44 protein-coding genes and 1 other RNA gene (1 of these 45 cut by a window edge) are annotated in these 50154 nt (G+C 39.1%); 29 read left to right on the top strand and 16 right to left on the bottom strand.

What is annotated here, in order from left to right; translation table 11 throughout:
- Positions 1 to 292: 292 nt before the first annotated feature.
- Complete coding sequence (locus HMPREF3129_RS18525; RefSeq protein ID WP_139142872.1) at positions 293 to 676, bottom strand: hypothetical protein; 384 nt, start codon at positions 674 to 676, stop codon at positions 293 to 295.
- 167 nt (positions 677 to 843) lie between these two features.
- Here HMPREF3129_RS18525 and HMPREF3129_RS07770 point away from each other — a divergent pair, with 167 nt between their 5' ends.
- The 7 genes from HMPREF3129_RS07770 to HMPREF3129_RS07740 all read left to right on the top strand — a co-directional run bounded on the left by HMPREF3129_RS07770 (position 844) and on the right by HMPREF3129_RS07740 (position 10596).
- On the top strand, positions 844 to 1413 hold the full coding sequence (locus tag HMPREF3129_RS07770) for a hypothetical protein (protein ID WP_036918739.1): 570 nt from the start codon (positions 844 to 846) through the stop codon (positions 1411 to 1413).
- A 174-nt stretch (positions 1414 to 1587) separates the two neighbouring features.
- Positions 1588 to 3192 (top strand): type I restriction-modification system subunit M, encoded by a 1605-nt coding sequence (locus HMPREF3129_RS07765; protein ID WP_036918737.1) that lies wholly within the window; start codon positions 1588 to 1590, stop codon positions 3190 to 3192.
- Positions 3182 to 4531 (top strand): restriction endonuclease subunit S, encoded by a 1350-nt coding sequence (locus HMPREF3129_RS07760; protein ID WP_036918735.1) that lies wholly within the window; start codon positions 3182 to 3184, stop codon positions 4529 to 4531. Before HMPREF3129_RS07765 ends, HMPREF3129_RS07760 begins: the two co-directional genes overlap by 11 nt.
- 110 nt (positions 4532 to 4641) lie before the next feature.
- Complete coding sequence (locus HMPREF3129_RS07755) at positions 4642 to 7920, top strand: type I restriction endonuclease subunit R (protein WP_036918733.1); 3279 nt, start codon at positions 4642 to 4644, stop codon at positions 7918 to 7920.
- Between the two features lie 69 nt (positions 7921 to 7989).
- Positions 7990 to 8166 (top strand): hypothetical protein, encoded by a 177-nt coding sequence (locus tag HMPREF3129_RS18520; protein ID WP_223302936.1) that lies wholly within the window; start codon positions 7990 to 7992, stop codon positions 8164 to 8166.
- A gap of 32 nt (positions 8167 to 8198) precedes the next feature.
- Complete coding sequence (locus HMPREF3129_RS07750; RefSeq protein ID WP_004248469.1) at positions 8199 to 8924, top strand: hypothetical protein; 726 nt, start codon at positions 8199 to 8201, stop codon at positions 8922 to 8924.
- 904 nt (positions 8925 to 9828) lie between these two features.
- Positions 9829 to 10596 (top strand): reverse transcriptase domain-containing protein, encoded by a 768-nt coding sequence (locus tag HMPREF3129_RS07740; protein ID WP_036918729.1) that lies wholly within the window; start codon positions 9829 to 9831, stop codon positions 10594 to 10596.
- 46 nt (positions 10597 to 10642) lie between these two features.
- Here the strand turns inward: HMPREF3129_RS07740 and HMPREF3129_RS07735 are convergent, their stop codons facing one another.
- From HMPREF3129_RS07735 to smpB, 3 genes are all read right to left on the bottom strand, one after another.
- The gene (locus HMPREF3129_RS07735; protein ID WP_036918727.1) at positions 10643 to 11005 is read right to left on the bottom strand and encodes a hypothetical protein; all 363 of its coding nucleotides are present in this window, start codon (positions 11003 to 11005) and stop codon (positions 10643 to 10645) included.
- A gap of 158 nt (positions 11006 to 11163) precedes the next feature.
- Positions 11164 to 11530, bottom strand: a transfer-messenger RNA (tmRNA) gene (ssrA, locus tag HMPREF3129_RS07730).
- Between the two features lie 59 nt (positions 11531 to 11589).
- The gene (gene smpB / locus HMPREF3129_RS07725) at positions 11590 to 12072 is read right to left on the bottom strand and encodes an SsrA-binding protein SmpB (RefSeq protein ID WP_004243915.1); all 483 of its coding nucleotides are present in this window, start codon (positions 12070 to 12072) and stop codon (positions 11590 to 11592) included.
- Positions 12073 to 12228: 156 nt separating this feature from the next.
- On the opposite strand from smpB, the gene HMPREF3129_RS07720 reads away from it, so the two are divergent.
- Together HMPREF3129_RS07720 and HMPREF3129_RS07715 are read left to right on the top strand one after the other, a co-directional pair.
- Entirely contained in the window at positions 12229 to 12663 is a 435-nt protein-coding gene (locus HMPREF3129_RS07720) for a type II toxin-antitoxin system RatA family toxin (RefSeq protein WP_004243914.1), read from the top strand.
- Complete coding sequence (locus tag HMPREF3129_RS07715; RefSeq protein ID WP_004243913.1) at positions 12656 to 12949, top strand: RnfH family protein; 294 nt, start codon at positions 12656 to 12658, stop codon at positions 12947 to 12949. The genes HMPREF3129_RS07720 and HMPREF3129_RS07715 overlap by 8 nt, the downstream gene beginning before the upstream one ends.
- Positions 12950 to 13081: 132 nt before the next feature.
- Here HMPREF3129_RS07715 and bamE read toward each other — a convergent pair whose 3' ends face one another.
- From bamE to nadK, 3 genes are all read right to left on the bottom strand, one after another.
- On the bottom strand, positions 13082 to 13444 hold the full coding sequence (gene bamE, locus HMPREF3129_RS07710; protein WP_004243912.1) for an outer membrane protein assembly factor BamE: 363 nt from the start codon (positions 13442 to 13444) through the stop codon (positions 13082 to 13084).
- Positions 13445 to 13557: 113 nt separating this feature from the next.
- Positions 13558 to 15219: a DNA repair protein RecN gene (gene recN / locus HMPREF3129_RS07705; protein WP_004248462.1), complete on the bottom strand. Its 1662-nt coding sequence runs from the start codon at positions 15217 to 15219 to the stop codon at positions 13558 to 13560.
- 85 nt (positions 15220 to 15304) lie between these two features.
- On the bottom strand, positions 15305 to 16204 hold the full coding sequence (gene nadK / locus HMPREF3129_RS07700; RefSeq protein WP_004243910.1) for an NAD(+) kinase: 900 nt from the start codon (positions 16202 to 16204) through the stop codon (positions 15305 to 15307).
- Positions 16205 to 16306: 102 nt separating this feature from the next.
- Here nadK and grpE point away from each other — a divergent pair, with 102 nt between their 5' ends.
- Positions 16307 to 16918 (top strand): nucleotide exchange factor GrpE, encoded by a 612-nt coding sequence (gene grpE / locus HMPREF3129_RS07695; RefSeq protein WP_004243909.1) that lies wholly within the window; start codon positions 16307 to 16309, stop codon positions 16916 to 16918.
- A gap of 91 nt (positions 16919 to 17009) precedes the next feature.
- Here grpE and ung read toward each other — a convergent pair whose 3' ends face one another.
- On the bottom strand, positions 17010 to 17690 hold the full coding sequence (gene ung / locus HMPREF3129_RS07690; protein ID WP_026090412.1) for a uracil-DNA glycosylase: 681 nt from the start codon (positions 17688 to 17690) through the stop codon (positions 17010 to 17012).
- 334 nt (positions 17691 to 18024) lie between these two features.
- Here ung and grcA point away from each other — a divergent pair, with 334 nt between their 5' ends.
- Positions 18025 to 18408 carry an autonomous glycyl radical cofactor GrcA gene (gene grcA, locus HMPREF3129_RS07680; RefSeq protein WP_004248459.1) on the top strand — a complete coding sequence of 128 codons (384 nt, stop codon included), beginning with the start codon at positions 18025 to 18027 and terminating at the stop codon, positions 18406 to 18408.
- Between the two features lie 150 nt (positions 18409 to 18558).
- Here grcA and srmB read toward each other — a convergent pair whose 3' ends face one another.
- Positions 18559 to 19914: an ATP-dependent RNA helicase SrmB gene (srmB, locus tag HMPREF3129_RS07675; RefSeq protein ID WP_004243902.1), complete on the bottom strand. Its 1356-nt coding sequence runs from the start codon at positions 19912 to 19914 to the stop codon at positions 18559 to 18561.
- Positions 19915 to 20182: 268 nt separating this feature from the next.
- Here srmB and trmN point away from each other — a divergent pair, with 268 nt between their 5' ends.
- From trmN to acpS, 12 genes are all read left to right on the top strand, one after another.
- A complete protein-coding gene (gene trmN / locus HMPREF3129_RS07670) occupies positions 20183 to 20941 on the top strand; it encodes a tRNA(1)(Val) (adenine(37)-N(6))-methyltransferase TrmN (protein ID WP_004243900.1) in 759 nt (252 codons plus the stop codon).
- A gap of 300 nt (positions 20942 to 21241) precedes the next feature.
- Positions 21242 to 21820 carry an RNA polymerase sigma factor RpoE gene (gene rpoE, locus HMPREF3129_RS07665; protein ID WP_004243899.1) on the top strand — a complete coding sequence of 193 codons (579 nt, stop codon included), beginning with the start codon at positions 21242 to 21244 and terminating at the stop codon, positions 21818 to 21820.
- A gap of 37 nt (positions 21821 to 21857) precedes the next feature.
- Complete coding sequence (gene rseA / locus HMPREF3129_RS07660; protein ID WP_036920112.1) at positions 21858 to 22481, top strand: anti-sigma-E factor RseA; 624 nt, start codon at positions 21858 to 21860, stop codon at positions 22479 to 22481.
- Positions 22482 to 22529: 48 nt separating this feature from the next.
- Positions 22530 to 23501, top strand: a complete 972-nt coding sequence (gene rseB, locus HMPREF3129_RS07655; RefSeq protein ID WP_004243896.1) for a sigma-E factor regulatory protein RseB — start codon at positions 22530 to 22532, stop codon at positions 23499 to 23501.
- Between the two features lie 12 nt (positions 23502 to 23513).
- A complete protein-coding gene (gene rseC / locus HMPREF3129_RS07650; RefSeq protein ID WP_004243895.1) occupies positions 23514 to 23978 on the top strand; it encodes a SoxR-reducing system protein RseC in 465 nt (154 codons plus the stop codon).
- A gap of 320 nt (positions 23979 to 24298) precedes the next feature.
- Complete coding sequence (gene lepA / locus HMPREF3129_RS07645; protein ID WP_004243894.1) at positions 24299 to 26095, top strand: translation elongation factor 4; 1797 nt, start codon at positions 24299 to 24301, stop codon at positions 26093 to 26095.
- A 14-nt stretch (positions 26096 to 26109) separates the two neighbouring features.
- Entirely contained in the window at positions 26110 to 27081 is a 972-nt protein-coding gene (gene lepB, locus HMPREF3129_RS07640) for a signal peptidase I (protein WP_004248458.1), read from the top strand.
- Between the two features lie 195 nt (positions 27082 to 27276).
- Complete coding sequence (gene rnc, locus HMPREF3129_RS07635) at positions 27277 to 27957, top strand: ribonuclease III (RefSeq protein WP_004248457.1); 681 nt, start codon at positions 27277 to 27279, stop codon at positions 27955 to 27957.
- The gene (gene era / locus HMPREF3129_RS07630; RefSeq protein ID WP_004243892.1) at positions 27954 to 28862 is read left to right on the top strand and encodes a GTPase Era; all 909 of its coding nucleotides are present in this window, start codon (positions 27954 to 27956) and stop codon (positions 28860 to 28862) included. Before rnc ends, era begins: the two co-directional genes overlap by 4 nt.
- 12 nt (positions 28863 to 28874) lie before the next feature.
- Entirely contained in the window at positions 28875 to 29615 is a 741-nt protein-coding gene (gene recO / locus HMPREF3129_RS07625; protein ID WP_004248456.1) for a DNA repair protein RecO, read from the top strand.
- A gap of 69 nt (positions 29616 to 29684) precedes the next feature.
- On the top strand, positions 29685 to 30416 hold the full coding sequence (pdxJ, locus tag HMPREF3129_RS07620) for a pyridoxine 5'-phosphate synthase (RefSeq protein ID WP_004243888.1): 732 nt from the start codon (positions 29685 to 29687) through the stop codon (positions 30414 to 30416).
- The gene (acpS, locus tag HMPREF3129_RS07615; protein WP_004243887.1) at positions 30416 to 30796 is read left to right on the top strand and encodes a holo-ACP synthase; all 381 of its coding nucleotides are present in this window, start codon (positions 30416 to 30418) and stop codon (positions 30794 to 30796) included. The genes pdxJ and acpS overlap by 1 nt, the downstream gene beginning before the upstream one ends.
- Positions 30797 to 30825: 29 nt before the next feature.
- Here the strand turns inward: acpS and HMPREF3129_RS07610 are convergent, their stop codons facing one another.
- Positions 30826 to 31086: a YfhL family 4Fe-4S dicluster ferredoxin gene (locus HMPREF3129_RS07610; protein WP_004243886.1), complete on the bottom strand. Its 261-nt coding sequence runs from the start codon at positions 31084 to 31086 to the stop codon at positions 30826 to 30828.
- 312 nt (positions 31087 to 31398) lie between these two features.
- On the opposite strand from HMPREF3129_RS07610, the gene tadA reads away from it, so the two are divergent.
- Positions 31399 to 31929 carry a tRNA adenosine(34) deaminase TadA gene (gene tadA / locus HMPREF3129_RS07605; protein ID WP_004248453.1) on the top strand — a complete coding sequence of 177 codons (531 nt, stop codon included), beginning with the start codon at positions 31399 to 31401 and terminating at the stop codon, positions 31927 to 31929.
- Between the two features lie 19 nt (positions 31930 to 31948).
- Here tadA and HMPREF3129_RS07600 read toward each other — a convergent pair whose 3' ends face one another.
- The 6 genes from HMPREF3129_RS07600 to mltF form a co-directional block, all read right to left on the bottom strand.
- On the bottom strand, positions 31949 to 32497 hold the full coding sequence (locus tag HMPREF3129_RS07600; protein ID WP_036918722.1) for a fimbrial protein: 549 nt from the start codon (positions 32495 to 32497) through the stop codon (positions 31949 to 31951).
- Positions 32497 to 33570 carry a fimbrial protein gene (locus tag HMPREF3129_RS07595; RefSeq protein WP_070486916.1) on the bottom strand — a complete coding sequence of 358 codons (1074 nt, stop codon included), beginning with the start codon at positions 33568 to 33570 and terminating at the stop codon, positions 32497 to 32499. The genes HMPREF3129_RS07600 and HMPREF3129_RS07595 overlap by 1 nt, the downstream gene beginning before the upstream one ends.
- A 26-nt stretch (positions 33571 to 33596) precedes the next feature.
- A complete protein-coding gene (locus HMPREF3129_RS07590; RefSeq protein ID WP_004243877.1) occupies positions 33597 to 34361 on the bottom strand; it encodes a fimbrial biogenesis chaperone in 765 nt (254 codons plus the stop codon).
- Positions 34362 to 34392: 31 nt separating this feature from the next.
- Complete coding sequence (locus tag HMPREF3129_RS07585) at positions 34393 to 36879, bottom strand: fimbria/pilus outer membrane usher protein (protein WP_004243876.1); 2487 nt, start codon at positions 36877 to 36879, stop codon at positions 34393 to 34395.
- A 174-nt stretch (positions 36880 to 37053) separates the two neighbouring features.
- Entirely contained in the window at positions 37054 to 37608 is a 555-nt protein-coding gene (locus HMPREF3129_RS07580) for a fimbrial protein (protein ID WP_004248449.1), read from the bottom strand.
- An 831-nt stretch (positions 37609 to 38439) separates the two neighbouring features.
- Entirely contained in the window at positions 38440 to 39909 is a 1470-nt protein-coding gene (gene mltF / locus HMPREF3129_RS07575) for a membrane-bound lytic murein transglycosylase MltF (RefSeq protein WP_036918717.1), read from the bottom strand.
- Positions 39910 to 40173: 264 nt separating this feature from the next.
- Between mltF and purL the strand changes: the two genes are divergently transcribed.
- From purL to HMPREF3129_RS07550, 5 genes are all read left to right on the top strand, one after another.
- Positions 40174 to 44064 (top strand): phosphoribosylformylglycinamidine synthase, encoded by a 3891-nt coding sequence (gene purL, locus HMPREF3129_RS07570; protein ID WP_070486914.1) that lies wholly within the window; start codon positions 40174 to 40176, stop codon positions 44062 to 44064.
- Between the two features lie 686 nt (positions 44065 to 44750).
- Positions 44751 to 46199, top strand: a complete 1449-nt coding sequence (locus HMPREF3129_RS07565; protein WP_004248446.1) for a sensor histidine kinase — start codon at positions 44751 to 44753, stop codon at positions 46197 to 46199.
- Between the two features lie 83 nt (positions 46200 to 46282).
- On the top strand, positions 46283 to 47209 hold the full coding sequence (qseG, locus tag HMPREF3129_RS07560; RefSeq protein WP_101495015.1) for a two-component system QseEF-associated lipoprotein QseG: 927 nt from the start codon (positions 46283 to 46285) through the stop codon (positions 47207 to 47209).
- Positions 47210 to 47220: 11 nt separating this feature from the next.
- On the top strand, positions 47221 to 48558 hold the full coding sequence (glrR, locus tag HMPREF3129_RS07555; RefSeq protein ID WP_004243867.1) for a two-component system response regulator GlrR: 1338 nt from the start codon (positions 47221 to 47223) through the stop codon (positions 48556 to 48558).
- A 74-nt stretch (positions 48559 to 48632) separates the two neighbouring features.
- Positions 48633 to 50154, top strand: the 5' portion of a protein-coding gene (locus HMPREF3129_RS07550) for an NAD+ synthase (RefSeq protein WP_004248444.1). Its footprint extends 95 nt past the window's final position; the window shows 1522 of its 1617 coding nt (coding positions 1–1522); the start codon lies at positions 48633 to 48635; its stop codon lies beyond the right edge, outside the window.

Genomic DNA, 50154 nt, shown 5'->3' with positions numbered 1-50154 from the left:
TTTAATATATCTAATTTAGACTTTCTTAAACTGAATTTATTTTAATATCTAATATTATCTAAAAAAGATAATTTAAAATGGAGTTTTAATTTTAACTTTAATTTTTATTTTTAATAGATATGTAATGTTTATATTTAATGGTTGAAATTTATAATGCGATACTCTTATTTAGAGTGTTTTGTATTTCAATATAAAAACGATAAGATAATAAACGCATTAAAACGCTTCACTCCAATTGCTGGGGGAGTTAGTCGAGTCCAATTATCCAATGGTTTCGATAGATGTCTAAAAATTATAGTCTTTCCCCAGCCACTGACATCTTAGCCAGATCTAGATTATTAGCCAAGCAGTTAGAAAATATTGGGGATGATGCGTTTAAACTAGCACAATTGCTGGCATCCGATAAAACAGCTATAGTAGCAGAACAAGGTCTGTTTGCATTAAAAGATTTAGCTAAATAGATATAAATATATAACCATTTGGGGCATTTAATCTTAAATTTTTTGGCTGCATCATCTACAATTTCGGCGTATTTAATACCGTTACGAGGGATCGTATTCGCTAATGTTCTACCGCCAACATACTGTAGTTCTCGAACAAGTAGATGTAGAATTTCTTCATCTGATTTATTATAGTTTTTAGCGTTCAGCAACACACTTTTTACTTTATCTGACATTGATAAACCAAACTTTCCAGTATTGGTTATGTAATTAATCAGTAAATCGATGCCATTTTAGAGTTTGAAATAATAGTTCTTATTATTTTCACGAAAGGTTATGGCAATAAATAGGTCGATAGTTTGAACTATAACTAATTAATTTAGGGAAATAAATTAAGGTTTTTATGGAATACCAATTCAAATCATATAGTAAAGGCAGCAAGAAAAAATCATTACCTTCTTACATCTTTGTTATCCTGTACTGCTCTTGGTTAGCTTATCTATTTTTGTCGCTTTATTTAGGCGATAGCATTGTATTATTTGAATGGTTTCCTAAATGGACGATTATTATTATTTTTGCTATTTTCACAGGGATTATTGGGGGAATATGGCACCCTTTCTTTCGCCCATCAAAGTATGTTATCAGTGATTATTATTGGGGGGCTTTTCTTGGCCTTATGATAATTATTCCAACTTTTAATGTGCTTGCTTATTTATCATTAGACCAAACAATTCACTACCAAACACAATATCATATCGTCTCGCCAGGGCCTGAACGTCTTAAAGCCCCTCAATGTGAATATGGTATACGGATAAAAGAAATTTATACAGGGGAATGGGTTTTTTGGTGTATTAGAGATCCAAAATCGAAAACCAAGGAAAATACGGGAACCGTATGGGTTACAGCAAAAACAGGGCCTATTGGTGCAGATATTGTTGATTATCAGTTTTACCCTCCTAATGCTCAGCAATAAATATTAGGTATCTAGGTTGATATAATTTAGCTTTTACCACCCAAACCAACCTGATTTTATGAGATAATCTTAACCAAACCTATTTTGTATATATTATCGGCAGTTAGCGTAAAAATAACCGACGCTAACTTAGCGCTTGCCGATAATAACTGATAAAAAAGAGAATCTATCGACATGGCTAAATCACCCGCGAAGAAAACAACCAAAGGCTTTGAAGAGACCCTTTGGGATACTGCTAATCAACTGCGTGGCAGTGTTGAATCTTCTGAGTATAAGCATGTGGTACTCAGTTTGGTGTTCCTGAAATTTATCAGTGATAAATTCGAAGCCAAACGTAGCCAATTAATCAAGAATGGTCAGGAAGCCTTTGTTGATATGGATGTTTTCTATCAACAAGATAACGTTTTCTTTTTACCACAAGTATCCCGTTGGTCTTATGTCCAAGAGCGTGCGAAACAAGATGATATTGCGGTGATTATTGACACTGCATTATCCACTATCGAAAAAAGCAACGCATCCTTAACGGGCGCATTACCCGATAACTACTTTTCTCGCCAAGGGCTAGAGCCGAAAAAGCTCGCTTCACTTATCGACAGCATTGAAAACATCAATACCCTCGCCACGGAATGTGGGGTAGGGGAAGAAGATCTAGTTGGTCGCGTTTATGAATATTTTTTAGGGCGTTTTGCCGCCAGCGAAGGTAAAGGTGGGGGCGAGTTCTATACGCCAAAATCGGTAGTTACATTACTTGCTGAAATGCTCGAACCTTATCAAGGCAAAGTGTACGACCCGTGCTGCGGCTCCGGCGGTATGTTTGTGCAGTCACTAAAGTTTGTCGAAAGCCACCAAGGGAAAAGCAAAGATATTGCAATTTACGGGCAGGAACTGACTAGCACCACCTATAAACTGGCGAAAATGAACTTGGCGGTAAGGGGGCTAACAGGCAATTTAGGGGAACGCCCTGCAGATACTTTTTTTGCCGACCAACACCCTGATCTAAAAGCCGATTTTATTATGGCGAATCCGCCGTTTAACTTAAAAGATTGGCGCAATGAAGCCGAACTGACTAATGACCCGCGTTTTGCTGGCTTTCGCACGCCACCAACAGGGAATGCTAACTATGCGTGGATCTTACATATGCTGTCTAAGCTGAGTGAGGATGGTGTTGCGGGGTTTGTGTTAGCCAACGGTTCGATGAGTTCGAATACCAGCGGTGAGGGTGAAATTCGCCAAAAACTCATCGAAGATGATCGTATTGAGTGCATGATTGCACTACCCGGTCAGCTCTTTTTTACCACGCAAATTCCTGTTTGCTTATGGTTTATCAGTAAAAGTAAACAAGCCAGCGCCAAATATGGTTATCGTGATCGCCAAGGGGAAACCTTGTTTATCGATGCCCGTCACCTTGGCACTATGATCAGCCGTACCCAAAAAGAGCTTACCGCAGAGGATATCGCCACTATCGCTGATACCTTCCATGCGTGGCGCAGTAGTGAAAGTGAATTGAAACGTCGTATTGCTGACAAAGAAATCGGTATTGAGCAGTATCAAGATAAGGCAGGCTTTTGCAAAGTTGCTACCCTTGATGATATCAAGGCCAATGATTTTGTGTTAACGCCGGGACGCTATGTGGGCGCTGCGGAGGTTAAAGATGATGGTGTGGCATTTGAAACCAAGATGCAGGAACTAACCCAAACCCTTTATCGCCAGATGGATGAAGCGGCAGAGTTGGATAAGGCTATCCGTAAAAATATGGAGGTGTTGGGTTATGGGGAGTAAATGGCAACAAATACCTTTAGGTCAATTGATCTCCTTACAAAGAGGTCATGATCTACCCACACAAAATAGAGTCAATGGTCAAATACCTGTCATGGGTTCCTCTGGATTAACTGGATGGCACAATGTGTCAAAATGTACAGGCCCTGGGGTTGTGATTGGCCGTAGTGGGAATTCAATGGGGGTAGTAAGTTATTCTGATTCGGATTTTTGGCCTCTGAATACGTGCTTATATGTAACAGATTTCAAAGGGAATGATGAAAAATATATTTATTATATGCTTCAACAGATTGATTTTGATAAATTTAATTCAGGTAGTGCACAAAAATCTCTAAATAGAAATGCAGTTTATCCATACAATGTGATGGCAACCATTGATATAGAAGAACAAAAAAGTATAGGTAAGATCCTTGCTAATTTTGAAGACAAAATCACCCTCAACCGCCAAATCAACCAAACCCTAGAACAAATGGCGCAAACCCTATTTAAATCATGGTTTGTAGATTTTGATCCTGTGGTTGATAACGCACTAGATGCTGGTTTTTTTGAGCAGGATTTAGGCTTCTCTGATGAATTACTGCATCGGGTTGAAATACGTAAAGCTGTGCGTGAAAGTGGTAATTTTAAACCGTTATCAGAGGATATTAGGCGGTTATTTCCTGATTCTTTTGAAGAGTGTGCAGAGTCTGCGTTGGGACTTGGTGGTTGGGTGCCGAAGAGATGGCAAATATCAACAGTAGATGATGAACTTACTGTAAAAGGTGGTTCTACCCCAAGCACTGCAAATCCAGAATTTTGGGAGAGGGGGAATATTCACTGGACATCTCCAAAAGACCTTTCCGGTAGCCAAGAGAAAATAATGCTCGATACAGAGCGAAAAATCACTGAACTTGGACTAAGAAAAATCACATCTGGATTACTTCCTATCAATACAGTATTGATGTCTTCACGAGCCCCTATTGGCTACCTTGCTATGGCAAAAATTCCAGTTGCGATTAATCAGGGATATATTGCAATTACTACAACAAAAAGACTTTCACAGGAGTATGTCCTTTATTGGTTGGATTCTTCGATGGATGAAATTAAAGGGATCGCTGGTGGTACAACCTTTGCTGAAATCAGTAAGAAAACGTTTAAGAGTATCTCAATGATTATACCTGATTCTCAAGTGATTGAGAAATATACAGTTATAATTAAAAGTTATCTTAATAAAGCAACGTTAAATGCAAAAGAGAGGGGAGGCTTAGAAAAACTCCGCGACACACTCCTCCCAAAACTTATCTCCGGCGAGTTGTCTTTGAGTGATATAAAAATAGATATTCCAGAAGAAACACTCATCTAATTTATGCGACCGCTTCACATTTTTCTTATTGTGAGGCGGTTTTTGTTATCGAATCAATTAAACTATTTTAATTAAAACAATTCGCTAAAAATAAAAAAGAAGCCACTGATATGAGCCATATCTTCACTGAAGCTAAATTGGAACAGGCGATAATAGAACTGTTAGGACAACATACAAACAATGCTGGGCAAACCTGCTATCCGCATTATCTCGGCATTACTATTCCTCGCAAAAACAACAGTGAAGTATTGATAGTGGATGATTTGCGCCAGTATCTTGCTAAACAGTATCAAGCAGATGGCATCACCGACGGTGAGATCACTAAGATTGTACAGCAGTTGCAATCTCTCCCTGCGAGTGATCTCTACCAAAGCAACAAAACCTTCTGCCATTGGCTCAGTAACGGCTTTTTACTTAAGCGTGAAGATCGCAACCAAAAGGACCTATATATCGAACTTATCGATACTCAAACCTTGCCCGACCAATTAGTAAAATTATTTGCAGGGGAAGAAGTGCTATCCGTGGCAGATAATAATCGCTATCGGCTAGTTAATCAGTTAGAAATAGAAGGTCAGGCGCGAGACGACGGGGTGCAACTGCGAATCCCTGATGCGATTTTATACGTCAACGGGCTACCGCTGGTGGTCTTTGAATTCAAATCGGCAGTGCGTGAGGAAGAGGCAACGCTATTTGATGCATGGACACAGCTTTGTGTGCGTTATCGTCGCGATATTCCCAAGTTATTTGTCTATAACGCCTTGTGTATTCTTAGCGATGGCGTGAATAACAAGATGGGTAATCTATTTGCCCCTTATGAATTCTACTACGCATGGCGTAAAATTAACGGCAACGAATCAACGGAAAAGCAGGGCATCAACGGCCTGTACACCTTAATTGAAGGGTTATTCCACCCTGCTCGTTTATTGGACGTACTAAAAAACTTTGTTTTCTTCCCTGATACCAGTAAGCATGAAGTGAAAGTGTGCTGCCGCTACCCACAGTATTACGCGGCTCGTAAGCTCTATTACAACATTGAGAAAGAGCGTAAACAGATCACTGCGGATGGTGAAAATATCGGTGGTAGTGGTAAAGGGGGCACCTACTTTGGCGCCACAGGGTGTGGTAAAAGCTACACCATGCAGTTTTTAGCGCGTCTATTGATGAAAAGCGTCGATTTTGCCAGCCCAACGATTATTTTAATCACTGATCGCACCGATCTTGATGAACAGTTGGCAAAACAGTTTTGCAATGCAAAGGCCTTTATTGGCGATGAAATTATTGTGCCTGTCACCAGTCGTCAAGATTTACGTGATAAGCTTGCAGGACGTGCTAGTGGCGGGGTATTCCTCACCACTATTCATAAATTTACTGAAGATATCCAACTGCTTTCTGAGCGCAGTAATATTATCTGTATCTCAGATGAAGCTCACCGTAGCCAAATCAATCTCGACCAAAAAATTATCATCAACCAAGAAGACGGTACGGTTAAAAAGACCTACGGTTTTGCTAAATATCTACATGATTCACTGCCGAATGCTACTTACGTCGGTTTTACCGGAACGCCTATCGACGCCACCTTAGATGTCTTCGGGGAAACTATCGATAGCTACACCATGACCGAATCAGTAAATGATGAGATCACCGTGCGCATTGTGTACGAAGGGCGTGCGGCTAAAATTGCCCTTGATAACAGCAAACTGGAAGAGATCGAACGTTATTATCAAGAATGTGAAGCCCAAGGCACTAGCGAATATCAGATAGAAGAAAGCAAAAAAGCCATGGCGAACATGAACTCTATTTTGAGTGATCCTGATCGTATTGATACGTTAGCGAAAGATTTTGCGCAACATTATGAAAAACGAGTAGAAGAAGGTTCTACCATCAAAGGGAAAGCGATGGTGGTTTGTGCTAGCCGTGATATTGCTTATGCGTTTTATCAGAGCCTAAAATTACAACGGCCAGAGTGGTTTGAAGCGAAACAGGCAATTGACGGTGTGGAACTCACCGAACAAGAGAAAAGCGAGTTAATGCCTTTACCAATGGTCAATATGGTGATGACTCGTGGGAAAGATGATCATGAGGCGATGTACAACTTACTGGGAACAAAAGACTACCGCAGAGAGTTAGATAAACAGTTTAAGAACCCGAAATCCAACTTTAAAATCGCCATTGTGGTGGATATGTGGCTGACGGGCTTTGATGTGCCTGAGCTAGATACCATCTATATCGACAAGCCGCTACAAAAGCATAACCTTATTCAAACCATTTCTCGAGTGAATCGTCGTTTTGAGGGGAAAGAGAAGGGGCTGGTTGTTGACTATATCGGGATTAAAAGCCGTATGAATATGGCGCTGGCGATGTATTCTAAAGCCGATAAATCTAACTTTGAAGATGTTCAGCAATCCATTGTAGAAGTCCGTAATCACCTCAATTTGCTTTCACAGGTATTTCATCAATTCGATAGTCGCGATTACTTTTCAGACTCGCCAACACGGCAATTAGACTGCCTTAATCGGGCGGCTGAGTTTGTCCTGCAAACCAAGAAAGTTGAACTGCGCTTTATGGGCTTAGTAAAGCGGTTGAAAGCCGCTTATGATATTTGCGTGGGCAGTGAAGATATCACCCAAGATGAACGTGAACATATCCATTTTTATTTGGCTGTACGCTCTATAGTCTATAAATTAACCAAAGGTGATGCCCCAGATACGGCGCAGATGAATCAAAAAGTGCGAGAGATGATAGCGGAAGCCCTTAAAGCCGAAGGCGTGGAAGAGATCTTCACTTTAGGGGACGAAAAAGCTGAAAATATCGATATTTTTGATGATGAATACATGGCTCGTATCAATAAAATTAAGTTGCCGAATACCAAAATGCAACTGTTGCAAAAGATGCTCCAAAAGGCCATTAGTGATTTCCAAAAGGTCAATCAGCTGCAAGGAATTAATTTCTCCAAGCGTTTCCAAGCATTGGTTGAGCAGTATAACCAACGCAAAGAAAATGATGTGCTCAATGGCGAAGAGTTCGACGATTTCACTGCACAAATGGCGGATATGATTTATGACATCAAGGCAGAAATGATGTCGTTTGAGGATATCGGCATCGATATGGAGGAGAAAGCCTTTCTCGATATTTTGCAGCATATGTGCCAGAAATACGATTTTACCTACGATGACGACAAAATGCTGGCACTTGCTAAGGACATGAAACTTATTGTCGATGACAGCACACAATACCCTGACTGGAGCAACCGGGAAGATATTAAAGCGAAGCTGAAAGTTGACTTGATTTTGTTATTACATCGTTATGGCTTTCCACCCGTGGCCAATGACGAAGTATATAAAAGTGTACTGGAACAAGCCGAGAACTTTAAGAAATATCAGTTGGGGTGATTGGTAATCGCTGAAATATCGAAGGTGACTCTAATTTACTGAATTAACACCCCTAGATGGGAGGAATTGATGGCACAACCGTTTATTCATACCTCTGAGCTTTGCTGGTCACCTCAAGAACTAGGCTTAATGGCCCAAGCGATTGAGTCTTGCTTTTTGCAATATCAAATAAGAGGTGAGGTTGTCAGTTATGATGAAGGCGCAACATTTACACTCTTTAGAATCGAATTGGGTAGAGGGATATAAGGCAAGAATTCTATTACCATGGGAGTAGCTCTATGTTATGGAAAGTTGTTCGTATTGATTTCACTGAGCGTTGTGCTTGTGTTTTCGGTAGCAAAACGCACTATATCACATCAGGTAAGGGATATGTCGTTGTTGATAATGAAGGTAACGAAAGGTTCTCCGGTCCTAATTGCGCGCGCAATCCTGATTATGTTAGTAATCCAGAGGAAAAAGTTCCTGATCTGACGAAGGGATGTTTAGAACCTGATAGTGAAGACGATGGGGCAGCACCAAGTTCTCGGCTTAAAGGTAACAACGGGAAAGTGAGAGTTGCTTCTACAATAGATGAACATAGCAAACAAAACGCTATCGCATATCTGTTATTGCGTGTTCAAAAACTTCAAAGTATCCCTAAAATTAAATACAGCAAACTCGATGCTATTTATAGACGATATCAATTGGCTAGCTTAACAGATAACGATTTTATTTTTTTGTACAAATTAATAGACAGTAACTCTTTTCCAGAATATTCACTTAAAAATTTGCAGGCTTTTTATGCTTGTGAATTTTGGATCAATCAATTTATTCAAGATAATCAGGAAAAGGATTTAAGCTATGTTGAAAGTCTACGGAGTTATCTTCATGCTAAACTAGCATTGACTCCGTCTCAAATTACTGGATTGAATAAATGGTTCGATAATACTAATGGACGAAAAATGGTTAGATTAAAACCTAACCCATTTGCTATCGATCCAACAGTGTATTGGAAGAAAAAATAACCTAGGATTTTTTATTTATTTGAGATTATGGTGACTAGTCCTGATATAGGTTGACAACTTTTCAGGACTAGTCACTCAATATAACCACTTCTACGCCACGCTAAGGCGTTCAATACTCACAATACATTTGCATTAGCTAAAAATGGATCGCATCGATAGCGCGTGGCTCAGCGCGCGCAATACCCACGAAATAAAATCATTCGCCACGTAAAACGCACTACTCCGCACCCGCCTGCACAATTTGGATCTAAAAATTATTTCAGTTTGAATTTTTTACAAAACATATCGCGAGGGCGCGCGGGGATAGGGGGCTTTGCATAGGTGTCAAACTGAAATGATTGTAAAAGATTTCAGGTGATTTCAGTTTGAGGGATAAGGGAAGCAACTAAATTTTATTTTAATTAATTGATAAGTAAAGATAATTATTGTTTTACGTGGTAAGGTTAAAAAAAGATGGGTATTACCTAAAAATAAACTTTTATGAAAAATCAATTAAGTAGCTTTAAGTTATTTGATCATTTACTGAAATTATATATTATTAACTTAACCTGACGTTAGGCTTTTTGGCCTCACTCTGAAATAAACTTTTGCCACACTTAGTGGAATGTTAATAGTCGCCTTAGGTTACGACGAATTGTCGCAAACTCGTCGCAAAGTTGTCACAAGTTGTTCCTAAGTGTGTATTGTTTTTAGTCTAGACCATGCGCTTGCGCTAAGTATCGTCAGGGTATTTCGGAGAATATATTTATGAAAATAAATTATGGCTTAGCTAATGAGCGAATTTTTTTGATGATTGGTATCATTAAATTAGTTGATGCTAGCATTTCATTAGCTGATAATTTAATCGATTTTGTCATCAAACATTACGACCTCATTAGCATGGTCTTCTACTATAAAAAAAACGATGAAGAATTATCAAGAACGTTGGATTCATAAATTTGAGCTTAAGAAAGATAAATGGGTTTATGTACCTTCTGAGTTAACAAGAAGTGAAGGTATAAAAATATTAAATAGTTTATCTACTAAATGGACTCCTCCTGTATATTTTTATCATTTTCGAAAAGGTGGACATATTGAAGCTTTAAAAGTTCATTTAGATAGCTATTATTTTGCTTATATTGATCTTAAAGGTTTTTTTAATTCAACTAGTCGAAGTCGTGTTTCTAGAGCGTTAAAAGAATTTTACTCATATGAGCAAGCTCGTAATATAGCGAAAATGTCTACAATAAAAAACCCAACAGACTCAAGGTTAGCTCATATTTTGCCTTTTGGTTTTTTACAATCACCTATGTTAGCAACTCTTTGCTTACATAAAAGTTATTTAGGAAATGTATTATTAGAATTATTTAATAAAAAAAATGTAAAAATAAGTGTGTATATGGATGATATAGTTATTTCTGCTGATGATAAGGATACTCTTGATGTTATATATTGTAAATTGATTCAATGTGTTGAGAAATCAAAATATATTATTAGTGATAAAAGAACACCACCATCAACTAAAATTACAGTATTTAATATAGAGATAGAACATCATTCATTAAGAATAACGCAAAAAAGAATGTTGGAGTTTTTAATTGAATATATTAAAACCAAATCACCTTATGTAAAAAAAGGTATTTTAACATATATTAAGACAGTTAATTTAGAACAATATAACTACATAAAATAAAAACCACTTGTTTAAAAGTGATTTTTATTTTTTTATAAGAATCAATTTATTTTTTTTCTTCACGATGAGAAAGACGAATACCATCGCATTTCTCAAGTAAGCGTTGCGCTTCTTCTTCTGAATAACCTTTTAAATCGATAATTTTCTTATCTGTGTACACTTCAACTCTGATATTACGTTGTTGGTTAAACATTTTTAATATCCCTAATAGCTTAGGCACCATAACTGTGGTTTTTGTAAGTGTTTCATATAACACCCGCAAAACACTAGGCGCACCAACAGAAAAATATTTTACTTCACCAGCATCCAAGCCAGCTTGTTTACATTTTATCAGAAAATCAGCCTTTAGATCATCAGGGAGTTGTATTGATATATCACTATATTTAGGTGGTTTTTCATTTGTATTCACTGAATATTACCTTCTTAAAGGATTATAAGAAAAATTAAACAGTATGGATTGAAACAACTAGATGTATTGATTAAATAGCTAATCTTTTTCTGTGTGGACGTAATGTGGACATTCTAAAAATTAAGGGGCTACGTTTTCACGTAACCCCTTGTTTTATTTGGTGGAGCTGGCGGGAGTTGAACCCGCGTCCGAAATTTCTACATCCGCGGCACTACATGCTTAGTCTAGTCTTTAAATTCACTTACTTGCTGCGGACAGACACGCCACAAATAAGCTAGCTTGATTAAATTTAACGCTTCAACCCCAAGCTAGGCATCCACGCGATCTCTTTTGGGTTTGACTCCTCTTTATCCCCGTCTTAAGAGCGGAAGCTAGGGAGAGAAGGCTCTAGGCAGGTTATTAAGCTGCTAGTGCTTTATATTGATTGTCGTTTGCGACTATCTTTTTGCGGCTTTTTACGAGGCCAACCGCCCCTCGGCATGCACCTTGGGTTTCGCAAATCCCGTCGAATCCAGAATCAGCCCCAAGTTGTTGAAAGTGAGTATATCAGAAAAATACCTGCTATTGCTAGTAGTTAACGCAATTTAGCGGTTAGCATTTTTCATGATCCGTGCTTTGTCTAATTTCCACTCACGATCTTTTATGGTGTCACGCTTATCGTGATCTTTTTTACCTTTAGCTACGCCAATTTTGATTTTACACCATGCATTTTTCCAATATAAGGAAAGGGCAACCACGGTGTAACCATCACGGTTTATTTGGCCATAGAGATTAGCTAATTCACGTTGTTTTAATAACAGTTTACGCGTACGTGTCGGATCACAAACAACATGAGTAGAGGCAACGTTTAACGGTGTAATGGTGGCACCAAACAGGTACGCCTCACCATCACGCATGATTACATAGCTATCACTGATATTGGCTTTACCCGCACGCAGTGATTTAACTTCCCAGCCCTGTAACGACAGTCCCGCCTCGATTTCATCTTCAATGAAATATTCATGGCGAGCACGTTTATTGAGTGCAATAGTGGCAGAGCCGGGTTTGTGTGATTTTTTCTTTGTCATAATTTCCACATTATACTGTATGAGCAATAGAAAGAAATCATTTAAGCGTCTGTTTTCTTTTCAATTGCGTAAAACTTAAGCTATATTCCATTAGATTTTTATTTAATCACTGTTCAATGATATGATCGCACACAGTGTTGTCGTACAGGAATAACTATGCCTCAGATTAGTCGATCTGCTCTAGTTCCTTTTAGTGCAGAGCAAATGTTTAAACTAGTGAATGATGTTCTTACTTATCCTGATTTTCTACCAGGATGCGTTGGAAGTAAACTGATCAAAAGCACTCCAGAAGAAATGATTGCATCTGTTCAGGTTTCTAAAGCAGGGATCAGTAAAACATTTACTACCCATAATTTTTTAAAAACCAATGAACGTGTTGATATGCGTCTTGTGGATGGCCCTTTTCGTAAACTAACCGGAGGCTGGGTATTTACCGCATTAGATGATAATGCATGTAAGGTTGAGTTTCAGCTAGACTTTGAGTTCACCAATAAATTAATTGAGTTAGCTTTTGGCCGTATTTTTAAAGACTTAACAAATAATATGGTGCAGGCGTTTACTCAAAGAGCGAAAGAGATTTATCGTGACTAAAATATGGGTTGAGGTAGCCTACGCGTTACCAGATAAACAATATGTTATCCCTGTAGAGCTAACACTGGGGGATACTGTTGAGCAAGCAATCATTGCCTCAAATATTTTAACGATTTGTAATGATATCGATTTAACTAAAAATAAAGTGGGTATCTATAGTCGGCCTGCAAAATTGAGTGATAATGTGCGTGATGGCGATCGCGTTGAAATCTATCGACCGTTAATCGCTGATCCTAAAGAGATGCGCCGTAAACGCGCTGAAAAAGCACGCCAAAAAACTGAATAGTTAACATTTTCACCACGTCATAATCAAATCATTGTATCTCATTGATTGCGCCGATATGTTGGTCATAAAACACACCCCATTGTTGAATTACAAATGGGGTGCAATTTCGTTTTTGCCAATCGTATAGTGAGATTAGTCTTTACTGGTTTGATTAGAAAAACTCGGCATATCACCTTGTTTGTCAATCTTAGTCAGTATGCCATTATTATCAAATGTCAGTGTCAGAGTTTCTTGACGCACTTTTTGATGGCCTGGCTGTTCACGGAAAACATAATACCAAGTTTGAGTTCCGAAAGGATCTTTCAGCATAGGTGTTCCGAGGGCAAATTGAACTTGCTGCTGTGTCATTCCTTGTTGAACTTTGGCGACTTCGGCTGGTGTTAAATAATTACCCTGATTGATATCTGGGTGATAAACCAGTCTTTCGAACATCGAGCAACCTGAAGTCATTACGACTAAAGATAAGGCGGCAACTTTTAACAGTTTAAAACGCATGGCTATTACATTCCTTTTAGGGTCATAGTGACGATGATAATCGACAATGCAGCAATTGAAAACCTTTCACGCTCTGCCTAAGACCCTAAATATCGATAAAAGTTTGTTAATCGTTAGGCTGCCAGCAGATCTTTTGCGTTAGCAAGGGTGTTTTTAGTCACTTCACTTCCTGCTAATAAGCGGGCTAACTCCTGTAAACGCTCTTTTTTAGTTAACAGCTTCATGGTGGTTTCTGTCTCTTCACCATTAGTCTCTTTATTAACAAAATAGTGTTGATGACCACAACCTGCTACTTGCGGTAGGTGAGTAACACACATAACTTGTGTCGATTCGCCTAATTCACGCAATAATTTACCGACAATAGCTGCTGTTGGTCCACTAATACCAACATCCACTTCATCAAAAATCAGCGCGGGTGTATCCATTTTTTTTGCGGTGATCACTTGGATAGCAAGAGCGATACGTGATAGCTCACCGCCAGATGCAACTTTAGAGAGAGCTTGATGAGGTTGCCCCGGGTTGGTGGTGACATTGAACTCAACTTTTGTCGCACCATCAATTTGTAAGACATTTTCATCAAACAATGTATCTACAGTTAAATAGCCATGAGGCATTGATAATTGATGCATGCTATTGGTAATCAACTGGCTTAATTCGTGTGCATACTGTTGACGAATTTGATGAAGTTGTTTTGCCACGTCCAATGCAGCTGCATGATCAATTTTAACTTGTTCCATTAATGCATCACAGTCATCATTTTGGCGTAATAGTGCCTCTTTTTCTTCAATTAATTGTTGATGCAATTCATATAGCTCTTCAGGGGTGACACGATGTTTACGAGATAGACTAATATATTTGGAAATACGTTTTTCTAATTCGAATAAACGGTTAGGATCCATTTCTAAACGATCACTGTAGTGGCGTAGTTCATCACTCACTTCGCTAATTTGAATACTTGCTTCTTCCAGCATATCTAACAGTGAATTAAATTGGCTCTCCATTGTGGAAAGTTCGCTGATCTCATGTTTGGCCACATTCAGCATACTTAAAATATTTTGTTCTTCGTTATCACTTAAGATCTGTAAACTATTTTGGCTCAAGGTCAGAAATTGACCACAATTAGATAACCTTTTATATTCTTGATCTAATTCAGGGTATTCCCCCGCAACAGGTTGGAACTCGTTAAGCTCTTTTAAGTGATAATCAATCAGTTGTTGCCTTGCTTCTCTTTCTAAAGATTGTTGTTGAAAAGTCGCTAAGGTTTGGCAACTTTGATGCCAGGTTTGATAAGCCGCTTTCATCTTTTTTAATAAAGCAGGTTCATTAGCATAGATATCAAGTAAATGTTTTTGGTAGCGAGGCTCTAATAGTTGTTGATGAGCATGTTGCCCATGAATTTGGATCAGCAATGAGCCAAGCTCTCTTAGTTGAGACAAAGGGACAGAAGTACCATTAATAAAACCACGAGAGCGGCCATCTGCTGCAATGGTTCTTCTTAATAGGCATTCGTTATGATCGTCAAGATGATGTTCTTCTAACCAACGCTGGGCGGAAGGAGTATCAGAGAGTGAAAATCGTGCGCATAAATCCGCTCTAGTGGCACCAGGGCGAACCATATTAGCATCACCACGGTTTCCTAAACACAAGCCTAATGCGTCAATTGCAATAGATTTACCTGCGCCCGTTTCACCGGTAATTGTGGTCATGCCACCAGAAAAGTCGATTTCAAGTTCACGGACTATGGCAAAATGACTAATAGTTAATTGAGTCAGCATAGTGCCTCTCCTGTATAAAAACATATCTGTAATTACATACAGTATAAACTGGTTTTTTATACAGTAAAGTAGCGAGGCACAAAAATCAGAACATTTTTTTTGACCAACCTAATTTTGAGCTGAGTGTATTAAAATAGTTGTAGTCAGTTGGGTGGACTAAGTTAAGTTTTTGTCGACTCCGCTTAATAATTACCTCATCCCCTTCTTTGATAGGTAACACAAGCTGACTATCACAACTGACTTCATAATCAATATTGGTTTGTGAGAATTTTAAGCGAATTTGACTGTCGCTACTAATGACTAAAGGGCGTGAAGAGAGCGTATGGGGAAACATCGGAACCAGCGCAATCGCATCAAGATTAGGTGTAAGAATAGGGCCTCCTGCAGAGAGTGAATACGCCGTCGATCCGGTTGGTGTGGTAATAATTAGACCATCAGAACGTTGTGAAAATGCAAAACGATCATCAATATAGACTTCAAACTCAATCATATGCGCCACTTTGCCGGGGTGAAGTACGACTTCATTAATGGCGGTGCCAATCCGTGTTCTTTGTCCTTCAGCACAGACGCGAGCTTCAAGTAAGAAGCGTTTTTCTTCACGATAATGGCCTGCTAATACATTAGTTAATTGTTGTAATGCGTTATCAGGATCAAGATCGGTCAGAAAACCTAAGTTACCGCGGTTTACACCAATCACTTTGATATTATAGCGCGATAAAACACGGGCGGCGCCTAGCATATTGCCATCACCCCCGACAACAATAACCAGATCAGCGAGTTTGCCGACTTGTGTTAAATCGCCCGTTTGTGCATCGGTGAGTTTTAATTCTTCAGCAACTTGGGTATCGATAATGACGTCATATCCTTTATCAAGGAGCCAATAATAGAGCATTTCATGTGTCGAAAGTGCTTCAGGATGGCGGGGATGACCGACGATGCCAATGCATTTAAATTGTTTTTCTTCCGTTACGGTATTATCTGGCATTTTTTTTTACCCTCGTTTAGCGCCTATTCCTTGAAACCCGTTTATTGATCCCCATAATAAACTAAATATGAAGATGAATACTAAAACTACGCGGAGATATTCATGAGTAGTAAAGAACAAAACGTACATGAAGAGCAAGTCTCAAAAGAAAAAGAAGGAATGGAATCGGTAATGAATGAATCTCAAGAGCAAGTGAAAAGCGAAGACGCTCAGGCGGAGTTTGATGCACAAGCTGAGTTAGTTCAAGCGCTTGCACGCGTTGATGAGCTGGAAAAACAGTTGCAGCAATCACAAAAAACGGAACGTGAAGCGATGATCCGTGCTCAAGCCGAAATTGAGAATATTCGCCGTCGTACTCAACAGGATGTTGAAAAAGCACATAAATTTGCGCTTGAGAAATTTTCTAATGAGCTACTACCTGTATTGGATAATTTAGAGCGTGCTTTATCTGCCGCTGATCATGAAAATGAACAAATGAAACCGATGATTGAAGGTTTAGAGTTAACCCTGAAATCATTCTTAGATGCGGTGCGTAAGTTTGGTATTGAAGTCGTTGAAGAAAAAAATGTCGCCTTCAATCCTGAAGTACACCAAGCGATGACATTAATTGATAGCCCTGAGCATGAAGCAAACCATGTCGTTGATGTGATGCAAAAAGGCTATACCTTAAATGGTCGTCTATTACGTCCAGCAATGGTAGTGGTATCGAAATAAGAGCCATAATTCTTATATCAATGCGCCAATAAGTCAGGGCGTGAGATAAGTAAACCGCACTTTTGTGCGGTTTTGTGTTTTTATCACTAGCTTATTTAATAGGATCAAGCTGCCAATTAATGAGCGTGCGTCCTTGTTGCGCTAATAGATTATTGGTTTGTTTAAAATGACCACAGCCTAAAAAACCACGATGTGCAGAGAGTGGTGAAGGGTGAGGGGCTTTTAAGATAAAGTGTTTATTAGTATCAATAAAACGACCTTTTTTCTGAGCATGAGCGCCCCAAAGTAGGAAAATAACGCCTTCACGACGTTGATTAATTTGTTCGATAACCGCGTCAGTAAAAACTTCCCAACCATAGTTAGCATGAGAGTGAGCTTGGCCTTTCTCTACCGTAAGAACAGTATTAAGTAGTAATACCCCTTGTTGAGCCCAACTCTCAAGATAACCATGATTAGGTCGTTTGAAGTCAGGGTATTCTTGTTCAAGCTCTTTATACATATTAACTAATGAAGGGGGAGCCGGAACACCGGGACGTACAGAAAAGGAAAGCCCATGGGCTTGATTGGGGCCGTGGTAAGGATCTTGACCTAAAATCACAACATTAACATTTTCAAAGGGAGTGAAGCGAAAAGCGTTAAATACATCTTCTTGTGGAGGATAAATTATTTTGCCTGCTTGTCTTTGTTGTGCGACTTGAGACAAAATTTGCTGAAAATAGGGTTTTTCTTTTTCAGCACCTATTACATCATGCCAAGTTAATGGTGTAGTCATAACATAAAATCCTTGTTGATATCTTATGGGGCTAAGCTTACCGATTTCACCCATGGAAAGAAAATGTTCCGTCTCGAAAAAATCGAATTAATTGTTATTTAAAAAATTTTTTGAAAATTTACAAAAAAAATTGCAATTATATGGGTTGTAATTATTGATTTAAAACAAGACTTTGCACCATTACCCGTTATGTCCTTATCAATTTTATTGATATTTATCAAAGAATGACGCCATTTATACTGGTATATAAGTAAACAGAAACATTGGTTAGACCAAATACCCAAATTCTGATATGCCATTAGAATTTGATTTTGTGCCCACATTGGAGGTCGAAATGATTACTGGTATCCAAATTACTAAAGCTGATAACGACGATTTATTACATTCTTTTTGGTTGTTAGATGATGAAAACGGCGAAGCACGTTGTATTTGTGCAAAAAAAGGCTTTGAAGAAGGCCAAGTTGTTAGCCGTGATGCATTAGGCAACATCGAATACCGTGAAGTACCGGTAGAATCTAAACCGGTAGTACGTGTAGAAGGTGGTCAACACCTAAACGTTAACGTATTAAGCCGTGAAACATTAGAAGATGCCGTTAACAATCCTGAGAAATATCCTCAATTGACTATTCGTGTATCCGGCTATGCAGTGCGTTTTAACTCACTGACACCAGAACAACAACGTGATGTAATTACTCGTACTTTCACTGAAAGCCTGTAATTTTCACTAAAAATCATTAAGTAATGATAGAACCTGGTATGTTTATATCAGGTTTTTTTGTTTATAAATAAAGAAGATAATATAAAAAACCGCCGTTATTAAATAACGACGGTTTTTTATTATGGTTCAAAGTAACGTAAAGAAGACAGATTATTGTTGCTCTGTTTTTATATGATTAGTTTTTTCCGCAGTGATGGTGGTTTTATCAGTAGCGGTTTTACGGCGTTTACCAATATTTTTACGATCGCGTGCGCGTACTTTCTCTTTTACGTTTTTTTTCTCTTCTACTTTTTTCGCTTTGCGTTTTGCTAATACTTTTTTAGAAGGCTTAAATGATGCTTTTTGACTAGGGGCTTTAGTCACTGGACGTAATTGGGCTACAACACGATATTTAATCGGCTCTTGGATATAACGGCTAATTTTACCAAGTAGCGGATAATCGTGTGCTTCAACTAATGAAATGGCAGTCCCTTTACGACCCGCTCGACCTGTACGGCCAATACGGTGCAAATAAACATCAGCTGTGCGCGGTAAGTCAAAGTTAAAGACGTGGGTGATATCTTCTAAATCAAGACCTCGAGACGCCACATCTGTCGCAATCAGCACATGCATTTTGCCAGACTCTACACGTTTAATCGCTTCGTTACGTTGTGTTTGAGCCATTTCGCCTTCAAGGTAGCTGGCTTTGATACCTTGTTTTTCTAATGCTGCGGCTAACTCTCTGACTCGCTCTCTTTTACGTACAAAAACAATCGATTTTTTAACTTCTTCTTGTTTGAGTAAATGTGCAAGTAAGGCAGTTTTATGGTCAAGATTATCTGCATGATAGTAAAATTGTTGAATTTTTTTACGCTCACGACGAGAAGGGTCAGCGTTCAGTTCAACCGGTTCATTAAGAATTCGCTGTGCAAAATCAATCACAGCATTGCCTTCTAATGTGGCTGAAAAGAGTAATGTTTGTTTACGCCAACGAGTTTCCCCAGCAATAGTTTCAATATCGTTAGCAAAACCCATATCTAACATACGATCAGCTTCATCGAGGATCAGCATTTCAACAGCACGACAGTCAAAGTTCTCTTCTTTGATGTACTGCAATAAGCGACCTGTTGTGGCAACAACAATATCTTGGTTCTCACTAAAAACTTCTGCGTGATTCATATAAGCAACACCGCCGGTGATAGTGGCGATGTCTAGATGGGTATGAGCACATAATTCTTTTGCTTGATCAGCGACTTGCATAGCAAGTTCACGGGTTGGAGTTAAGATCAGAACACGAGGCGGCCCTGATTTTTTTCGTGGATAATCAAGTAAATGTTGAATAGCAGGAAGTAAGAATGCCGCTGTTTTCCCTGTACCCGTTGGTGCAGAGCCTAATATATCACGTCCTTCCATTGCGGCAGGGATAGCTTCTGCTTGGATAGCAGTAGGACGTTGATATCCTTTTTCTTCTAATGCGGTCAATAAACTTTCATCAAGTTCAAGACTGGAAAATGTCGTGGCTGTCATTGTATACCTCTATTTAGGGCGCGGATTTTGACATTATCCTCTGTTAAAAGCCAGAGGATTTACCGCTATCACATTATATATCATCGATTGTTTCAGCTATGTGTTGTTTTTTAGGCTTAAAGTCAATAAGCAAGCATCGAATATAAAGCGTTTAATGTTAAGATAGAGGTAGCAAAAAAGTTATCTTACCATATATCGCTTTTTCTATTATATGGATTGCATTCATTCTAAGAATAGAAAGAGTTATACAAATCATTAGAGCGATTCAATGAAGCAAAAGAAAGTAAAGAAAGCAGGTTTACGCAAAGGCGGGTTTACATTTAAACAATTTTTTGTCGCTCATGATAAGTGTGAAATGAAAGTGGGTACTGATGGCGTTTTATTAGGTGCTTGGGCGCCTATCACTAAAGCAAAAACGGTGCTCGATATTGGTACAGGAAGTGGATTAATTGCCTTGATGTTAGCGCAACGTGCCCCGCAGGTTGAGCGTATTGATGGTATTGAACTTGATGAAGATGCCGCATTACAGGCGCGTGAAAATGCGCAACAATCACAGTGGAGTTCGTTAATCCATATTTATCATCATGATATTTATCAATATGCGCAACAAGCGCCAACTCGCTATGATCTTATTGTGAGTAATCCACCCTATTTTGAGCCAGCGGTTGCATGCCGTAACCAAGAGCGCGAGCAAGCCCGTTATACGAAAACATTGACCCATGAAGGTTTGCTTGATAATGCACAACAGCTTATTACAGATGAAGGCCTATTTTGTGTGGTGTTACCCTATTTAATCGGTGAACAGTTTATTGAAATCTCACAAAGAAAAGGGTGGAATGTCGTACAGCGAGTTAATATTAAAGATAGTGCAGATAAGCCTTACCATCGCATATTGCTAGCCTTTCAAAGACAGTATCAAGGCGAAACTAAACCATGTAATATTGAAGAGCTGATTATCCGCAATAATGACGGTCATTACACAACCCAGTTCCAATCTTGGGTCACTGATTTTTATTTATATTATTAAAGACTAATGTTGCCGTTAATATTACATTGTTTAAGATTGTATATATTGTTGTAAATAAAGGTATATATTTAAATTATCACATTGTGTTATCGCTTTTTTCTTGGCAAATTGCAGATTGGTTGGTGATTACAACGACAGTTTTTTGTGATTCATCTCTTATTATTATAATTGAATTGAACTTCATTCTATTTTAATGCTCTAACGTAAGTAGCTCATAAAAACGAGAAGGAATAACGAGAGTAATATGACGGAGTCATTGAAAAATAGTTTGAGGCTTGACTTCGGGAGAGTCCATCTCTAATGAGCGAGCAGTTAACGGACCAAATGTTGGTCGAGAAGGTACAACTGGGTGACCAGAAAGCGTTTAACTTGCTAGTTATCCGCTATCAGCACAAGGTAGCAAGTCTGATTTCCCGTTATGTACCTCAGGGTGATGTGCCAGATGTTGCACAAGAAGCCTTTATAAAAGCCTATCGAGCTATTGGATCATTCCGTGGTGATAGCGCATTTTATACATGGCTTTATCGCATCGCTGTGAATACAGCTAAAAATTATCTGGTAGCACAAGGGCGGCGTCCGCCTTCAAATGACTTAGATGCGAGTGATGTTGAAAATTTTGAAACATCAAATGCATTAAAAGAAATTTCGAACCCTGAGAATTTAATGTTGTCTGAAGAGTTACGGAGAGTAGTTTTTCAAACCATAGAGTCGTTACCCGAAGATTTAAGGGTTGCTATTACACTTCGGGAACTTGACGGCTTAAGCTATGAAGAGATAGCCGTTATTATGGATTGCCCTGTAGGTACAGTTCGTTCACGTATTTTTAGGGCGCGAGAAGCTATTGATAATAAGGTTCAACCATTAATACAAGAGTTATAAGATGGCTGAACCCTCATTTACTGAAGGGTACTTTTACATGCAAAAAGAGAAACTTTCTGCATTTATGGATGGCGAAGTTCTTGATAAAGAATTAATGGGATCGATTGCCCGTGATGAATCTATGAAAGAAACATGGCAACGTTACCACTTAGTTCGTGATGCAATGCGTGGTGATGTAGGAGAGGTTATCCACTTTGATATCGCAAGTCGCGTAGCACTCGCTTTAGAAAATGAGCCAGTCCGCATAAGTCCTGAACAACAGCAAGAGCAGCAACCTGCGCCTTCTCAATGGCGTCAGCACTCTTTCTTACAAAAATTACGTCCTTGGGCTAGCCAGTTAACACAAATTGGTGTTGCTGCCTGTGTGTCATTAGCTGTCATTGTGGGTGTTCAGCAATATAATGGCAACAATAGCGCTGAGGATTTCCAAGTTGATACGCCGGTGTTTAATACTCAACCTATTATGGGGAATGGAGCACCAGTCAGCTTAAATTTACAAAGTGATAATTTAGGCCAAAATCAACAAACACGTCTACAAGAGCGTAATCAACGCCTTGGAATTATGTTGCAACAGTATGAGTTAGATCGCCGTATCTACAATGCACCACAAGATGAAGTGCCTGTAGCATCGCAAAACACAACTCAGCAACAGGCTCAGTAATCATTGTGGTATCAATTTATAATTACGTGTAGGAACAATAGAGTCGTAATGAAAAAATCATGGTTATCCGCTTTACTTTTAGCGGGTTACCTATCAATACCAACACAAGCCTTGGCACAACCTCAAATAGGAAATGCCGAGGCTTTGTTGCAAAAGATGGGTAATACAACGCAAACCGCTACTTACGAATTATCTTTTATTAATATCAATTCTCAAGGTATTGTTCCTATTCGTTATCGTCATGCACTTGTCGATGGTAAACCTGTGGCACAATTAATGCAGATGGATAGCACTCGTCGAGAAATCGTGCAACGAGGGAATGAAATCAGTTATTTTGAACCAGGTTTAGATGCGTTTAGTTTGCGTAATGAACATATCGTTGATTATCTCCCTGCTATCATTTATCAAAATTTTGCTGAACTCGCTGAGTATTACAATTTTATTGATGCGGGAAGAACGCATATCGGCGACATTCCAAGTCGTGTTGTTCGTGTGCTATCAAAAAATAATGACCGTTATGAATATGTCTTATTTATTGATGAAGAGAGATATTTGCCATTAAGGGTTGATCTGCTTGATAAAAATAATGACGTTATTGAACAATTTCGGGTGATCACCGCTAATCAAAATAAAGAAATCATCAGTGAGTTAGATTCACTCAATAAAGTGAATATGCCCCCGCTATTGTTGATCCCCAAAGCCACTCAAGCACTGAATTACAATTGGCGTGTGACAACGTTACCAGAAGGATTTAAAGAGGTAAAACGTAGCAATCATCAAATTGCTGAAAATGAATTTAGTCAATCTATTTTATATAGTGACGGCTTATTCGATTTCTCCATTTATGTTAACAAAAGTGGTCAGCAATTAAATTCCCCCGAACGTGATAAAGCATTGAGATATGGTCGTAATACAATTTATACCTATGATAAAGATGGCAATGAAATTACCTTTATTGGACAATTGCCATTTATAACAGCACAGAAAATCGTCAACAGTGTGGTGTTTACCAAAAAGTAAAAGGTATAAGTTATGGTTAAAGAGTGGGCAACAGTCGTACATTGGCAACAAGGGAGGGCTTTACTACGTTATGGCTCATCGTCCGGTTGCGGGAGTTGCCAAGCTCGAGCAGCTTGTGGTTCTTATTTATTAAATAAAATAGGCCCTGAAACTGTTCATCAGTTAGAACTTCCTGTTGAACAACCTTTAGTGGTGGGGCAAAAAGTGGAAGTTGGTATACCAGAAAATAGTTTACTTCGTTCCGCTATGTTGGTTTATCTTACTCCTTTGCTGGGATTATTTATCGTTGCAGGGATAGCCAGTCTGTGGCTTTCTAGTGAGTTGGCTATTTTTTGTAGTGGTTTAGTGGGGGGAGTGTTAGGCTTCTTATTAGCTAAAAATATTGCCCGCTGGTGGAGTAAAGATGAAGGATTTGAACCTATTATTTTACAAATAGGACTTCCACCTAATGAATTGCAAGTACAATATCAAGAATAATAATAAAGAATGAATATGATAAAAAATGGGGCATAGGCTCCATTTTTTGTTATTAAACTTATTTTATGGTTCTGATCTTTTTTATTGATAGATAAAAATCAAATTTCTATCTAGTGAAAGTGCAGTTACGCTGCATAAATAAAGGTAAGCTTTATCATAAATGTTTGTGTTTGATGAACGTTTCTTTGAGTATAATGTCTCTAGTGTGTAGAATGCGTCATCAATCATAACTCCTGCAATATAGAGTTTTCGCTTTGTGTCCATGAACGACGCTAAAGCCAGATTTATAGAGCAAAGCAATAGAGAAAAATAATTTCAGAATGAAAAACATACGTAACTTTTCCATTATCGCACATATTGACCACGGTAAATCGACGCTATCAGATCGAATTATTCAAATTTGTGGTGGCTTAACAGATCGTGAAATGGCTGCGCAGGTTCTTGATTCTATGGATCTTGAGCGTGAGCGTGGTATCACCATCAAAGCACAAAGCGTAACACTCAATTATACCGCTGATGACGGTGAAGTTTATCAGCTTAACTTTATCGATACGCCAGGACACGTTGACTTCTCTTATGAAGTTTCTCGCTCTCTTGCCGCTTGTGAAGGTGCTTTACTGGTTGTCGATGCAGGGCAAGGGGTTGAAGCCCAAACATTAGCAAACTGTTATACGGCGATAGATATGGATCTTACTGTCGTTCCGGTATTGAATAAAATTGACTTACCTGCCGCAGAGCCTGAGCGTGTCGCTGAAGAGATTGAAGATATTGTCGGTATTGATGCGACCGATGCAGTGCGTTGTTCTGCTAAAACCGGCGTGGGTGTAAAAGAAGTGATTGAACGTCTGGTGAAAGAAATACCTGCGCCAGAAGGCGATCCTGACGCGCCTCTACAAGCACTTATTATTGACTCTTGGTTTGATAATTACCTTGGTGTTGTCTCACTTATCCGGATCAAAAACGGTAAAGTCAACAAAGGCGATAAAATCAAAGTGATGAGTACAGGGCAAGTTTATAATATCGACCGTATTGGTATTTTTACGCCTAAGCAAGTTGATACAACATCGCTAAGTTGTGGTGAAGTAGGCTGGGTAGTTTGCGGTATTAAAGATATTCTTGGTGCCCCTGTTGGGGATACATTAACAGCCGCACAGAAGCCTGCAGACAAACCATTACCGGGCTTTAAAAAAGTCAAACCACAGGTTTATGCGGGGTTATTCCCGGTCAGTTCTGACGATTATGAATCATTCCGTGATGCATTAGGAAAATTAAGCTTAAATGATGCGTCACTCTTTTATGAGCCGGAAAGTTCATCCGCATTAGGATTTGGTTTCCGTTGTGGTTTCTTAGGCCTTCTCCATATGGAGATTATCCAAGAGCGTTTAGAGCGTGAATATGATCTTGACCTGATCACCACAGCACCAACAGTAGTTTATGAAGTGGAAATGACCAATGGTGATATCATCATGGTTGATAGCCCATCAAAACTGCCGGCACTGAACAATATTGAAGAGATCAGAGAGCCTATTGCGGAATGTCATATGTTACTACCGCAAGAATACTTAGGTAATGTGATTACTTTATGTGTCGAAAAACGCGGCGTTCAAACTAATATGGTCTATCATGGTAATCAGGTTTCATTAACTTATGAAATTCCGATGGCTGAGGTGGTATTAGATTTCTTTGACCGTTTAAAATCAACCTCTCGCGGTTATGCTTCGTTAGATTATAACTTCCTGCGTTTCCAAGGCTCCAACATGGTACGTGTTGATGTCTTAATTAATGGTGAGAGAGTCGATGCACTTGCATTAATCACCCATAATGATAACGCACCGTATCGTGGACGTGAGTTGGTGGAAAAAATGAAAGAATTCATTCCACGTCAACAGTTTGATATTGCGATCCAAGCTGCAATTGGCAATCATATTATTGCTCGTTCAACTGTTAAACAGTTACGTAAAAACGTATTAGCTAAATGTTATGGTGGTGACGTTAGCCGTAAGAAAAAACTGTTGCAGAAACAGAAAGAAGGTAAAAAACGTATGAAGCAAATTGGTAATGTCGAGTTACCACAAGAAGCGTTTTTAGCCATACTGCATGTTGGTAAAGATAAATAATTTAAGGAGAAAATATGGCTAGCACGTTTGCCTTGATCCTAACGTTGGCAACGCTAATTACGGGTATTTTTTGGTGTATAGATCGTTTTAAATTAAAGCCAGCCCGCAAAGCGAAGTTAAAACGTTTACAAGAGTTAACGCAGGGAAGTGAGGATCAGCAAGAGTTAGCAAAATCGATTAATAAACCAAGCTGGGCAGAGACATTAGGCTCTCTGTTTCCTGTATTGGCGATTGTATTGATTTTGCGTTCCTTTGTGTATGAGCCGTTTCAGATCCCATCTCGTTCGATGATGCCGACTTTATTAGTCGGTGATTTCATCTTGGTTGAAAAATTTGCTTATGGATTAAAAGATCCTATTACACAAACAACCTTGATTAGTACGGGTAAACCTAAACGTGGTGATATTGCGGTATTTAAATACCCACGTGATCCATCAACTGACTTTATTAAACGGGTGATTGGTTTACCGGGGGATAAAATAGTGTATGACATGACGTCGAAGAAATTACACATTTACCCAAATTGTAATAAAGCAATATGTGATGATGAAATAGCGGTAACCTATGGTACAGCGTATCCTAGTGAATGGACATTACTGTTACAAAGTGTACCTGGTGGTCAACGTATTAGCGGTATGAAATCGATTCCGATTGAAGAGCCAATTTCTACAGCTACGCAATTTCGCCAAGAAGAGAGAATTGAAACGATTGGTGATGTCTCTCATCGTATTATGACTATTCCGGGAGATGTTACTGTACCTGAATTTATTCAACCGGGATTACCTCAAGGTACGTGGATTGTCCCTGAAGGTCAGTATTTTATGATGGGTGATAACCGTGATGGTAGTTCAGATAGTCGTTTCTGGGGCTTTGTGCCTGAGCAAAACTTAGTCGGTAAAGCCACAACGATTTGGATGAGCTTCGAGAAACAAGAAAATGAATGGCCTACAGGTGTTCGTTTCAGCCGTATTGGTGGCATTAAGTAATTTTTAACAAAATAGCTACAGCATTCCTTTCTATCTCAGTGTAGAATATGCCACTTCTTTAAACATGATTGGCTCCTGTATAAACAGGAGCCAGTGCAAACGCAACAGTTCTGTTATTCAACCCGATAATATCTCGTTGTTTTTAAACAGGTTTGTTGCGTGTGCTTCAAATTAAGTAATGGAAATTGATCGCACATGAATACTCTATTAGTTAACCAGTTACAAAAAAAACTGGGTTATACTTTTAAACAAAATGAATTACTTTTACAGGCACTTACTCACCGTAGTGCAAGTAGTAAACATAATGAACGCTTAGAATTTTTAGGTGATTCAATTCTAAGTTATGTCATTGCTAATGCGCTTTACCATCGTTTCCCTCGTGTCGATGAAGGGGATATGAGCCGGATGCGTGCAACCTTAGTGCGTGGTAATACCCTCGCTGAACTAGCACGTGAATTTGAACTCGGTGAATGTTTACGGTTAGGGCCGGGAGAATTAAAAAGCGGTGGTTTTCGTCGCGAATCTATTTTGGCCGACACAGTAGAAGCGTTAATTGGTGCTATTTTTCTTGATAGTGATATTCAAAATATCGAAAATATCATCTTAAAATGGTATGAGAATCGCTTGGCTGAAATCAGTCCGGGTGATAAGCAAAAAGATCCTAAAACTCGCTTGCAAGAATATTTGCAAGGACGTCATTTACCACTACCTTCTTATGTTGTTGTACAAGTACGTGGTGAAGCTCATGACCAAGAGTTTACGATCCATTGTCAGATAAGCGGTATCGACCAACCTGTTAAAGGGATGGGTACAAGCCGTCGTAAAGCCGAACAAGCCGCTGCTGAACAGGCATTAATACAATTGGAGCTTGAATGAGCGAAGAACAAACCTATTGCGGATTTATTGCGATAGTCGGTCGCCCTAATGTAGGGAAATCAACATTACTGAACCAATTATTGGGGCAGAAAGTTTCTATTACTTCACGTAAGCCACAAACCACCCGTCACCGTATCATGGGTATTGATACTGATGGTGCATATCAGGCTATTTACGTGGATACCCCAGGCTTGCATATTGAAGAAAAGCGAGCCATTAACCGTTTAATGAACCGTGCAGCAAGTAGCTCTATTGGTGATGTTGAACTGGTTATTTTCGTTGTCGAAGGAACCAATTGGACGCCTGATGACGAAATGGTATTAAACAAATTAAAATCACTACGTTGTCCTGTGCTATTAGCGATTAATAAAGTTGATAACGTTACAGATAAAACCAAGTTACTGCCACATATTGGTTTTTTAAGTCAACAAATGGATTTTCTAGATGTAGTGCCGATTAGTGCTGAAAAAGGCATGAATGTCGATACTATTGCTAAAATAGTGCGTAACTGTTTACCTGAAGCCATTCATCATTTCCCAGAAGATTATATTACTGATCGCTCTCAACGTTTTATGGCGTCAGAAATTATTCGTGAAAAATTGATGCGCTTTTTAGGTGAAGAATTACCTTATTCTGTGACGGTTGAAATTGAACAATTTGTTACTAACGATCGCGGTGGATATGATATTCACGGTTTGATTCTGGTTGAACGTGAAGGCCAGAAGAAAATGGTGATTGGTAATAAAGGCGCTAAAATCAAAAAAATCGGTACGGAAGCCCGCATGGATATGGAAGATTTATTTGAAAACAAAGTTCATCTTGAACTTTGGGTGAAAGTAAAAGCGGGTTGGGCGGATGATGAACGTGCTTTACGTAGCCTTGGCTATGTGGACGATTTAAAATAGTAGGTTACTGAAGTGGAAGGCTGGCAACGTGCATTTGTTATCCATGCTCGGCCTTACAGTGAAACGAGTTTATTGCTCGATTTTTTCACTGAGAATGAAGGGCGAGTGCGCATATTGTCAAAAGGTGCGCGCGGCCGTCGCTCTCCTTTAAAAGGAGCTCTTCAACCTTTTACTCCCTTGCTCATTCGTTGGAGTGGGCGAGGTGAGATAAAAACCCTCCGTGATGCTGAGCCTATCTCTTTAGCATTACCATTAACAGGCACAGTACTTTACAGTGGTCTGTATCTCAATGAATTACTTTCTCGTGTTTTGGAAAATGGCACATCATATAGCACGCTTTTTTTCGAATACTTATCTTGTTTGCAAATCCTTGCTGCCAGTGAAACTACTCCAGAAGCTGCTCTAAGGCGCTTTGAATTAGCGTTATTAACGCAATTGGGTTATGGCCTAGACTTTTTGCATTGTGCAGGAAGTGGTGAACCTGTTTCTGATACCATGACTTATCGATACCGAGAAGAAAAAGGCTTTATTGCCAGTTTGGTGGTTGATCACTATAGTTTTACTGGATTGGAATTAAAATCGCTGGCAAAACGAGAATTTCCTACGGCTGGTACATTGAAAGCAGCAAAAAGGTTTACACGAATGGCCTTGAAACCTTATTTAGGTGGAAAACCATTAAAAAGTAGAGAGCTGTTTCGGCAATTTGCTATTAAAAAGTGTGCGAAAAAAAGCGTATTGATAGAGGATAAATAATATTGTCTTTTTCTTCTCTATGGAATGTGTAAACTAAGGTAATACAACGTTATTTTTCAGGAGAAGAGCATGTCTGATATTCTACTTGGCGTTAATATTGACCATATTGCAACCCTACGTAATGCCCGTGGTACAACTTATCCCGATCCGGTTCAAGCGGCATTTATTGCGGAACAAGCGGGTGCTGATGGGATCACTATTCATTTACGTGAAGACAGACGTCATATTACCGATCGTGATTTAATGCTGATCAGCCAAACGGTTCAAACAAGATTAAATTTAGAAATGGCGGTAACAGAAGAGATGATTGAGATTGCTTGCCAAACTCAACCTGATTTTTGTTGTTTAGTGCCTGAAAAACGCCAAGAAGTGACCACAGAAGGTGGTTTAGACGTGGTGGGTAATGAAGAGAAAGTGGCTGATGCGATTAAACGTTTATCATTAGCGGGGATTAAAGTCTCTTTATTTATTGATCCTGACCATGAGCAAATTAATGCAGCAGATCGTGTCGGCGCTCCTTTTATTGAAATTCATACCGGTGCTTATGCTGACGCTGAAGATGAACAGGCTCAAGAGAAGGAGTTTGTTCGCATTCGTGATGCGGTAACCTATGCAGCGTCTAAAGGTTTAAAAGTCAATGCAGGTCATGGTTTGCATTATCATAATGTACAACGTATTGCTGCATTACCTGAACTTTATGAACTCAATATTGGTCATGCGATTATTGGTCGAGCGGTATTTAGTGGGCTTGCACCAGCCGTTGAAGAAATGAAACGCCTAATGAGAGAAGCGCGTCGCTAATGGCTATTGTTGGTATAGGTATGGATATCGTTGAGATATCACGTATTGAAGAGATAATAGGGCGTTCAGGAGAACGCCTCGCGCGACGTATTCTTACTGATAATGAATGGATTATATATCAATCACATAAACAACCCGTTCGTTTTTTAGCTAAACGATTTGCGGTAAAAGAAGCCGCAGCCAAAGCATTAGGTACAGGCATTCGCTTAGGATTGGCATTTAACCATTTTGAAGTCGCTAATGATGAATTAGGTAAACCAACATTGCACTTTTTAGCTGTGGCAAAAGAGATGGCGCAAAAAGCGGGAATAAATGCTATTCACGTGACACTGGCTGATGAGCAACGTTACGCCTGTGCAACCGTTATTTTAGAAAAATAACGCTTAAATTTATTCCCGATTGCGTTTGCTTAGATTTTGTCAGCGTGGTGGATCAGTACAAACTTTTCCCATAATTCATCTTGCGATTCAGTATGAGCAGGATCGATGATAATTGTATTCGTGATAGGGCATACCGACTGACAAGTCGGTTTATCATAATGTCCTACACATTCAGTGCAAAGATCAGGATTGATTTCATAAATATCATTCCCCATTGAAATGGCATCGTTAGGACATTCGGGTTCGCACATATCGCAGTTGATGCATTTCTTCGTAATTAGTAAAGCCATATCAGTCACTTAATATATAAATTATTAAATTACAGTAACTTATATCTTGCACTTATATGTTACTTTTAGTTTATTGGTTGTATTTTTACTGCAAATTGACAGTGTTACTACAAATAATAGAGCACTGCCACACAAAATAAATACACAATTATATACAAAAGAGTGTGAGATTATCATATACGTGAAAGATTCTAAATATATTGATGTTGCAGAGGGGAATATCTTTTACAACATTTCACACGCTAATATCTTTAGTTATCAATCTAAAACAGGCTACAATACCGCGCTGTATAATAATGAAGAGATGTTCTTGTGAATAAAATTAAAGATGATATTTATTGGATGCATAAAGCGATTGAGCAGGCACATAAAGCACAACAACTCGGTGAAATCCCTGTAGGAGCCGTGTTAGTCGCTGATAATAAAATCATTGCTAAAGGTTGGAATCACTCCATTATTGATAATGATCCTACTGCACATGCGGAAATTATGGCATTGCGTAAAGGTGGGAAACATCTACAGAATTATCGCCTACTTGACGCCACATTATATATCACGTTAGAGCCTTGCGTTATGTGTGCTGGAGCAATTGTACATAGTCGTGTAAAAAGAGTGGTCTATGGTGCATCTGATCTAAAAACAGGTGCCGCAGGCTCATTTATTGATATTTTGCAACATCCCGGAATGAACCATAAAGTTGAAATAACATCGGGTGTTTTAGGTGAGGAGTGCGCACAACTCTTGAGCCAGTTTTTTAAGATGAGAAGGGCAGAGAAAAAACAACTGAAACAACAGCAACGTTTAATTACTCAAGGCTTAATCATACAAGAGAAAGCCAAATAGCATCTATTTGGCTTAATTGTTATTGGTAATTGAGTGTATAGGTTGCTTGTGCTTGAAATGGTCCTGTGAGTATCGTTTGATTTTGAATAGCTGATGATGTTGCTTCAACATAGGCCATAAAATCAAATTGTACTCGTTTATTATTAAGCTGTTGAGGAGCACTTGGTTTTTTTAATTCAATAATATTATGTGCCTTGTCAGTAAAAGCGATGCCAATACTTTTCGGCTCTTCTGAGCCACTCCCAGTAACGGCTATATGATTGGGCATTGTTGAATGCGCTTGACCATCTAATGTGATAGTGACACTTTTATAAATATCTTGGCTACAATTTTCTAAACTGATACTAAAAGCAACGGGGTTGCTTTTTTGTAGTGAATAGAGATCTTTTGCAGATATTTGTTTGAAATCAATAACTTTATTTTCATCTCCCGCAACAATCGTACAGCCATGTGCAACAACAACGCCTTTAAATTCCATCTCTCCACCAATAATATCAGTGGCAGCAAAAGTGCTAGGAGAGAGCAATAACAAGCAAGTTATAGCTGACTTTATTATGCTGTTTTTCATTACATAAACTCCGCAATGAGTGTCGCATGAGCTGAAAACTCACCTTCAGTAATTTTACTGCCCGCTTTGGCGATGGGGGCTGCACTTACTTCCCAATTTCCGTTGAAATTATTGAGTTTGCCAACCGAGAAATATTGGTTAGGTGGGATAATCGTACCTGACTTATCTCTTAAGACGATACCTAAGTTACTTCTATCTACAGAGCCTGTTGTACCAAGGTAGTTAGAATCAAAACTCGCAATACCTGAGCTACCAGTCTGAACTTTAAACATTATTTTGCTATTAGGATCGGTAAAGCTTCCCCCTTCGCACTTGATGGGAATGTTGCGAGTAATTTTGTAGTTTTGCCCATTGAGATAATCAGAGGTATTTCCCACATTACCAAAGTCAAAGGTAATTGGTGAACCATTATTAAAGATACATTTATCTTTAGTGGTAATGATCCCCGAGGTGATCACTAATTTAGAAATGGGCTCTGAACCATAGGTTTTTGGCGCACCGCTGTGACTTACCATGGCATACATTTGTGCAAGAGATTGCCCATTAAGACTGACACCATTAATAATGGGTTTTCTTAAACGGAAGGTGAGTTGTCCGCTACTTCCCGAGGAAATATGCGGTTTAGGTGAAGAGGGGACTCTGCAACCTTGTAGATTATTTCTATTATTAGGTATGTCAGAAAAGGGCACTGTGGGTAAAGGATTAGGCCCCCAAATTTCAAAATTAATTTTGATATCAACATACTCATTTAATTGATAAAAGTTATTACCAACAGGGGGTAAATCAGTCGTTGCTTTAAAATAGGTTAATGCACGATCATAGATACGTGAGTTAGGACAATATACTGTCCCATCATAGCGATCAGGCAACGAAAACTTTACTGTTGCTAATTCTCCCGCTTTGTTATTAGGAAAGGTGGTGTGATCTAATACTGCATAGAAAATATTAGGGCCACCATTGGTTCTCACTTCACCTTGTAAATAAGCAATTGCGTGCAACGGCATTAAAGAAACAATGCCGGCACAAAATAGCATTACTGATTTGGAATGAATGTTTTTTTTATTGAGGATCATTTTATTCCTACCGGCATCTGAGTTCATTAATATTTAGGTTGTTGATCTTTAGGGGCTACTTTGCAGCTATCTTGCTGACATACAAATTTGAGCTCTGGGTGTCCACCGTAATCATTTACATACATCATATAAAACTGATTAACGTTACTGGTTTTTACTGGTATATCCAGTGAAGCTTTTGGCGCAACCATTAATCCGGGGAAGGTGGTTAATTTATCGCTATCCTCACCATTTAATTTATTAGAAAGTGAGATAATCGTGATGTAATAAGGGGTTGGATTATTAACAATAAATTTATTACCTTGTTTTTTAAACACCAGTTGATCTTGCCAAACCATTCCCGGTTTTTCAGGTACTATGGCACTAGGGCGATAGAATAATTTAATGCGTGACTGCATCGCCATCTGTAATACGTTGGCTTGTTTTGGTGCGGGTGGAATTTCACGCACATTTAAATAAAACAGTGATTCTCTATCTTGAGGTAATAGCCCAACTTCAGCTGTTTTTGTAATGCGAACTACGCCTTTTTGAGCACCATCAAGGCGTTGTAACGGTGGAAGTGCCACTAAGGGTGAAGAGATCTTCTGCCCATTTTCATTTTCAACCCAAGATTGCGCTAAAAAAGGAATATCAGGGCTGGTATTTTTTAAATTAACACTGGCTGAGTTTTCATTACCCGTTAATACAATACGAGTTCTATCCAGTGAAACACCCGCTTGTGTTGTATTCACTAGACTCAGTGCCAGCAAAGAGCCACAAAATAGTGTTTTTAGTGTGCTGAATGAGTTCATGTTAATTATCTCTCATTATTAATTTTATTTGTTAACGATCCTGACAAACGAGCGATTGATGTTTTAAGGGATCTGTTATTTCCGCGGGAATGGTAATTGAACATTGTGTTTTACCGTTCCAAATTACATTTAATGATTCATTAAGGTTAACACCCGCAATATAAACAAGGCCTTCTTCCATCACCATACCAATACTTTCCCCTTTTTGATTGGTGACTTCTGCACCAAAAGGAGGGTATTTATTATCAGTTGTCTGTAAGACAGCCATTAAACGTTCACCTTGACGAACCGGAAATTGGTAATAACCAATGGCACCTTCTGTTAAGGTTGTTGAAGCAATGGCTTTACGCGTTTCGATATCTTGATCCATCTTATCGACGTCAATACGTGCATCAACATTGTTATAACTTGTTAAGTCGGTTAGTACACCAATGCCGAAGCGGTTCGTAGTCGTGCTTTGACCATTAAAGGGCACCCCTGCAACACCATCAGTATCCACCATTATTCTTGCGGTGCTAGATGTCATACTGCTACTGTGTAATGCAGCGCCATAACGAGTAGCAGTAAAACCGCCTTTTATCGTTGCGCCCACTGCTAAGTAATTATCTTGTTGATAGCTTGCATTGGCATTGATTTCTGCATACTGAGAACGATGTTGATAATAACCATCGGTATTGGCTTTCTTATCCGAACTTAAGCCTGCTCTTATGCGCCATAAATTATTATAATCACGATTATCAGCATAAGAGGCCATTTGTGTCACTTTGCCATTGTTATCTTGCAAGTTATAACCAATATTGCGACCACTTCCTAATGGTAGTGAAATATTAAAAGAGAGCGTATCGTCAGTATTCCCTTTATATTGGGTACGAAATGCTGACAAGTTGGTATTGATTTGCTCAATCCCCATAATGGAAAAATTGCGACTTACTGTGACACCATACTGCTCTTGAGTATTTTTATCCCAATAATTTTGGTGGCGATAAGAGAGATAGAGGGTGGTCGATTTCTCTGCATCATCTGCCCAAAAAGTTTTATTACCGGTAATGGTGTACATTTCTTTTTCATAGCCATTATTATTGATGCCGTTATAACGCTCATCAATATACTGAGAAAAAGAGCGAAATGTTTTTTCTGAGAAACGATAACCTGCAAAAGTAATGGTACTGTGGTACTCATCAAAAGTTTTTGCATAGTTTAGTTTAAAAGACATCCCATTGATTTTTTCATTATCATAGGTTTTGCTATAAGACTGTGTAATATCACCAGAAAGGGTACCAAAACGCCCCATATCATGGCCGATACCTAAAGACCATGCGTTATAATCTTTAGCGGTAAGTAAAGCACCACCATAGAGAGACCATGTATTATTCATCCCCCATGAAAAATCCCCTTGATAGAAAAGAGGGCCTTGCATTTTATGGTTGTTCACGGATGACTGTCCCAGTGAGGTATTAAAACGCACAGATCCTGGGCGAGTCATATAAGGCAAATTAGCGGTTTGCACTTGAAATTCGTTAATCTTACCATTTTGCTCTTCAACTCTAACATCGAGTTGACCCTGTACGGTATTTTGTAGATGGTTAATCACGAAAGGGCCAGCAGGTACGGTTGTCTCATAAATTAAACGTCCATTTTGGGTTACCGTCACTTTTGCATTGGTATTGGCGATGCCATGAATTTCAGGTGCATAGCCTTGGAGAGAAGGGGGTAACATTCTCTCATCGCTTTGTAAATTGGCTCCTGTAAAACGGAAACTATCAAAAATTTGAGAGTTTAAATAAGTTTCCCCAACCGTTAATTTGGCTGCGAGATCAGGTAATGGCTTATAGGCATAAATTTGGTTCCAATCAAAACGATTGTTAGACGAATATTCAGAAGAATAATTGCCTTGATATTCAGCTCGTAAACGCCATTCACCCAAGTTTAATCCCGCTTGACCATAACCAGTTAACGTATTGTTATTATTGCCTTTATTAGGGCGAGTTGACGTTCCTGTTAGTGTATAATCAAAAATAAGCCCAGAGACCCCGCTATCCCAAAGCTCCGGAGGAGTCCAATCAGATTCTTCATATTTCATTAATGAGCGCGGTAACGTGATATCAAGTACACCACCATCATTTTTAATCGAGATACCGGGTAATTGGCTAATATCAAAACAATCTGGTGATATTTGTTTGATATATTTTTGGTTTTCTTGGTTGATTGTTAACTTTTTTAAAAGAGTAGGGTCGATACAAGCCACGGAATGATTATCTGCTACTTCAATATAATTAATATTTTGGCGAGGAAAGTCGCGACCATTTAGACGAATATCTAAATAGTACATACCCGGAATGATATAATTTGAGGTAGAAAAACGTGAAAGGTCGACATTATCGCGATCTTCCGCGTCTAGCATATGAATGTTAAATTCCACAGAATCGTCCTGCTCTGCTTGTGAGAAAAACGCCAAGCTTAATAGCAAAGTCGCACAAATGGTCTTCCATATTGTGTGGGGTGAATAAGGAATTAACATGAATAAACGCCTAATTATTATATTAAATAAAAAGTAATTAAATAATAAATATTTATTTAATTACTTTTCATTTTTATTAAATTGAAGTGTTTTATTGAATTTAACGCAGAGGAAATCCTCTGCGTTTTCGCAGTAATTACTTATTTATTAATTTAGATATTTAAATCAATATGATTACTGATAATCAACTTGGAAGTTGATAACGGCTTGGAATTCACCTGGCGTTACTTTAGCGTCAGCTGATTCAGCTTGAACATAAGCAACGAATGGGATTTTAGATACACCGTTAATTAATTGTACTGGTGTAGTTGCAGTATTCCATTTAACTGCTTTACTACCCGCATCCATTAAGCCAATACCTGCGCCAGATGCGTTACCAGAAACAAAAGAGGCTAAATCTTTATTTACAGCGTTAACAACACTTGGTGTATAGCTAACTGTGGCAGTTTTCGCTACAGTTGTATCACAGTCTTGTAATTCAATATCTTTTTTGATATTTCCTGCTTTTTGCTGATTTGCTAATGCAGAAGTTGGAATTTCACTGAAATCAACAATTACAGGGCTTGAAGATGCTGCTAATCCACATGCTGAATTAACAATTTCACCTTTTAATTGAATTTCGCCTTTAGTTGAACTTACTTTTGGTGCAGGCGTTTCATTTTCAGCTGTAGCAACAGAATTAATACCAAATACTAAAGCCGCAGCCAAAGCAATTTTACTCAGTTTCATTATAGATGATCCCTTGAAGGTAGTACGTATTATTATTGACTAAAAATAAAAATAGTATTGATGTCCAAATGTAAAAATTGATGTACATTACATTTTTCATCAAGTCGGATAATGACTGGTTTATATGATATCAGTAAAAATACTATCAGTGATATAAGATTTTGTTAGTTTGTACAATTTTCATATTTTAATCTATAAATTCCTTTTTAATAGTTTTTTATATAGAAATATTCTCTTTATTACTCCTAATACGGGTAAAAAAGTTTATATGGCAGAGAAATTTAATAGATATGATGATTAACATTATATTAACGTTATAAACTATGCTGTTATTAACATAACTTTAAAAAAATTAATAAAACTAATAATAAAATATAATAAAGTATATTTTTCAGTTATTTATAAGCTTTGTTTGTAACTATAAAGTTAATTTTCATAGATAAATAAGATTTTTGTAAGAAATTAATAACAAAATGAATAGTAAATAGTGAGATAATGATTAAGTATTTATATTAATATTTTCTTATATATAACCTATTCCAATGTACTAAAAATAGCCTTATTGGTTGTTTTTAAGTCAAATTACTCATTCTGTGAGTGGTTTTAGATTAATTTGTTATTTTTTTTAACATGAGTAATTTAACTATTTTTAATAAAAAAAGTATTAAAATAGTAACATTTTTTATCAAGTTCGCAGTAAAACCCGTCCTTCAAGGGGGGAGGATACCAAGTTATGGCACGGTATAGAGAGGATTATGCTGCTAAAATTGTGGTTAGATGAATAAAAAACGAGGGTAGTAAGCCCCTAAAAAGAGGCTATATAATTGACAACTAAGATGAAGGGGGGGTGCCTACGGAGCGAGGCGGTAATAAAGCAGTATTGGCTGAATCGTCTTTTTCGTCTTTCGATAGGATCTTATTTTTACTCTCTTTTGCTTGTAGGTATCCCTCTAAACTGAGTTGATAGCGACGAATATTTTCAACATAACGATAAGCTTCATGTCCTCTCGCATAACCATAGGGAAGATCTAAATAGTATTTCTTTTGGCTGAGCAAAGGTAACCGCGCTTTTACATCTAACCAGCTATTAGGATTGGCGCCTTGCTGTTCGGTTAGCTTTCTTGCATCTAACATATGACCATATCCCATGTTATAAGCGGCAAGTGCAAACCAGATTTTTTCATCATCAGGGATAGTATCTGGTAGGCGAGAAAGAAGATGTTTTAAATATTGTGCACCTCCTTTGATACTTTCTTCGGGATCTAACCTATCTGTTATACCCATACTTGATGCAGTTGGACGTGTTAGCATCATTAAGCCTCTTACGCCTGTCGGTGACGTGGCATGGGGATCCCAATGTGATTCTTGCCAAGCCATTGCTGCTAATAAACGCCAATCAAAAGTCTCGGCATATTTTTCAAACAGAGGTTGATAATTAGGTAATATTGAGTCAATGGCGGTAATAAAAGAGAGTGTATCAAAGTAGTCAAATGAACCAACATGACCAAAATACTTCTCTTCTAGTCTTGCGAGCACATCGTCTTGGGAAAGTTGATTGAAGTAATCCAACATGGCTGCATACAGACTATTATCATCTTGATTTGGTAAATACCACGTTAATGGACGACTTTCCGTCACCTCAAAAGCGACTGCAACATTAGGGTGAATGCGTTGTTGTACCGCGACGCTGATTGAATCGGCCAGTACATAAGTTATTTTACCTTCAGATAACTCTTCAAGTAGCTGTGAAGTCGTTTTAGTCTCTGATTCTTCCCATTCGAGTTCAGGATATTGCGTTTCTTTTAATGTTTTTAATAAGCTGGCATGAGCTGAACCGGCTGCGACGACAAGGCGCCCATTAAGCTCATCAAAACGACGAGGCCTCAATGTGCCTTTACGATAGATCAGTTGTTGAGAAACTGAGAAATAGGCTGGCCCACTTCGTGTCGTATCTAGCCTTTCTTTATTATAAATTAATCCAGCGGCAATAAAGTCTGCTTTATTATTCTCCAGATCATCAAAGAGTTGGTTGATATTCGTCCGCATATTAACGACAAGTTTCACGCCAAGATAATCAGCAAAGCGTTTTACTAATTCATAATCGAAACCTACGGGGTCCTTTTTATCATTTATCGTTATCAGTGGTGAAGGGATAGTACTCACTCTAAGCTCACCACGAGATAAAATCTTATTTATCTGCGCTTTTTGCCTGTCAGGCCAAGTAATATTCAGTGCAATAATCGCGGCTGAAAATAGCGCTATGATAACGATAACGAAATAGTTAATCCTTATATTGTTCAATAGGTTGGTTCTCGTTAACGTTGTTTTTTATTGTGTGTAAAGTAGTCATTTAAACATGGATAAATTTCCAGTAATCGACCATTTTGCTCAACATTTTGCTAAGACGCAACTTGATTACACCAATTAATGATGAAAACACGCTAAGTTAAATGCTGTTATTTTGTTCACGCAAACGGTTTCGTCTGAGCAGTTATTCTATTATACTAGGCGCGTTTCCCCTGAATGATTGATCAGGCTAGCTGCTAAAAGAGAGAACTCAATATTATGGAAATCCTGCGTGGCTCCCCCGCTTTATCCGCTTTTCGTATTAATAAACTATTAACTTTATGTCAGGAAAACCAACTTCCTGTCCGTGGTATTTATGCGGAGTTTATCCATTTTGTAAAAGTGGATGGACAGCTATCTGAAGATGAACAAGCTAAATTAAGTAAGTTACTGCACTATGGCCCTTCATTAACAGAGCATGAGCTTGTTGGAGAGATGCGTATTGTTGTACCACGACCGGGAACCATTTCACCATGGTCGACTAAAGCGACAGATATTGCCCATAATTGTGGTTTAACACAAGTGGTTAGAATTGAACGTGGTATTGCTTATTATATAGATAGCGATACGATGGCCGAAGCACAGTGGCAGTTGTTATACGGTTTTATTTATGATCGTATGATGGAAACAATTTTTAGCGATTATCAACAAGTTAATGCGCTATTTGCTGAACAGACACCCACCCCATTAAAAACAATTGATGTTCTTGCTCACGGTAAAGATGCGCTAGTTGCTGCCAATATTGAAATGGGGTTAGCGCTAGCTGATGATGAAGTTGATTATCTAGTAGATGCTTTTAAACGTTTGCAACGTAATCCAACTGATGTAGAACTTTATATGTTCGCTCAAGCAAACTCAGAGCATTGCCGTCATAAAATTTTTAATGCAGATTGGATAATCGACGGTAAAGCGCAAGACAAATCATTATTTAAAATGATTAAAAATACTTTTGAGCAAACTCCTGATTATGTCTTGTCGGCTTATAAAGATAATGCTGCTGTAATGGAAGGCTCCGTTGCTGGGCGTTTTTATCCCGATACGGAAAAAGGGCATTACCGTTATCATCAAGAGCCTGTCCATATCTTAATGAAAGTGGAAACGCACAATCACCCAACGGCAATTTCCCCGTGGCCTGGTGCAGCAACTGGCTCTGGCGGCGAAATTCGTGATGAAGGGGCGACAGGCCGTGGGGCAAAACCTAAAGCGGGTTTAGTCGGTTTTTCCGTTTCTAACTTACGTATTCCGGGGTTTGAACAACCTTGGGAAGAAGATTTTGGCAGACCAGAACGTATTGTCAGTGCACTGGACATTATGACAGAAGGCCCTTTAGGTGGAGCCGCATTTAATAATGAATTTGGTCGCCCCGCCTTATTAGGTTATTTCAGAACCTATGAAGAGCAGGTTAATAGCCATAATGGTGTTGAAATTCGAGGCTACCATAAACCTATTATGTTGGCTGGTGGTATTGGTAATATTCGCGAAGATCACGTGCAAAAAGGTGAGATCTCCGTGGGTGCTAAGTTAATTGTACTTGGTGGCCCATCGATGAATATCGGCCTAGGAGGTGGTGCGGCTTCTTCTATGACTTCCGGCCAGTCAGATGCTGATTTAGATTTTGCCTCTGTGCAACGAGATAACCCAGAAATGGAGCGTCGTTGCCAAGAGGTTATCGATCGCTGTTGGCAATTAGGTGATGATAACCCGATTTTATTTATTCATGATGTCGGAGCGGGGGGGCTTTCTAATGCCATGCCTGAGCTTGTCAATGATGGCGGGCGTGGAGGTCGTTTTGAGTTACGTAACGTTTTAAATGATGAACCGGGTATGAGTCCTCTAGAGATCTGGTGTAATGAGTCGCAAGAGCGTTATGTATTAGCGGTATCCCCAGAAAAAATGCCACTATTTGATGCGCTATGCCAACGAGAAAGAGCCCCTTATGCGGTCATTGGCGAGGCAACACAAGAGCGTGAATTAGTGTTAAATGATACACATTTTGATAATAAACCAATAGATATGCCTTTAGATATCTTGTTAGGTAAAGCGCCGAAAATGTTGCGTGATGTCACATCACATCAAACAGCAGGTGAATATCTCGATCGTAAAGATATCGATTTAAAAGAAGCGGTTTATCGCGTACTTCATTTACCCGCCGTTGCTGAGAAGACGTTCTTAATTACTATTGGTGATCGTAGTGTTACGGGAATGGTTGCGCGTGACCAAATGGTTGGACCTTGGCAAATTCCGGTGGCTAACTGTGCAGTAACAACGGCCACATTAGATAGCTATTACGGCGAGGCGATGTCAATAGGGGAAAGAGCCCCTATTGCACTATTAGATTTTGCCGCATCAGCGCGAATGGCGGTAGGTGAAGCCTTAACCAATATGGCGGGTTGCGATGTACAGTCACTTAATCGTATAAAACTTTCCGCAAACTGGATGGCTGCGGCGGGTCACCCTGGTGAAGATGCGGGATTATATGATGCAGTAAAAGCCATTGGTGAAGAGCTATGCCCACAATTAGGTATTACTATTCCGGTGGGTAAGGACTCAATGTCAATGAAAACGCGTTGGCAAGATGAACAAGGGAAAACGAAAGAAGTTATTTCCCCTCTCTCTTTAGTTATCACCGCATTTTCCCGTGTTGAAGATGTACGTAAAACTGTCACCCCTGAGCTTTCTACCCAAGAAGGAAACCGTTTATATCTAATCGATTTAGGTAATGGTCATAATGCATTAGGGGCAACAGCATTAGCTCAGGTTTATCGTCAGCTAGGACAAAAAGCGGCTGATTTACGTGATGTAGAGCAGTTAAAACAGTTTTTTAATGTCATTCAACAATTGGTGAGCGACGGTAAATTACTGGCTTATCATGACCGCTCTGATGGTGGCTTATTTGTGACTTTGGCCGAAATGGCGTTTGCGGGACATTGTGGCCTTAATGTTGATATCAGTGCTTATGACGAAGATATTTTAGCCGGTCTATTTAATGAAGAGCTAGGTGCGGTGTTCCAAATTAAAGGGGAGCATCAAGAAAGCGTTGAAACACTGTTTACTGAACATGGTTTAGCGGATTGTTTACATTACTTAGGGCAAGCAACACCAAGTGATGACATTATTATTCAAAGCCGTGAAACGGAAGTTTACCACGAAAAACGTAGTACATTACGTGTCTGGTGGGCTGAAACGACATGGCAAATGCAACGTTTACGTGATAATCCTGAATGTGCAGATGAAGAACATCGTGCCAAACAAGATAGTCACGATCCGGGATTAAATGTTCACTTAACCTTTGATCCAGCAGAGGATATTGCGGCGCCTTATATTGCTACAGGCAGTCGTCCTCGTATTGCGGTATTAAGAGAGCAAGGTGTTAACTCTCATGTGGAAATGGCAGCAGCTTTTGATCGCGCTGGATTTGATGCTATTGATGTTCATATGAGCGATTTACATACGGCACAACGCTCATTAAGTGATTTTGATGTATTGGTTGCTTGTGGTGGTTTCTCTTATGGTGATGTACTCGGTGCGGGTGAGGGATGGGCTAAATCTATTTTATTTAATCATCGTTTACGTGATGAGTTTGCCCAATTCTTTGCACGTCAAGATACGTTATCACTTGGGGTTTGTAATGGTTGCCAAATGATGTCAACGTTGGCCGAGCTTATTCCGGGGGCAGATTTATGGCCACGCTTTGTACGCAATCGCTCAGAGCGTTTTGAAGCCCGCTTTAGCTTAGTAAAAGTAACTGATAGCCCGTCGCTATTATTACAAGGTATGGCGGGGTCACAGATGCCAATTGCGGTATCTCATGGTGAAGGTTTTGCTGAATTTCGTGACGCTGCACAATTAGCGCAGTTAGAAGCAAAAAATTTAGTAGGACTGCGTTTTGTTGATCACTATGGTCAACCAACAGAGCAATACCCATTAAACCCTAACGGATCAGTAAAAGGGATCACCGCTGTTACCACAACAGATGGCCGCTCAACAATCATGATGCCTCACCCTGAGCGCGTTTTTAGAACAGTGAGCCATTCTTGGCATCCAGAAAATTGGGGAGAAGATAGCCCTTGGATGCGCTTATTCCGTAATGCCAGAAAGCAATTTGACTAATGATGTAATAAAAAAGAGTCAGTGTTATACCCCAAAGCCCCTCAAGTTAGAGGGGCTTTATTTTGTTGATATAAAAGGAAAAATTATCAATGTATAAAATCGACGACACATCGTTTTTTCATTGTCGCCAAAAGGTGACATTTAACTTGTTGAATTTTAATAATTTAATATTTTTTAATTAACGGTGTCTGGAAATGGAGACAGCTTGTTGATTTTTTCGCTATCAAAAATTGGGGCTGTTTTTTATTTTAGTAAGATAAAAATACTTTTTCGTTTAAAATTAATGTATTATGATTTTAATCGAAAAGTTGGCACGCCTTGTGCATTATATTAATCAGTTGCTCATTCAACTTTTTATGTCGGTCCACAATATGGGTGGGAACATACCACATAAGCCAAGAATGACGCCAGAGTAAGGTGCCTACCGTCCAACATCATGATACTCGCCTTCGGGCCTTATCAAACACAGGGCGACACGTGGAGTGAGGCACCACCTTCATTCTCTTTTAGAGAGAAAAGAGATGAATATTGACGAGCGGAATATCTCAGTAAGATATTCCGCTCTCCCATTTCTAGAGCCTGTTGCGTGTTCTCGCTTGTGTTCGTTTTCCTATCTGAATTTCAATGTCGGACTTTTTTCTTGTTATTAAGTCATGTAGCATCGCATTACTCTAATAGGTGTTGAGATGATTTCATTGAAAAAGTGGCGTATTTTTCCCCGATCTTTAAGACAATTGGTTATCATGGCATTTTGGATGGTGCTGTTACCGCTTCTCGTCCTTGCCTATCAGGCTTATCAAAGTTTGGATCAGCTTAGTAACCAAGCCGCTATTACCAATAAAAATGCGTTAGCGGATACCGAGCGTAGTGAGGTGATGCGTAATTTAGCTATTGAAATGGAAGGAAATTATCGACGATATTGTGTATTGCGTGATAAAACTGATGAAGAAATGTATCAACAGCGTTATCAACAATACAGCAAAATGTTCTCTACCTTGCAGCAGACCATCATCCCTCTTTCTGAGTCTAAAGAAGCACAAGCCTTGAATACTTCTTTGAAAACGCTCAAATCAATTCAATGCAAAAATAGTGAACCCACTTCTCAAATGCAACAAGCATTAGAGCAATTTTCTTATGCCAATAACCGCATTGTCGTGTTAACCAAAGAGATTATTTTTAGTCGTGGCGAGCAACTACAAATGGCTATTGCTGAAAAAGGGCGTTATTTTGGTTGGCAAAGTTTAATTGTTTTTGTTTTTAGCCTGATTTTAATTGCCTTATTTACCCGTATGATCATCGGTCCGGTTAAAGGTATAGAAAAAATGATTAACCGATTGGGGGAAGGGCGTACATTAAATAATAACTTGAATTCGTTTCAGGGGCCACGTGAATTACGCTCTTTAGCTCAACGTATTATTTGGTTAAGTGAACGTCTTGCATGGCTAGAATCGCAACGCCATGAGTTTTTACGTCATATTTCTCATGAGTTAAAAACACCGTTAGCCAGTATGCGCGAAGGAACAGAATTATTAGCGGATGAAGTAGCAGGGCCTTTAACCTTAGATCAAAAAGAAGTCGTAGCTATTCTTGATAATAGTAGTAAACAACTTCAATTATTAATTGAGCAACTACTTGATTATAATCGTAAACTTTCCGAAGTACCTCAGCAAATTGAGGAAGTTGATTTAACCACATTAGTGAATGATGTGGTGTTAGCGCATAGTTTACCCGCCCGAGCGAAAGGCATTAAGACGATAATTTCACTTGATCTGAAAAAATGTCGAGCAGAAACGACGTTATTATCAAGAGTTATTGATAATCTCTACTCGAATGCGGTGCACTATGGCGCTGAATCGGGTAATATCTGGATCTCTAGTTATCAAATTGAACAGAAAATAGTTATTGATATAGCCAATAAAGGCACTCCGATCCCTGAATCAGAACAAAAAATGATTTTTGAGCCCTTTTTTCAAGGTTCTCTATTACGTAAAGGGGCTGTAAAAGGGAGTGGTTTGGGGTTAAGTATTGCTCATGACTGTATCAAAAGAATGGATGGCGAGTTAAATATTGTTCATTCTGACTATGCTGATGTCTGTTTTCGTATTGAACTACCGCTACTTTCTGAGAATAAATAATGCATATCAGGTCACAAAAACAGGTGTCTTTTCATCAGTATAAAAAATTAAAGCGAAAGACACTGGCTAATGAGCAATTATCTATGGCCCCTGCATCAATTAAGAGGATCGCTTCACACTGGAAACAGTATCTGTGTTGGATTATGTTGCCTATGTTTCTTGCTGGATGTGCACAAAAATCGCTGACCGAAACTGCTAATATTGAGCCTGAAACCCCCGTTGTTAAACAAAAAACTATCGATTATCGTTGGGCAGAATGTAAAACTTTAGCTGCTTTTTATCATGAAGGGCTCAATAATCCGCTATTTTGGTTACGTACCATTGAGTGCACACAGCGTATTATGTCTACAGAAGCACAACGTCAAGCCAGTAGTGTTATCGTTGCCGGATGGGATGGCGCCTTTTATAAAAGTATTTTATTAGAGAGAGCGGGAATGACGGTTGCTGAACGTCGTGCTCAGCTGGTTTTATTAGAAAGCTATCAATTGCAATTTCCAAGCTCTATGCGTGTTCTATTATCTACTTGGATTGAGAATCAAACGATTACGCTTGCTCTCGCTGATGAGAAAAATCGTAATCGCCGTTTTGTTACAGAAACGGAAAATAAAATGGATTTACTGAAAAAACAAAATAATGCATTAGAGCATGAGTTAAATACCACACGTAAAAAACTCGAAAGCCTCACACAAATTGAACGTCAATTATCGAGCCGAAAACAAGGGGCTTCTGTGGATGCTATTTCTCAAGAAGAAGCGCTGTCTGATGTTCAATCTTCAGATGCGAGTAATGCAGAAAAACCAGCCGATAAACCGATAGCGGAGCAATCTAATACGTCAACGGCAAGTGAGCAATCGATAACCAAAGAAAATAATGAGGTTTCACAACCTTCGGTATCAGCAGTTAAACCTGAACCACCAAAAGCAGAACAAGTAAAACCTGATGCGAAAAATACCTCGACAGAAAAAGAGAATAGCGCAACGGTTAAACCTACTGAAACAGGATCTAAATAAGGAGAATGTGCATGGCTGGCCATAAATCAGCGAATCTTTTACTTGTCGATGATGATCCGGGATTATTAAAGCTACTGGGTATGCGATTAACAAGTGAAGGGTTTCATATCGTTACCGCTGAAAGTGGGCAAGAAGCACTTAAACTATTATTAAAAGAAAAAATCGATCTGGTGATCAGCGATTTACGTATGGATGAAATGGATGGTATGGCGTTATTTGCAGAAATACAGCGCCAACAACCCGGTATGCCTGTGATTATTTTAACTGCACATGGCTCCATTCCTGATGCTGTCGCGGCAACTCAACAGGGGGTGTTTAGTTTCTTGACTAAACCTGTTGATAGAGATGCGCTTTATAAAGCCATCGATGAAGCATTAGAATTAGTGACGACGGTATCTGATGAAGAGTGGTCAAAAGATATCGTGACCCGTAGCCCCCAAATGTTACGTTTATTAGAGCAAGCCAAGTTAGTTGCACAATCCGATGTTAGCGTACTGATTAATGGGCAAAGCGGTACAGGTAAAGAAGTCCTTGCTCAAGCAATCCACCGCGCCAGCCCACGAGCTAAAAAACCCTTTATTGCTATTAACTGCGGTGCTTTACCTGAACAATTATTAGAATCTGAACTATTTGGGCATGCTAAAGGTGCTTTTACTGGCGCGGTAAGTAGTCGTGAAGGGCTTTTCCAAGCGGCAGAAGGGGGCACTCTATTTTTGGATGAAATTGGTGATATGCCAATGGCATTGCAAGTGAAATTACTGCGTGTATTACAAGAGCGTAAAGTGCGGCCATTAGGCAGTAATCGTGATATTGATATTGATGTGCGTATTCTTTCTGCAACCCATCGTGACTTGCCAAAAGCGATGGAGCGTAATGAATTTCGAGAAGATTTATACTATCGTTTAAATGTGGTCAATTTACGTATCCCCACGTTGAGCGAAAGAGCCGAGGATATTCCTGTTCTTGCTAACCATTTATTGCGCGAATCAGCAAAACGGCATAAACCTTTTGTGCGTAGCTTCTCAACGGATGCGATGAAATGTCTAATGACAGCAAGTTGGCCGGGAAATGTGCGTCAGTTAGTTAACGTCATCGAGCAATGTGTCGCTTTAACGACTGCACCTGTGATTAGCGAAGCCCTTGTCACACAAGCATTGCAAGGGGAAAATACCGCATTACCTACTTTTGCTGAAGCAAGAGGCCATTTTGAGATGACCTATTTAAGGAAGTTATTGCAGATGACAAAGGGCAATGTCACTCAGGCTGCAAGGATGGCAGGGCGAAATCGAACAGAATTTTATAAATTGTTGTCACGTCATGGACTTGATGCCAATGATTTCAAAGAATGATCTTTGTAGATAACAAAAATTTTTTTAAACTTGCTTTCTTTAGATAGCAAAGATAGCTGGAGAGACTAATTTTTATGAGTCGTAAATTAAAACTCGCACTTGCTCAGTTAAACTGGGTTGTTGGCGATATTGAAGGCAACTGTGAACGCATGTTAGCCACCGTAAAAGCGCAAGAAGATGCCGATCTGGTTTTGTTTTCTGAGCTTGCGTTATGCGGTTACTCTCCTGAAGATCTACTATTTCGCCCTGATTTCCAACAACGTTGTGAAGAGCAACTGGTTCGTTTAGAACAAGCAAGTAAGAAAACGGCCATTGTGGTTGGGCATCCTTGGTGGCAAAACGGCACTATTTATAATGCACTGTCATTTTTCTATCAAGGTGAGTTACAGGCGCGTTACTTCAAACAACAGCTACCTAATTATGGTGTATTTGATGAAAAACGTTATTTCCAACAAGGAAATGAACGTTGTGTTGTGCCTTTTAAAGGCTATCATTTAGGATTATTAATTTGTGAAGATATTTGGATCAACGAGCCTATTGATGCACTAAAACAAGCGGGTGCTGATCTGGTTCTTTCTATTAATGCTTCACCTTATAGTCGTGAAAAGCCGCATATTCGTACCCAATTAATTAAAGAACATTGCCAAAGAACGCATCTGCCTGTGGTGTATCTCAACCAAATTGGTGGTCAGGATGAATTGGTTTTTGATGGATGTTCTAAAGTCTTTGATGAACGAGGAACAATCACCCATCGTTTAGCGGCTTTTGATGAGCAAGTGGCCGTGGTGGAGTTTGATGAGTTAACTATCGTACCGATGCAAGATGCGGCACCAGAGCTTTCTCCTTTAGCGCAAGTTTATCAAGCACTAGTGCTGGCAACGCGTGATTATGTGACAAAAAATGGTTTTAAAGGCGCTATATTAGGATTATCAGGGGGCATCGACTCAGGCTTAACAGTTGCAATTGCCGTTGATGCGTTAGGTAAAGAGAGCGTTCAAGCGGTAATGATGCCATTTCGCTATACCTCAGAAATGAGTATTCACGATGCGAAAGAGCAAGCTGATTTATTAGGTGTTGAGTTTGATACTGTCTCTATTGAGCCGATGTTTGATGCTTTTATGGATCAACTTTCGCCTATGTTTAAAGGTAGCGCTGTCGATACTACAGAAGAAAATCTACAAGCGCGTTGTCGTGCGGTTATTTTAATGGCGATGTCCAATAAACGTCGTCGGTTAGTGCTCACCACGAGTAATAAAAGTGAATCTGCCGTAGGCTACTCGACCTTATATGGTGATATGGCGGGGGGCTTTGATGTTTTAAAAGATGTTCCTAAAACACTGGTGTTTGAACTGGCTAAATATCGTAATACTCTTTCACCCGCTATTCCACAACGTGTGATTGATAGGCCCCCTTCAGCAGAATTAGCACCAGGACAAACAGATCAAGATAATCTGCCACCTTATGATATTTTAGATGCTCTTCTTGAAGGCTATGTTGAGCAAGATAAATCTGTTTCTGACTTGGTTGCGGCTGGATTTGATGAAGCCATTGTTCGTAAAGTGGTAAAATTAGTCGATATTAATGAATATAAGCGTC

This window comes from Proteus sp. HMSC14B05, assembly GCF_001808035.1.
Classification (GTDB): Bacteria; Pseudomonadota; Gammaproteobacteria; order Enterobacterales; family Enterobacteriaceae; genus Proteus; species Proteus mirabilis.
This window is presented reverse-complemented; position numbering and strand designations above follow the sequence as displayed.

Coding starts and splice junctions, on each gene's coding strand:
- glrR (WP_004243867.1), top strand. CDS start 47,221: ATGGCTGGCCATAAATCAGCGAATCTTTTACTTGTCGATGATGATCCG.
- acpS (WP_004243887.1), top strand. CDS start 30,416: ATGGCTATTGTTGGTATAGGTATGGATATCGTTGAGATATCACGTATT.
- lepA (WP_004243894.1), top strand. CDS start 24,299: ATGAAAAACATACGTAACTTTTCCATTATCGCACATATTGACCACGGT.
- rpoE (WP_004243899.1), top strand. CDS start 21,242: ATGAGCGAGCAGTTAACGGACCAAATGTTGGTCGAGAAGGTACAACTG.
- HMPREF3129_RS07585 (WP_004243876.1), bottom strand. CDS start 36,879: ATGTTAATTCCTTATTCACCCCACACAATATGGAAGACCATTTGTGCG.
- nadK (WP_004243910.1), bottom strand. CDS start 16,204: ATGCCAGATAATACCGTAACGGAAGAAAAACAATTTAAATGCATTGGC.
- purL (WP_070486914.1), top strand. CDS start 40,174: ATGGAAATCCTGCGTGGCTCCCCCGCTTTATCCGCTTTTCGTATTAAT.
- HMPREF3129_RS07755 (WP_036918733.1), top strand. CDS start 4,642: ATGAGCCATATCTTCACTGAAGCTAAATTGGAACAGGCGATAATAGAA.
- HMPREF3129_RS07565 (WP_004248446.1), top strand. CDS start 44,751: ATGATTTCATTGAAAAAGTGGCGTATTTTTCCCCGATCTTTAAGACAA.
- rnc (WP_004248457.1), top strand. CDS start 27,277: ATGAATACTCTATTAGTTAACCAGTTACAAAAAAAACTGGGTTATACT.
- lepB (WP_004248458.1), top strand. CDS start 26,110: ATGGCTAGCACGTTTGCCTTGATCCTAACGTTGGCAACGCTAATTACG.
- HMPREF3129_RS18525 (WP_139142872.1), bottom strand. CDS start 676: ATGTCAGATAAAGTAAAAAGTGTGTTGCTGAACGCTAAAAACTATAAT.
- trmN (WP_004243900.1), top strand. CDS start 20,183: ATGAAGCAAAAGAAAGTAAAGAAAGCAGGTTTACGCAAAGGCGGGTTT.
- pdxJ (WP_004243888.1), top strand. CDS start 29,685: ATGTCTGATATTCTACTTGGCGTTAATATTGACCATATTGCAACCCTA.
- smpB (WP_004243915.1), bottom strand. CDS start 12,072: ATGACAAAGAAAAAATCACACAAACCCGGCTCTGCCACTATTGCACTC.
- HMPREF3129_RS07600 (WP_036918722.1), bottom strand. CDS start 32,497: ATGAAAAACAGCATAATAAAGTCAGCTATAACTTGCTTGTTATTGCTC.
- rseB (WP_004243896.1), top strand. CDS start 22,530: ATGAAAAAATCATGGTTATCCGCTTTACTTTTAGCGGGTTACCTATCA.
- era (WP_004243892.1), top strand. CDS start 27,954: ATGAGCGAAGAACAAACCTATTGCGGATTTATTGCGATAGTCGGTCGC.
- HMPREF3129_RS07595 (WP_070486916.1), bottom strand. CDS start 33,570: ATGATCCTCAATAAAAAAAACATTCATTCCAAATCAGTAATGCTATTT.
- bamE (WP_004243912.1), bottom strand. CDS start 13,444: ATGCGTTTTAAACTGTTAAAAGTTGCCGCCTTATCTTTAGTCGTAATG.
- HMPREF3129_RS07770 (WP_036918739.1), top strand. CDS start 844: ATGGAATACCAATTCAAATCATATAGTAAAGGCAGCAAGAAAAAATCA.
- grpE (WP_004243909.1), top strand. CDS start 16,307: ATGAGTAGTAAAGAACAAAACGTACATGAAGAGCAAGTCTCAAAAGAA.
- HMPREF3129_RS07590 (WP_004243877.1), bottom strand. CDS start 34,361: ATGAACTCATTCAGCACACTAAAAACACTATTTTGTGGCTCTTTGCTG.
- HMPREF3129_RS07610 (WP_004243886.1), bottom strand. CDS start 31,086: ATGGCTTTACTAATTACGAAGAAATGCATCAACTGCGATATGTGCGAA.
- HMPREF3129_RS07760 (WP_036918735.1), top strand. CDS start 3,182: ATGGGGAGTAAATGGCAACAAATACCTTTAGGTCAATTGATCTCCTTA.
- recN (WP_004248462.1), bottom strand. CDS start 15,219: ATGCTGACTCAATTAACTATTAGTCATTTTGCCATAGTCCGTGAACTT.
- srmB (WP_004243902.1), bottom strand. CDS start 19,914: ATGACAGCCACGACATTTTCCAGTCTTGAACTTGATGAAAGTTTATTG.
- ung (WP_026090412.1), bottom strand. CDS start 17,690: ATGACTACACCATTAACTTGGCATGATGTAATAGGTGCTGAAAAAGAA.
- grcA (WP_004248459.1), top strand. CDS start 18,025: ATGATTACTGGTATCCAAATTACTAAAGCTGATAACGACGATTTATTA.
- HMPREF3129_RS07720 (WP_004243914.1), top strand. CDS start 12,229: ATGCCTCAGATTAGTCGATCTGCTCTAGTTCCTTTTAGTGCAGAGCAA.
- qseG (WP_101495015.1), top strand. CDS start 46,283: ATGGCCCCTGCATCAATTAAGAGGATCGCTTCACACTGGAAACAGTAT.
- rseC (WP_004243895.1), top strand. CDS start 23,514: ATGGTTAAAGAGTGGGCAACAGTCGTACATTGGCAACAAGGGAGGGCT.
- HMPREF3129_RS07765 (WP_036918737.1), top strand. CDS start 1,588: ATGGCTAAATCACCCGCGAAGAAAACAACCAAAGGCTTTGAAGAGACC.
- HMPREF3129_RS07580 (WP_004248449.1), bottom strand. CDS start 37,608: ATGAAACTGAGTAAAATTGCTTTGGCTGCGGCTTTAGTATTTGGTATT.
- HMPREF3129_RS18520 (WP_223302936.1), top strand. CDS start 7,990: ATGGCACAACCGTTTATTCATACCTCTGAGCTTTGCTGGTCACCTCAA.
- rseA (WP_036920112.1), top strand. CDS start 21,858: ATGCAAAAAGAGAAACTTTCTGCATTTATGGATGGCGAAGTTCTTGAT.
- HMPREF3129_RS07740 (WP_036918729.1), top strand. CDS start 9,829: ATGAAGAATTATCAAGAACGTTGGATTCATAAATTTGAGCTTAAGAAA.
- HMPREF3129_RS07750 (WP_004248469.1), top strand. CDS start 8,199: ATGTTATGGAAAGTTGTTCGTATTGATTTCACTGAGCGTTGTGCTTGT.